Source organism: Streptomyces sp. NPDC005752 (assembly GCF_040630715.1).
Taxonomy (GTDB): domain Bacteria; phylum Actinomycetota; class Actinomycetes; order Streptomycetales; family Streptomycetaceae; genus Streptomyces.
The window spans coordinates 1-53,570 of sequence record NZ_JBEXYB010000048.1 but is presented as its reverse complement, the minus strand read 5'-3'; the positions used below and the strand labels follow the sequence as shown (position 1 = coordinate 53,570).

Sequence of the window (53,570 nt, the reverse complement as noted above, 5' to 3'; positions counted from 1 at the left end):
AACCCACCGAAGTGGGCCGGGGTATCAACATATTTGGCGTTGACTTTTGGCACGCTGTTGAGTTCTCAAGGAACGGACGCTTCCTTCGGTCCCGTCTCACCGGGGCCCTCCGGGCGCTTCCCTTCTGTTCTTGCGTTTCCGACTCTATCAGACTCTTTCGTGTCCGATTCCCGGCCGAAGCGGGTTCCTACTTTGCCGCTTTCCAGTTCTTCGCTTTCGCGCTTCCCTTTCCGGCGAGTCCGACTTTACCAGACTCTTTTCCGTACCGTTTCCGGTCCGAATTTGATTCCGGCGACCTGCGGAGTGGTCTTTGCCTTTCGGCGGATCCGACTTTATCAGAGATTCTGAGTCGGAATTTCCGCCCCGCTCGGTGTGCTCGGCGCAGGACTGCGCGCGGTGCTTCCCGGTCAGGCGGAGCCGTAAACGTACTGGAGCGGGGCGCCTCGATGCAAATCGAGGTGCCCCGCTCCGGACGGGCGGCGTCGGGTCAGACCTCGACGACGACCGGAAGGATCATCGGACGCCGGCGATAGGTGTCCGACACCCACTTGCCCACCGTGCGGCGGACCAGCTGCTGGAGCTGGTGCGGCTCCATGACCCCGTCCTGGGCCGACTTGTTGAGGGCTTCCTGGACCTTCGGCACCACGGCGCTGAAGGCGGAGTCGTCGATCCCGGACCCACGGGCCTGGATGTGCGGCCCGCCCACGATCTTGCCGGACGAGCTGTCGACCACGATGAAGACCGAGATGATGCCCTCGTCGCCGAGGATGCGGCGGTCCTTCAGGGAGGTCTCGGTGACGTCGCCGACCGAGAGGCCGTCCACGTACACGTAGCCGGCCTGGACCTTGCCGACGATCTTCGCCTTGCCGTCGATGAGGTCGACGACCACGCCGTCCTCGGCGATGACGATGTGGTCCTTCGGCACCCCTGTCAGCGCGCCGAGCTCGGCGTTGGCGCGGAGATGGCGCCATTCCCCGTGCACCGGCATCAGGTTCTTCGGCTTGCAGATGTTGTAGAAGTACAGCAACTCGCCGGCCGAGGCGTGACCCGAGACGTGCACCTTGGCGTTGCCCTTGTGGACGACGTTCGCGCCCCAGCGGGTCAGGCCGTTGATCACGCGGTACACCGCGTTCTCGTTGCCCGGGATCAGGGACGACGCCAGGATCACCGTGTCGCCCGGGACGATCCGGATCTGGTGGTCCCGGTTGGCCATGCGCGACAGCGCGGCCATCGGCTCGCCCTGGGAGCCTGTGCAGACCAGCACGACCTCGTCGTCGGGCAGGTCGTCGAGGGTCTTCACGTCGACGACCAGACCGGCGGGCACCTTGAGATAGCCCAGGTCACGGGCGATGCCCATGTTCCGGACCATGGAGCGTCCGACGAAGGCGACCCTGCGGCCGTATTCGTGGGCGGCGTCCAGGATCTGCTGGATGCGGTGCACGTGACTGGCGAAGCTGGCCACGATGATGCGCTTCTGCGCGTTGGCGAACACCGTGCGCAGGACGTTGGAGATGTCCCGCTCCGGCGGAACGAATCCGGGCACCTCCGCGTTCGTCGAGTCGGAGAGAAGAAGGTCGATGCCTTCCTCGCTCAGCCTGGCGAAGGCGTGCAGGTCGGTGAGACGGCCGTCCAGAGGGAGCTGGTCCATCTTGAAGTCACCGGTCGCGACAGCCATGCCCGCGGGGGTCCGGATGGCGACGGCGAGAGCGTCCGGGATGGAGTGGTTGACCGCGATGAACTCGCAGTCGAACACGCCGATGCGCTCGCGCTGCCCCTCGGCCACCTCGAGGGTGTAGGGGCGGATCCGGTGCTCCTGGAGCTTGGCCTCGATGAGTGCGAGGGTCAGCTTGGAGCCGATGAGCGGGATGTCCGGCTTCAGGCGGAGCAGGTACGGGACGCCGCCGATGTGGTCCTCGTGGCCGTGCGTGAGGACGATGCCCTCGACGTCGTCCAGGCGGTCCCGGATGGTGGTGAAGTCCGGCAAGATCAGGTCGATCCCCGGCTGCTCCTCCTCCGGGAAGAGCACACCGCAGTCGACGATGAGCAGACGGCCGCCGTACTCGAAGACCGTCATGTTGCGGCCGATTTCGCCCAGGCCGCCCAGCGGGGTGACCCGCAGGCCGCCCTTGGGGAGCTTCGGCGGGGTACCGAGTTCGGGATGCGGATGACTCAAAAGACTCTCCTCACCACGCACGCCACGTACCGCGGAGGGCACGTGGCGCGCATGTCATTCGTGCACTTGCTGTTGTCAGGTGGTGTTTCCGCCGCGAGTGTCCTCGCGTATTCAGTTGTGAAGTCAGTGGTCAGAGCTGTACCCCACCGGCGGCCAGATCGATCTTGAGCTGGGCCGTCTCCTGCGCGGTGAGCTCCACCAGCGGGAGGCGCAGCGGACCGGCGGGCAGGCCCTGCAGGGTGAGCGCGGCCTTGGCGGTGATCACACCCTGGGTGCGGAACATCCCGGTGAACACCGGAAGCAGCTTCTGGTGGATCTCGGTGGCCTTCTGCACGTCGCCGCCGAGATGTGCCTCGATCAGCGCGCGCAGCTCCGGGGTGACGACGTGGCCGACGACGGAGACGAAGCCGACCGCGCCGACCGAGAGCAGCGGGAGGTTGAGCATGTCGTCACCGGAGTACCAGGCGAGGCCCGACTCGGCGATGGCCCAGCTGGAGCGGCCCAGGTCGCCCTTGGCGTCCTTGTTGGCCACGATCCTCGGGTGCTCGGCGAGGCGTACGAGCGTCTCCGTGTCGATCGGCACACCGCTGCGGCCGGGAATGTCGTACAGCATCACCGGGAGCTCCGTGGAGTCCGCGATGGCACCGAAGTGCCGCAGGAGGCCCTCCTGCGGCGGCTTGTTGTAGTACGGGGTGACGGCGAGGAGCCCGTGGGCGCCGGTGCGCTCGGCGGTGCGGGCCAGCTCGATGCTGTGGCGGGTGTCGTTGGTGCCGACACCTGTGACGACGTGGGCCCGGTCTCCTACGGCTTCCAGCACAGCCCTCACGAGCTGGTCTTTCTCCGCGTCGCTCGTGGTCGGGGACTCACCCGTGGTGCCGTTGATGACCAGGCCGTCGTTGCCTGCGTCCACCAGATGGGCGGCGAGCCGCTGGGCGCCGTCGAGGTCGAGTACGCCGTCCGCCGTGAAGGGCGTGACCATAGCGGTGAGGACCCTCCCGAAGGGGGTCTGTGGAGTGGAGATCGGAGCCATGGGTAACACGCTACTCGTTGCTCGGAGCGTCGTGTCCCCTCGGGGGGACGCGGAAGAGGAGCCCGGCACTGCCTGCTCGGGGGTTCAGGCAGTGCCGGGTCCGTTTGATCAGCCTAGATGAACTTCACGAAACGTCGCAATACGGACACCGCCTACGGGGCTACCCGACCGTTTTTGTTGAAGGCGGCATGAGTGAGCGGCATCAGGGTCTGCCAGTGCTGTTCCATCTGCTCGCCGACCATCTCGATCTCGCGCTGCGGGAAGGACGGCACCTTGGCCATCTCGTGCTGCGTGCGCAGTCCGAGGAAGTGCATCAGTGAGCGGGCGTTGCAGGTGGCGTACATCGTGGAGAACAGCCCCACGGGGAGTACGGCACGGGCGACCTCACGGGCGACACCGGCGGCGAGCATCTCCTGATAGGCGTCGTACGCCTGGCGGTACGAGTCCTCCATGGTGCGGCTGGTCAGCTCGTGCTGCTCCGGAGTTCCCGCGACGAATTCGTATTTTCCGGGGCGGCCCTGCTGGATCAGCTTGCGGGACTCCCCGGGGACGTAGAAGACCGGCTCGAGCTCCCTGTAGCGGCCCGATTCCTCGTTGTACGACCAGCCCACGCGGTGCCGCATGAACTCGCGGAACACGAAGATCGGTGCGCTGATGAAGAAGGTCATCGAGTTGTGCTCGAACGGGCTGCCGTGCCGGTCCCGCATCAGGTAGTTGATGAGCCCCTTGGAGCGCTCGGGGTCCTTGGTGACCTCTTCCAGGGACTGCTCCCCGGCCGTGGACACGCGGGCTGCGAAGAGCACGTCGGAGTCGCCGGCCGCTGATTTCACCAGGTCAACGGTGACATCGCTGCGGAAGTGGGCCTTCGTGGGCTCGGGGGTGTCGGTCACCGGCGGGGGTCCTTCCAATGGCGTCGCTCGGGCGGCGTCCACTCTACGGGCCCGGGAGGCGGCATCCGTCAGCGGGAAATTTTGGACGGGTTCGGCGATTCGGGGCACCGATCCGGCCTCCCGTACGTCTGACTCTTTAGCAGCACCCGTCACAGAGTTCAAGGAGACCTTCCTCATGTTCCGCCGGCGTGAATCCGTCCCGTTCTCGTTCGTTGCCGAGGCCGACCGGTTCCGCAGTAATGTCACTCCGCCTCCCCGCCAGCGCGCCAGTCACTCCCAGTTGGCCGCTCGTTCCCTCGTAGGGCTCACGCTGATCGCCGGCTTCGCCGGGTCGCTGCTCTCCGGACTGCCCGCTCTCGACACCGACCGGACGCCGTCGCACGGTCAGACGTCCGAGGCCTCCCGGCACCGCTGACCCGTACGGGCCCCCTGAGGTGTTCCGCCCGGGGGCTGCTCGGTAGCCTCACCGGGCACAGCAATCGAGCGTGCTTGTGAGTGAGGATCAGTCGTGCCCCTGCCCTTTCTGACGGCCGACCGCGCATTCGACGCGGACGCAGAGGACATCGCGCTGCCGTTCGACGACCACGACAGCTGGCGGCGGCCCTACCGCCCCGGCCCGTGGCGGGTCGCGGCGGCAGCCACCCTGCTGTTGCTGGCGTCTTTCGTGCTGCTCGCCGCAATGATCATCACGTTCACCGGTTCGCTGTCCGGTGCCACCGTGTGCTTCGTGCTCGCCGCCGTGGCGATCGCCGGCGCACTGCGGCTCCTGCGGGTCGGTGCCTGGGTGAGCCGGCACGGTGTGCGCCGGGTCGGCTTCTTCCGTACGACCACGGTGCGGTGGGAGGACGCGGCAGCGGTCCGCACGGTCCAGCAGCCGGTGAAGTGGCTCGGCCTGCCGCGCACCGTCCAGGGCCAGGCCCTGACCGTGGTGCGCAGGAGCGGCGAGCCGCTGGCGCCCCTGGTCACCGACCACAACGCGGACTTCCTGGCCCGGGGTGAGGCCTTCGAGCGTGCCACCGACTCGATCGAGGCGTGGGGCGACGAATACCGCACCGGCTGACACCGGGCCCCGCAGCACACGGACAAGCCGGTACGGCGCCGGTCAGGCGCGTACCGGCTTGTTCGCGTGCAGGGCGATGGCGCGCTGCATCGCCTTACGGGCTCGTGGGGTGTCCCTGGCGTCCTGGTACGCCACGGCCAGCCGGAACCAGCAACGCCAGTCGTCGGGGCTGTCCTCGGTCTCCTCGCGGCGCCTGGTGAACACGGCGTCGGCCGAGTCCCGGTCGATCCGCCCGGACGGGGTGCGCACCAGCTCGTCCACCGGAAGGCCGTTCTCGGCGTCCAGTTCGGCGGCCAGGGCATTGGCCCTGCGGACGAACTGCGTGTTCTTCCAGAGGAACCAGACGCCGATCACCGGCAGGATCAGCACCGCGACGCCGAAGGTGACCGTGAGCAACGTGCCGTGCCGGATGAGGAGGACGCCGCGGCTGCCGGCCAGGACGAAGTAGAAGACCAGGACGGCGGCGGTGACGACGTAGGTGAGCTTTGCGCGCATGGGGTGGGGCCCAGTCAGTTCAGGTCGAGGAAGTGTTCGAGGCCGAAGGTGAGGCCCGGAGTGGTCACCACGCGGCGGGTGCCGAGCAGGATGCCCGGCATGAAGCTGCTGTGGTGCAGCGAGTCGTGGCGCAGGGTGAGTGTCTCGCCCTCACCACCGAGGAGGACCTCTTGGTGGGCGAGGAGGCCGCGGAGCCGGACGGAGTGGACCGGGACGCCGTCCACGTCCGCGCCGCGCGCTCCGTCCAGTGCCGTGGCCGTGGCGTCCGGTTGCGGCGCCGCACCGGCCTTCTGGCGGGCCGCGGCGATGAGCTGGGCGGTGCGGGTGGCGGTGCCGGAGGGGGCGTCCGCCTTGTTCGGGTGGTGGAGCTCGATCACCTCGACGGACTCGAAGTAGCGTGCGGCCTGCTCCGCGAACTTCATGGTGAGCACGGCGCCGATGGAGAAGTTCGGTGCGATGAGCACACCGGTCTCCGGCGAGCCGGAGAGCCAGGTGTTCAGCTGCGCGAGCCGTTCGTCGGTCCAGCCCGTGGTGCCGACGACCGCGTGGATGCCGTGCCGGACGCAGAAGTCGAGGTTCTCCATCACCGACGCGGGTGTGGTGAGCTCGACGACCGCCTGGGCGCCGGTCTCCGTGAGGGTCTCCAGCGTGTCACCGCGGCCGAGGGCGGCCACCAGCTCCATGTCGTCGGCGGCCTCGACGGCTCGTACCGCCTCGGATCCGATGCGTCCCTTGGCGCCGAGAACGGCCACGCGCAGCTTGCTCATGTGCTTTGTCCTTACGGGGTGGTTAGGAGACCGCTTCCTGAAGGCGGTCGGCCTGCTTGTCCTTCAGCGGGCCGATGACCGAGAGCGAGGGCCGCTGTCCGAGGACGTCGGCCGCGACGGCCCGGACCTCGTCGGGGGTGACCGCCGCGATCTTCGCCAGCATGTCATCGACGGACATCTGTTCGCCCCAGCAGAGCTCACTCTTGCCGATCCGGTTCATGAGCGCGCCCGTGTCCTCGAGACCGAGGACGGTGGAACCGGCGAGCTGGCCGACGGCCCGGCCGATCTCCTCGTCGCCGAGGCCGTCCGCCGCCACGCGGTCGAGCTCGTCGCGGCAGATCTTCAGCACGTCGTGGACCTGGCTGGGCCTGCAGCCCGCGTACACGCCGAAGAGGCCGCAGTCGGCGAAGCCCGATGTGTACGAGTACACGCTGTAGGCGAGGCCGCGCTTCTCCCGTACCTCCTGGAAGAGGCGCGAGCTCATGCCGCCGCCGAGCGCGGTGTTCAGGACGCCGAGTGCCCAGCGGCGCTCGTCGGTCCTGGCCAGGCCGGGCATGCCGAGGACGACGTGCGCCTGCTCGGTCTTGCGGTTGAGCAGCTCGACCTTGCCGGCCGCGCGCAGTGTGCGGGAGCCCTCGCGCGGCGCCGTGGGTACGGCGTCGGTGCGGGTGAGGGCGCCGGCGCGCTCGAAGGCCCTGCGGACCTGGCGTACGACGGTTGCGTGGTCGACGTTGCCCGCCGCCGCGACGACCAGGTGGGTGGGGTCGTAGTGCTTCTTGTAGAAGCGTGCGATCTGGCCGCGGTTCAGCGCGTTGATCGTGTCGACGGTGCCGAGGACCGGACGGCCGAGCGGGGTGTCGCCGAGCATGGTGTGCGCGAACAGGTCGTGCACGCAGTCGCCCGGGTCGTCCTCCGTCATCGCGATCTCCTCGAGGATGACGCCGCGCTCGGCGTCGACGTCCTCGGGGGCGATCAGCGAGCCGGTCAGCATGTCGCAGACGACGTCGATGGCCAGCGGCAGGTCGGTGTCCAGGACCCGCGCGTAGTAGCAGGTGTACTCCTTCGCCGTGAAGGCGTTCATCTCTCCGCCGACCGCGTCGATCGCGGAGGAGATGTCGAGGGCGCTGCGCTTGGCCGTGCCCTTGAAGAGGAGGTGTTCGAGGTAGTGCGTCGCGCCGTTCAGGGTGGGCGTCTCGTCGCGCGAACCGACGTTGGCCCAGATCCCGAAGGTGGCGGAGCGGACGGAGGGCAGGGTCTCGGTGACGACGCGCAGGCCGCCGGGGAGGACGGTACGGCGGACGGTGCCGATGCCGTTGGTGCCCTTGAGAAGCGTTTGGGTACGGGCGACGGCCCGCCCCTCCGAGGAGGGGCGGGCCGTCGTCACGGAACTACGGGACGTCACTTGTCGGTGTCGTCCTTCTTCTCGTCGGTCTCTTCGCCCTCGACCACGGGGATCAGCGAGAGCTTGCCGCGGGAGTCGATCTCCGCGATCTCGACCTGGACCTTGGAGCCGACGCCGAGCACGTCCTCGACGTTCTCCACGCGCTTGCCACCGGCGAGCTTGCGGATCTGCGAGATGTGCAGCAGGCCGTCCTTGCCGGGCATCAGGGAGACGAACGCACCGAAGGTGGTGGTCTTGACGACCGTACCCAGGTAGCGCTCGCCGACCTCCGGCATGGTCGGGTTGGCGATCGCGTTGATCGTGGCGCGCGCGGCCTCGGCCTGCGAGCCCTGCTGGGCACCGATGTAGATGGTGCCGTCGTCCTCGATCGTGATGTCGGCGCCGGTGTCCTCCTGGATCTGGTTGATCATCTTGCCCTTGGGGCCGATGACCTCACCGATCTTGTCCACCGGGATCTTGACGGTGATGATCCGCGGGGCGTTCGGGGACATCTCGTCCGGGACGTCGATGGCCTCGTTCATCACATCGAGGATGTGGAGGCGCGCGTCACGGGCCTGCTTCAGCGCGGCGGCCAGGACCGAGGCGGGAATGCCGTCGAGCTTGGTGTCGAGCTGGAGCGCGGTCACGAACTGCTTGGTGCCGGCGACCTTGAAGTCCATGTCACCGAAGGCGTCCTCCGCACCGAGGATGTCGGTGAGGGCGACGTAGTGGGTCTTGCCGTCGATCTCCTCGGAGATCAGGCCCATGGCGATACCGGCGACGGCGGCCTTGAGGGGCACACCGGCGTTCAGCAGGGACATGGTGGAGGCGCAGACCGAGCCCATGGACGTCGAGCCGTTGGAGCCCAGCGCCTCGGAGACCTGGCGGATCGCGTAGGGGAACTCCTCGCGCGACGGCAGCACCGGCACGATGGCGCGCTCGGCGAGCGCTCCGTGGCCGATCTCGCGGCGCTTGGGCGAGCCCACGCGGCCGGTCTCACCGACGGAGTACGGCGGGAAGTTGTAGTTGTGCATGTAGCGCTTGCGGGTCACCGGGGAAAGGGTGTCCAGCTGCTGCTCCATGCGGAGCATGTTGAGGGTGGTGACGCCCAGGATCTGGGTCTCGCCACGCTCGAACAGCGCCGAGCCGTGCACGCGCGGGATGGCCTCGACCTCGGCGGCGAGCGTACGGATGTCCGTGACGCCGCGGCCGTCGATGCGGACCTTGTCCTTGATGACGCGCTCGCGGACCAGCTTCTTGGTCAGTGCGCGGTAGGCACCGGAGATCTCCTTCTCGCGGCCCTCGAAGGCCGGGAGGAGCTTCTCGCCCGCGATCTCCTTGATGCGGTCGAGCTCCGCCTCGCGCTCCTGCTTGCCGGCGATGGTGAGCGCCTTGGCGAGCTGGGTGCTGACGGCCTTGCCGAGCGCCTCCAGGACGTCGTCCTGGTAGTCGAGGAAGACCGGGAACTCGCCGGTGGGCTTGGCGGCCTTGGCGGCGAGGTCGGACTGGGCCTTGCAGAGCGCCTTGATGAAGGGCTTCGCGGCTTCCAGACCGGCGGCGACGACCTCTTCGGTCGGGGCCTCGGCGCCGTCCTTGACGAGCTGGATGGTCTTCTCGGTGGCCTCGGCCTCGACCATCATGATCGCGACGTCGCCGTCCTCGAGGACGCGACCGGCGACGACCATGTCGAAGACGGCGTCCTCGAGCTCGGTGTGCGTCGGGAAGGCGACCCACTGGCCCTTGATCAGGGCGACGCGGGTGGCGCCGATCGGGCCGGAGAAGGGCAGGCCCGCCAGGATCGTGGAAGCGGAGGCGGCGTTGATCGCGACCACGTCGTACAGGTGGTCGGGGTTGAGCGCCATGATCGTCTCGACGATCTGGATCTCGTTGCGCAGGCCCTTCTTGAAGGAGGGGCGCAGCGGTCGGTCGATCAGCCGGCAGGTGAGGATCGCGTCCTCGGAGGGCCGGCCCTCACGGCGGAAGAAGGAGCCGGGGATCTTGCCGGCCGCGTACTGCCGCTCCTCGACGTCCACCGTGAGGGGGAAGAAGTCGAGCTGGTCCTTGGGCCGCTTGGAAGCGGTGGTGGCCGACAGCACCATGGTGTCGTCGTCCAGGTACGCAACGGCGGAGCCGGCGGCCTGCTTGGCCAGGCGGCCCGTCTCGAAGCGGATGGTGCGGGTGCCGAAAGTACCGTTGTCGATCACGGCTTCGGCGTAGTGGGTCTCGTTCTCCACTAGTGATTTCTCCATACTCGTCGTCTTTCGTCCTGCCGCCCGTGTGGCGGAGGACGGTGCGGGAGAAGCGCGCCGTGCGTGCGGGCCGGTCTTCGATCGAAGCTCCCGGGCGTTTCCCCGGGGGCCACTACCGAGGACCGGCGGCGGCCGTGGCGCGCCTCTCCTCGTTCTGTTGTCGTGCGACCAGGTTACTGAGACTGACCCGGGTAACGCACGTACAGCAAAGGGAGCGGCCCCCTGGAACCGGGGTGCCGCTCCCTCTCACAGCGTCCTTACTTGGCGCCGCCGGCCGCACCGCGGCGGATGCCGAGGCGGTCGACGAGCGCACGGAAGCGCTGGATGTCCTTCTTGGCAAGGTACTGCAGGAGGCGGCGACGCTGGCCGACCAGGATCAGCAGACCACGACGGGAGTGGTGGTCGTGCTTGTGCGTCTTGAGGTGCTCCGTCAGGTCCGAGATCCGGCGGGAGAGCATGGCGACCTGGACCTCGGGGGATCCGGTGTCACCCTCCTTCTGGGCGAACTCGGACATGATCTGCTTCTTCGTAGCGGCGTCGAGCGGCACGCGTACTCCTCTTGGTGTTCGATGCGCCCACGAGTGCCCCTGGTCTTGATCTCAGGGGAGCTTCCGTGACTCGGAGGCGAAGGTCCGATGAGCGCAGCCCCCAGGATGATCCGGGGACGCGTACACAAACGGCCACTGGTCAGAGTACCAGCCCTTCGGAGCGCCCCTGACGGGCCGATCAGCTGGTGAGGGCCCGGATCGAGTGGTAGACGTCGAAAACGGCGAGGCACAGCGGGAGCAGCGTCAGGAGTACGCAGGCCTCGGCGATCTCCAGGAAGCGTCCCCAGAACGGTGTGACCCCCTTGCGGGGCACGATCAGCCCGATGGCGGTGATCATCGCGGCGACTCCGGCGACCGCGGCCGTGAGCCAGATCGTGCGGATGTCGAGCCCCGCGCTGTCCCCCTTGAACGCCTCGCGGATCAGTTCGACCGGAGGGTTGATGGAGAGTCCGAGGCCGAGGAGCACGAGTGCGGCGAGGCCGGCCCCGAGGGCGCACCCGACCTGGGCCGTGTAGCGGAACAGGTGGGCGCGCATCAGCATCGCGACACCGGTGGCGAGCGCCAGCAGCTGGCCCCAGACGCTGTCGGAGAAGCCGAGCACCGCAGCGGCTCCCGCGGCCACCAGGGCGCACCCTCCGACGAGGCCGAGGAGCAGTTCGTGGCCGCGCCGCGCCTGGGCTGTGATGCGGTCGGCGTCGACCGGGCCCTGCGGGGCCGGCTCGGACGTCCCGTAGTCGCCGACGGTGGTGCGGGGCGGCTCGAAGCCGATCGGGAGCCGGGCGAAACGGGTGGAGAGCCCGGGAAGGAAGGCGAGGAGCCCCACGGAGAGGGGGGCGCACACGGCCGCGGTCTCGGCCGGTTCCATGCCGGTCATGATCGCGATGAAGGTCACGAGCACGCCGATGACGGACGCGAAGACGAACGCGACAAAGGTGCCGTCGCCCTCGGGAGCAGCGATCATGAGGATCACCGACGCCACCAGCACGGCGGCGCAGGCGAGCAGGAACTGGAGCCTGCCGATGCCCTGGCCCTGGCTGAGCGGCAGCAGTCCGGCACCCGCGACCGCCGCGTTGGTGAGGGCGCCGATCCCCAGGGCGATGGACGAGCCACGGTCCGCGTAGACACGCGCGCGTACGCAGGCCAGCGCGAGGAGGAGCAGGGCGGTGACGGCGGCCAGGATGCCGGGCAGCCCGTGCATGTCGTGCCGCACGTCGGAGGTCCACAGCACGAAGCCGAGCAGGGTCAGCAGGACCGACCCGCCGAAGAGTCCGGCCGAGCGCATGAGGCTGTCGCCCCAGAGGGTGCGGTCCCGGGCCACCGCGCTGGCGACGGCGTCGGAGACGTCGTCGAAGACCGCGGGGGGCAGCGACTCCGAGAAGGGCCGCAGCGACAGCAGCTCGCCGTCGAGGATGCGCAGGCCCGCCAGTGTGCGCCCGCTGTCCAGGACGGTGCCGTCACGGCGCACCAGGTGATAGCCGACCGGGGCGCCCGGTGCGGGGCTCTGTCCCGCGAGCCGCAGGATCTCCGGGTAGAGGTCGGCCACGGGGATGTCCTCGGGCAGCGCGACGTCGACGCGGCTGTCGGGCGCGACGACCGTGACCCGGCAGAAGCCGGTTCCGTTGCCGGCCGGAACTCCGGGACCCGGCCGCCCGGATCCGGTAGCCGCCGTTTGGGCCGTCATAGTCACGTGCTGCTCCCCCTCATGCTTCTCCTGGACCTCCTGTGGACGCACCCTTGGGCCACGGGCTCCGGCTGCGTCCCGAATGACCCGTTTTTTTGCGGTAGTTAGCGGATGCGTACACGCGTCGCGACACCCTACCGCCCTCGGGTCACCGGGTACGCCAGTAGGATCCTCCCGCGGACGGAGCCCGTCGCCACGGGGGCGCCGATAGGAACAGTTCCGTCCGGCAAGGGAATTGGTGAGCTGTGAGCCAGATCGTCGTCAAGCGCCCACCGCGGGCCCTCCCCTCCGAAGTTCCGGGCGAGCAGGTGCAGTTGCAACCTCCGCCCGAGCTGCCTCGCGGGCAGCAGGAGGGGGTGATGATGCAGCTGCTGCCGATGCTCGGCATGGGTGGTTCCGTCGTCTTCTTCTTCATGACACCGATGCCGATCATGCGGATCATGGGCATGATCATGATCGCTTCGACGATCGCCATGGCGATCGCGATGATCATCCGTTTCCGGCGCGGCACCCAGGGTCAGCTCGCGGACATGCGGCGCGACTATCTGAAGTACCTGACGCAGACCAGGCGCGCCGTCCTGAGGACGGCGCGGAAGCAGCGCGACGCGCAGTTCTACCTGCACCCGTCCCCGGAGCAGCTGTGGGCGCTCGTCGCCGAGGGCAGCCGGGTGTGGGAGCGCAGGGTCGGGGACGCGGACTTCGCGCACGTGCGCATCGGCCTGGGCAGCCAGGAACTCGCCACACCGCTCGTCGCGCCCGAGACCGCGCCCGTCGATGAGCTGGAGCCGCTGACGGCCGGGGCGATGCAGCAGTTCCTCACGACCCACAGCACGCTGGACGGGCTGCCGATGGCGGTCTCGCTCCGCGCCTTCTACCACCTGACGATCAGCGGCGAGGCGGAGTCCACGCGGGCCACCGCCCGCGCCATGGTCGCGGCACTCGCCTCGCTGCACTCCCCCGAGGACCTGGTCATCGCCGTCGCGACCGGCCGTGACACCGCTCCGCGCTGGGAATGGACCAAGTGGCTCCCGCACGTCCAGGCGCGGGGTTCGATCGACGGTGCCGGCAGCCGCCGTCTGATCTCCACCAGTCTCGCGGAGCTGGAGGAGATGCTCGCGGGCCGTCTCGACGGCCGGCCCCGCTTCCAGCCCGGTGGCCAGCCGCACCTTGACCAGCCGCACATCGTCGTCGTGCTCGACGGCGAGTCCGTACCGGCGACGTCCGTCCTCGCGTCGGCGGAGGGCCTGCAGGGCGTGACGGTCGTCGAGATCGTCACGGGTCAGGTCAACGGAGCGCGCGGCGGCCTCTCCATCGTGGTGGACCCCCACTCGCTGCAGCTGGAGTCGGGGCACGGCCTGGTGTACGACGGTGTGCCCGACCTGCTGAGTCCCGAGGCCGCGGAGGCGCTGGCGAGGCAGCTGGCCCCGCTCCACGTCGCCTCGGGCGGAGACGACGACGAGCCGTTGCTCGCCAATCTGGAGTTCACCGATCTGCTGAATCTCGGTGACGCCGCCTCGGTCGACGTCAGCCGCACCTGGCGGGCCCGTTCGCAGGCGGAGCGGCTCCGGGTCCCGATCGGCGTGGGCGAGGACGGCTCCCCGGTGATGCTGGACCTCAAGGAGGCGGCGCAGGAGGGCATGGGGCCGCACGGACTGTGCGTCGGCGCCACCGGTTCCGGCAAGTCCGAACTGCTCCGCACGCTCGTGCTCGGCCTCGCCGTCACCCACACCTCGGAGACGCTGAACTTCGTCCTCGCGGACTTCAAGGGCGGTGCCACCTTCGCCGGTATGGCGCAGATGCCGCACGTCGCAGCGGTGATCACCAACCTCGCCGACGACCTGACGCTGGTGGACCGCATGGGCGACTCCATCAGCGGTGAGCTCAACCGCCGTCAGGAGATGCTGCGCGACGCGGGCAACTACGCCAACATCCACGACTACGAGAAGGCTCGCGCCGCGGGTGCCGCGCTGCAGCCCATTCCCTCTCTCGTCCTGGTCATCGACGAGTTCAGCGAGCTGCTCACGGCCAAGCCGGACTTCATCGAGATGTTCGTGCAGATCGGGCGCATCGGCCGTTCGCTGGGCGTCCACCTGCTCCTGGCCTCGCAGCGCCTCGAGGAGGGGCGGCTGCGCGGCCTGGAGACCTACCTGTCGTACCGGATCGGTCTGCGTACGTTCTCCGCGGGCGAGTCCCGCGCCGCGCTGGGCGTCCCCGACGCCTACCACCTGCCCAACGTCCCCGGTTCGGGCTATCTGAAGTACGGCACCGACGAGATGGTGCGCTTCAAGGCGGCGTACGTCTCGGGCGTGTACCGCTCGGGCGCCCAGCCGGCCGCGTCCTCCGGTCCTCTGCCCGTGGACCGCAGGCCCGCCGTGTTCACCGCGGCTCCGGTGCCGGTGCGTTATGTGCAGCCGACGGCCCAGGCCGGCGTACCCGATGCGCGCAGGTCCGAGGACGACGCCCTGGCCGACACGGTGCTCGACGTGATCGTGCGCCGGCTGGAGGGCCGGGGGGCCTCCGCGCACCAGGTGTGGCTGCCTCCGCTGGACAATCCGCCGTCGCTGGACGAGCTCCTGCCGGGACTCTCCGCGGTCGAGGGCCGGGGGCTGACCCAGCCCGGGTTCGAGGGCTCCGGCCGCCTCGTCGTACCGCTGGGTGTGGTCGACAAGCCGTACGAGCAGCGCCGCGACACGCTCTACCGGGACTTCTCCGGCGCGGCGGGCCACATGCAGATCACCGGCGGCCCGCAGTCCGGCAAGTCCACGCTGCTGCGCGCGCTCATCGCGGGCTTCGCCCTCACCCACACGCCGCAGGAGGTCCAGATCTACGGACTCGACTTCGGTGGGGGTGGCATGGCCTCGGTCTCCGGTCTGCCGCACGTCGGAGGGATCGCCTCCCGGCTCGACCCCGAACGGGTGCGCCGTACGGTCGCCGAGGTGTACGGGATCATGGCGCGCCGTGAGGAGTACTTCCGCAGCGCGGGCGTCGACTCCATCGCCACCTTCCGCCGGCTGCGGGCGCGTGGCGAGATCTCGGTGACGGACCAGCCGTGGGGCGACGTCTTCCTCATCATCGACGGCTGGGGCAACTTCCGGACGGACTACGAGGCTCTGGAATCGGCGGCCGTGGACATCGCGCAGCGCGGCCTCGGTTACGGCATCCACCTGATCGTCACGGCCTCGCGTTCCATGGAGGTCCGGGCGAACCTGAAGGACCACCTGATGAACCGGCTCGAACTGCGGCTCGGTGACGTCATGGACTCGGAACTCGACCGCAAGGCCGCGGTCAACGTGCCCCCCGGCGTCCCCGGACGCGGTCTCACTCCGGAGAAGCTGCACTTCATGGCAGCGGTACCGCGGATCGACGGCATCAACTCCGACAGTGACCTCTCCGAGGCCACGGCGGCCATGAACCAGGAGGTCGCCCGCCACTGGACCGCCGCTCCGGCCCCGGCCGTCCGGCTGCTGCCCCGCGAACTCCCGGTGCACGAACTGCCCGCGGGCTACGCGCAGCCGGAGCGGGGCGTCGCGTTCGCCATCGACGAGAACAACCTGGAGCCGGTCTTCCTCGACTTCGAGCGGGACCCCTTCTTCCTGGTGTTCGGCGAGAGCGAGTCCGGCAAGTCCAACCTGATCCGCCTGCTCATCAAGCAGCTCACCGAGAGGTACGACGGGAACTCCGCGAAGTTCTTCGTCATCGACAACCGGCGAGCGCTGCTGGACGTCACCCCGGCGACGCACCTCGCGGAGTACGTGCCCATGTCCAACAACATGGAGCACCACGCCGACGCGCTGTACGACCTGATGAAGCGGCGTACGCCCTCGCCCGAGGTCACGGCCCGGGAGCTGCGTGAGCGCAGTTGGTGGAGCGGACCGACGGTGTACGTCGTCGTGGACGACTACGACCTGGTCTCGACGTCCAGTGGGAACCCGCTGGCGAAGCTCACCGAGATGCTGCCGTTCTCCCGCGACGTAGGCGTGCGGTTCATCATCGCCCGCAGCACGGCGGGAGCGAGCCGTGCGCTGTACGAGCCGTTCATGCAGCGCATGCTGGAACTGGGGGCGCAGGGCGTGGTGCTCTCGGGCGACCCCGTCGAGGGCGATGTGCTCGGCAACGTACGGCCGCGCCCGATGCCGCCGGGCCGCGGCATCTTCGTCACCCGGCGCCGCGGGAATCCGCTGGTGCAGACGGGGCTCATGGACGGGGACCGGTAGGACGCACGGCAGGTCTCGCAACAGTGACGGGACGGGCGGCGACGGTGGACGAGATGCCGCTGTCGCCGCCCGTCTCTGCGCGTGGGCAGGCTTTGCCGCAGAAGGGATTTCAGGCTCAGTACTCCGCTTGCTGACTGACTGACGGGCTTACGCGCATGGCACAGGCCGAGCGGTAACAGGCGAAGGCCGAGGCGGCTGACACGGCCGACACGCAGATGCGGAGAAGCGCACGGGCGGGAGACGACCACGCCTCCGGGCGAGGGGCCCGGGCCGACGACACCACGCTGAACGCCGCACGCTCAGCCTCTGCCCGGTTCGGCGTCGGTGTGGCCGGGCCCTTCGCCACGAAAACGGTGACTCCTCAACTGCCAAGAGTCACTTTCGGGCCAACTGCGCGCCGAGGTTGATCAAGCGCAAACCAGGCATGATCAACCGCTTTCAGGCCTTTCACGAGCGCCGAAGACATAGCTTGGTGCCCCGGCTCCCTGCTTGCGGGGGCACTGGCTCCTGAGCCAACCCGGCTTGAATCGGCTGTACCCGTTCGTCTTACACCTTGCTAACTTCCGGGTCTCAGAGGCATCGGTACGTACACGCGAAAGGGCGGTACATGACCTCCCCAGCTCCAGCGCCGAAGATCCCTCAGCTGTGGGTCCCGCTTCCCTCGGGGATCCACCCGGGTTGGCGTGAGATCGACGACCGTTCGGCCGCCTGGCTCGATCGGTTCGGCCTCTACTCGGACCGTGCGCAACGTGACCGGCTGACGCGCATCTCCGTCGGTGAGATCACCGGCCGCGGCGCTCCGTCCGGGCGTCTGGCGGGCTTGCAGTGGACCTCCGACTTCCTGATGTGGCTCTTCGCGTTCGACGACGAGTACTGCGACGAGGGGCCGGTCGCGGCGTCCCCCGATGCCACCCTGCTCATCATCACGAAGCTTCAACGCGTCGTCGAAGTCCCCTGGGCCGCCACAACCGACGACAACTACAGTGCCGCGCTGCTCGAGTTACGCCTGCGGCTCGACGACCTCACCACGCCCGTGCAGACCGCCCGCTGGGCCGCCAGCTTCCGCGCCTACCTCCAGGGCCAGATATGGATGGCCGCGAACGGCGCTCACCGGCGCATTCCCAGCCTCTCCGACCATCTGGCTGTCCGGCTCGACTCCTCCGGAGTCAAGATCTTCTCGACGCTCAGTGAGATCATCCACGGATACGACCTCCCCGCGGCCGATTACGAACGCCACGACGTCCGCGCGTTCGTCGAGGTCTTCGCCGCGATCATCGGCTGGTCCAACGACCTGGTCTCCTACCACAAGGAGCGCCAGCGCAGCCAAGAGGGATACGGGAACATCGTCGATCTGATCGCCTACGAACGAGGCTGCTCCCTCGACGAAGCGGTGAGCGAGACCGCTGTCATGCACACCCGTGCCATGGCCCTGTACCTCCGTCTCCGCGACCAGATACTGCGCAACGCCGGAACCGAACTCCACCGGTGGATCACGGACTGCGACTCCTGGATCCGTGCCGACTACGACTGGTCCCTCACCACCAACCGATACGTCAATCCGGAGAACCCCGCGGACCTTCCAGCCGGCAGTGCGGCCTCCCCGTTCCAGGAGCAGGAAGCGAACCAGCCTCTGCCGATCGCCAGTGTCGCCTGGTGGTGGAACCTGCTGGAGGAGCGGTGACCTGAGCCGGCTCGACGGCTGCGGATGCATTGAACGTGCCGAGGCACCTCGTGCCTGGAGGGTCCTCGGATGCGCGCCGGGGGCGCAGGAGCCGCCACTTTCAGGATGCAGCACCGGCGCGCAGACCCCGGAGTCCTTGCATGAGCTCGCCTGGGCCAGTTCACGGCTTTCTCGTCCTGCAGGCCGTTCTCGTGACGCGATACTGCTGCAATGCTGTTGACATGGATCGCTGAGGTGGCGGACGAGCCCCTGGCACTGGAGCCGTCTGACCGGCGGGTCGAGTGGGAGACCAACACCTGGTCGCTGAGGGCGTCAGACCTGACCAGGAGCGCCTTGCCGGTCGCCGAAGTGGTGGCAGCCTTCGAGCGCACGGCTTGCGCGCTGCGGGCGCGCGTCCACGCTCTGGGCTTCTCCGGGAACGCGACCTTCTACGTGTGGCACGACGAACAGTCGGGGCAACTCCGGTGCTCGACCGGCTCTGTCTCCGCAGAGGCGTTGCCCTTCAGCGGTACCTACGTGGCGTCCCTCGACCTGGGACGGATCGTCGAGAGATTTCTGGCCGCCAGCGAGGACCTCTCGGAGCGGGGTGACACCGATCCGGATCCGGACCTCATGCCGTTGTGTGTCTGGGTCAGCAGCATCGGGACCGTGTAGTCACCGTTCACCGCTGCGCACAGGAGCTCGGGACACAGGTCAGGGTGGGCACCTCCCGTGCGTGCCCACCCTGACCTGTGTGTTCACAGTCGAGATCTACTCGAAGTTGGCCCTCGCCCGCTTGTCGCCGCCCTGGTAGGCCGCGCCGGCGTCGCGCACCTTGCGGGAGATCTCGGCCAGGGCCTTCTCGATCGCCTCGGCGTCACGGTCCCAACCGGCACGGGACTGGTCGTACGCCGTCTTGGCCTCGCCCACCCAGAGCTCGGACGCACTGGCAACCACTCGCTTGATCGCCGCGAGGTCCTCCTGAAGCTGCCTGCCCTGCCGGTCGATGTCACCAGCCGCCTGCTCCAGGCTCGAGTAAGTGACAACCATCGTGCCGTCGTTGGTCGGCATACGGTCCTCCAGTTCAATCTAGTTCGATGTGATGGTCCGTACGTGGTACGGATACAGCAAGGCTCAGTAGGAGTTGACGGCCGACGGCGGCGGGGTGATGGCCGCGGTCTTGGCCTCCGCGCCTGCCGAGTAGCCGTCGACGACGTCGACGCCCTGGAGGGCAGCCCTGATCTCGTCCTCGGTGTTGCCCGAGATGACACGGGCCGCCTTGATGGCTTCCTGGAAGTTGGCCATCCGGACGGCGATGTTGCCCATCCGCCGGTTGATTTCGTCCTGCTTGCTGTTGAAGGCGGTGGCGCCGATGCCCTTCCAAGCGCCCTCCAGACTGTCGATCGTTCCCTGCAGCGTCTTGATCTGACTCTTTACGGAGTCGAATCGCCTGGAGAGCTCGCCCTCGATCTTGATGAGTGCATCATCTGAAAGCTTCTGATCTGCCATGGTGCTGGCTTCCCTTCTGGTGCTTTTGTTCGGTCCGGCGTCACCCGCCGGGCGTAGGAGGAACTGCGGTCAGTCAGGCGGTACGGCGCTTGCGAACGAGCGCGAAAGCACCACCGCCGAGTACGAGCACTACTGCCACTCCGCCGAGGATCAGGCCCAGTTGACTGTCGTCGTCCTTCTCATTACTGGAGCCTGCCATGGCAGCGTCCGCAGCCTTGTCCTTCTTCTGAGGCTGTGACGAAGCTGATGCGGAAGCGGCCGGTGAGGCTGTGGAGTCGGACGTCTTCTCCTTGGTGAGAGGGTTGACGTCCGGGGCGCCGGGAGTTCCCTTGCCCTTGAGGATGTTGACGGCGGGGCGAATGATGCCATGACCGAGGTAGTTGCTGAGCGTGCCCTTTTCCCAGTCGCCTCGTCCGGCCGTGTCGAAGAGGACGCTGAGGACTTGGTTGGCTGTCCAGTCGGGGTGGGCGGACCAGATCAGGGCAGCGGAGGCTGAGGTGATGGCCGTGGCCTGGCTGGTGCCGCCGTTGGAGTCGCAGTACTTCTCAAATTTTGAGTCGCACCATATCGGAATTCCGTCGCCAGGGGCCGCAAGATCTACGCTGCCGCCATGCTGGGAGTACGTGGATGCCTTGCCACTGCTGTCCGTCGCAGCAATTCCGACGACCTGTGGATACGAAGCGGGAAACTGTTCCTTGTTTCCCTTCTTCGCATTATTTCCGACACCACTAAATAGCAATTTGCCCTTACTTTGCGCATACTTCACTGCTTCGCGCTCTTCTGTGGTCGAGAAATCACTACCAAATGACATACTGATGATTTGCGCATCAGCATCCACAGCGAATCGGATCGCATCTCGAATGTCATGCGCATTGACCGACTTTTCGTGCTGTCGATCCGTGTCAGCAATTCGGAACGGAATAATCTTCGCTCCAGGGGCGAGGCCTTGCAAGCCTCCTCCCTTACCCGTTCCTGCGATCAACTCGGCCATGGTGGTGCCATGCCCGTCGTAGTCGTCGTGTTCGTCACCGTGAGTCCCCGAAGCATCGAACCCTTTGAGTACCTGCCCCTTCAAGGACGGTGTCAGAGGGTTGACGCCGGAATCGATGACAGCAACCTTGATGCCTTCACCTGTGGTCGTCTTCCACATCTCCTGGGCATGCATGGGTTCGAGGTACCACTGCTTCGACTGCGCGTCCACAGCGAGCGCGGACGGAGCAATTCCCGCGAATCCCACGGCCCAGGCCGCGGCCAAGGCCATCGTGCCGAGCAGACGCCCTCGCAACCCGAGTGGTACATGGCGCTTACAGGTCTGAGTCATTCTTGCTGTCATCCTGACTTCCGAACCTTCCCTGTACCTACTCGATCACCGGCGGAGCGGCTTCCCGCCGGCCGGCCTCCCAGGTCTCTCTGTCTTCTGTCAGGTAGTCCGGGCGCGGGGTGCCGTCGTCCTGGTCTTCTTCTCGGAAGTCCTTGCGGCCCGACGGTCCACGCACTAGGCCGGCGCCGCCTGCGGTAAAGCCTTTCGTGCCGCCACCGGGACTTGCACCACCGCGGGGTGTGCCGACGACTCCCTTGGTACTTGGAGTGCCTCGCCCACCAGGACGGGACACGCCGGCCGTGCTCCCGGAGCCGACGACGCCACGCTGGCCGACGGTGGCGGCTGAGCCGTTGCTCCGTGCGGCTCCCCCTGCTCCGATGACCGTGCCGCGCGGGACACCCCGAGCCCCTGCGGGCGTACCCGTGCCTGGGACGGCGCGCTGCGGGGTCCCGCCCACGATGCCGTTCGCCCGGCCGGCACGCGGGCCGGGGGTTCCGGACGTACCTGCGGGGCCTGATGCCATGGGCCTGCCACCAGTGACACCGGACCGACCGGCAGTGGGCGACTGCGGCCCGCCACCTGGACGTGCGGCGGTTCCAGGGGTCGACCCTCCGTTCATGGGTGCAGGACGCCCCACGGGGGATCCGGCGCGGCCGTTCGCCACCGGGCCACTCCCTGTTCGGGTGCCGCTGTTCCCGGGCTGGCCAACAGCTCTGGATGCGCCTGTGGCCGGCTGAGGCCCCCGCGTGCTACTTGTCACGGGATTGACGAAGCCGGTCGCCATGGGAGGCGTGGGGCCTCCACCATGTGCAGGGAGGCTCGTGGCCGGTGCAGGAGACGGCGCATTCGGCCCGGTCACCGGGGAGGGCGGGGTGGCGACGCTGTTGATCTCCGTCGACGTGCTCTTGTCCGGTACAGGCGCCACCGCCACCGGTGTCTCAAAACCACGGCCGCTTACTGCCGGGCCCTGGCTGCTCGATACCGCATGCCCCGTCAGACCTTCAGAGCCTCTGCTACCTGCTCCCCCGGATCCCTCCGACGAGTCCTCCGTCGCTGACCGCCCGTCACCGATATAGCCCGTGGGCTTGGGCATCGCCACATCAAGCTTCTTCTCGAACCGCGGCGGCTCCTGTGCCGCCAGCCTCTGCTCCGAGACCGCGTAGTACGAAGCCAGACGGCTCGCCTGGTTGATGGCCTCCTGGCGGTCCTTCTCGACCTTCAGCGCCGCGGCGTACTCCGCGTTGCCCTCGGTCCGCTTGGGGAGCTCGATCTCGTCGGGGGACTTGCGGACTTGGCGGGTGTCACGGGGCGGGAGTGATTTGCGCACCGAAGCGAGGCCTGTGCCCGCGACCGTGATCTGTGTGCCGGCCACATCCGCGAATTCGCCCAGCTTGTCGGCATGGGCGGCCAAGCCCTCGCCCCAGTCGCGGAAGGCTGTTCCGGACTCGCCCTCCCAGTCGACGCCCTTGATGAAGTCGCGCAGTTCCCCCGCCGCTTCCTTGATCGCGTCCCGGGCCTTCCAAAGCGCCTGGCCCGCCTCTTCGAGCTGCTCCGGCTGGGAGTTCTCGATCAGGTCGATCATCGAGTTGATCTGGTGGCCCTCGAAGGAGGTCCGTCCCGAAGGTCCCCCGCCCCCGGGGACGAGTCCCCCCAGGCTCTCCCGTACGACACGGCTGATGTCCGTCTGGCCCAACTGGATCTTTACCGTCGCCTGGTCCTGCTTCTGCTGTTCGGCAGGAGTCAGTTCCGGCTGCTTGTCGTCACTCATCAGCTGTCACCCAAGTCGTCGTAGGCGGAGCCGGTCTTCTCGTCGGAGCGCGGCTGCTCGGGCTTGCCCGACTTCTCGTCCTGCGCCCGCTCGTGTTCCTTGTTCAGGCGAGTCTGGATCTCGTGGAACCGCCGCCGCGTGTCGTCGTCCACGTTGTCGAAGCCGACCGCCGCCGCGTGCACGCCCAGGTTCAGGTACTCGATCTGGTCGCCCAGAGACCTCGAGAGCGTGACGAGTGACTCGTGGACACGGTTGTACTGGGTGAACAGCCCATCCGCTTCCGCGAAGCATGTGTTCTGGCCGCTGAAGGCGGTACGCGACACGGATTGTGCCGCGACCTTCGACTTCCCGGCTGCCGAACTCTCGAGGTCTGCCAGCAACGCGTTCACGCTCTTCTGGAACTTCTCCAGGGCCCCTACGCCCTTCCGAAGATCACCTTTTCCTTCACCCACGTTGCTGCCTCTCCCCGTTTCCCCGTTTGCTCAGGCCGTTGCGCGTTGCTATCGCACCCGCGTAAACAGCACTGACCCCATAGCATCACTGTAGCCAATGGCACTGACAGGACCAACTGTCTTGTCCATGACGTAACTTCCCCCACATCGATGCCGCTCCCGGCCGGTAGGCGCATCCCGTACATCAGGCGCCGCCCGGTCGTGCCTGCCTCCGTCGGCTGTCGCGCACGGCCACAGCGGAGCCCGCGATGGCGGCGACCAGCACCGCTCCGCCCACCACCACGTACGTCGCGAGCCGGGCGTTGCGTTCGTCGGCGGTCTCTCCGAGGTGGATTGCAGCAGGGACCGGTGCCTCGCCCTTGCTCACACCTTCGTGGGCCACCGGTTCCTCGATGGGCTTGTCGTCCTCGGTCAGGGCGCGCACCGGGTCGACCACGCCCCAGCCGACCAGGTGGTCGTGGCCCGCGATCGAGCGTTCGGCCGTCTGCTCGATCTGAGCGACGATCTGCTTCTGCGTCCAGTCCTGGTGCTTGGCCTTGATGAGCGCGGCGACTCCCGCGACGTACGGGGCCGAGAAACTGGTGCCGTTGTCGGAGCAGTGCCCACCGCCCGGAACCGTGGAGATCATGTCCACGCCGGGAGCCGCGACACCGACGAAGTCGCCGGACTGGGAGAAGGCCGCCCGTTCGTTGTTGCGGTCGGAAGAGGCGACGGCGAGGACTCCGGGGAACGAGGCCGGGTAGGTCTTCTTGATGTTTCCGCCCAGCCCGTCGTTGCCCGCCGAGGCGACGATCACGATGTCCTTGGCCAGTGCGGCGTTCACCGCCTGCTCCAGCTCGGGCGCGGGCTTCACGGCATTGGCCGTGTCCTGGGAGATGTTGATGACGTCGGCCCGCGCCTGCACGACGGCGTAGTCGATGGCCTGCGCCAGTGTCTCCGCGGTTCCGTGGCCCTCGGCGTCGTTCTGCTGGATCGGAATGATCGTCGCGTCGGGGGCGAGGCCGGTGAAGCCCGTGCCCTTCGCCTCGCGCGCGGCGATGATGCCGGCGACCTTGGTGCCGTGGCCGACCACGTCCGTGGTGCCGTTCTCCTTGCCGCGCTCGATCTTGGCGCCGTTCTCGTCCTTGAGGTTCTTGTCCAGGAAATTGCGGCCGCTGCCGGCGTCCACGGCCTTCGTGAGCTGGGGGTTCTTGACGTCCACGCCGGTGTCGATGACCGCCACGCGTACGCCCTTGCCGGTGGACTGCTCCCACAGCTCGTCCATCAGCACGCGTTGCAGCGACCAGGGTCGCCCCGCGTACTTCTTCGAGGGGAAGGTGCACTGGGTGGCGTCGTCCGCGGCTGCCGGCACCACCGGCAGCGTGACGAGGAGTACGGCGGTGGCGGCCGCGGACGTCAGCAGACGCCGGGAGGGTGTCGTGTTCACGTCGTCGCTCCTCACGAGCCCTGCGGCTGACGCGCGGCGCCGGTCGACAGGCGGGGGCCCGTCGGCAGGAAGGTGGACCAGGCGGCGGGCACGGACGCGGGGTCGACGTCCTTGTACCCGAGCTGGATCTGCGCCTGTTGCGCCTCCTGCTGAGCTTGCTCCCGCTCCTTCTTCGTGCCGGACTCACCGATGCCCGAGTCGCCCTGCACGCTGTCGCCGTTGGACTGCATCGCGTAGCGCAGACCGGTGTCCGTCACGAGGAAGAGCGGGCCGGATTCGGGGCTGGAACCCTTGAACTGCCGGAAGAGCTGGCCGGATCCGGGGGTGACGTAGGCGCTGCTGGAGCCAGTGGGCAGCGTTGCGGGGAAGCCCGTGCCCACCCAGGTGCTGAGCGTGCTGGCCCCGTCCTTGTCCGAGACGCCGCGCAGGACGTTGCACACGGTGTTGCGGCTTCCGCTCCCCGTGCGGGCGGAGTTGACGGTCACCGGCTTGTTCGTGGGCCAGTCCGTCTCCTGCCCGAACGCCGCACCGGGCTTGAACGCTCCGGCGCTGACGTTCTTCGCCTCGCCGCCCTGATTCAGCTTCACCAGGGCACGGCTGTTGAGCAGGAGCTTGGCGACGAAGTCGGAGACCGGGGCGACCCTGCCCGGCAGGACGACGTACTGCTGTGTCCTGGTGCCGGCGGTCGCCGCGAGGATCATGCCCACCTTGTTGTCCGCCGGCTGCAGATCCCCCGGAACACCCGCGTCGGTGCCGGGGACTCCGTCGATGACCGGGAAGTTGACGGGGTCCCCGGTGTGCAGCGTGGCGAGCCAGTCGGCGGTCACCCGCTGAGGAGTGGGGTTCTGGTCGACCAGGGTGCGCACCAGCAGTTCGTCCTTCTCCACCGCGTACGCCTTGCCGGTGGCGTCCACGATGTAGCGGGTCCGGTCCGGCCCCGGGCCCTCGACGTACATCAGCTCGCCGCCACGCAGCTTGCTCGTGCCCTCGGTCTTCTTCTGCTCGCGTTCGGCGAAGACGAACGCCGCCTTCTGAATGGCCCTGCCGCCCTCGCCGGGCCGCTCGCAGACCGCCCAGCGCTTCGCGGATCCCGCTTCACTCTTGTCGGGCAGGCGGTCCGGGGCGTAGGGGATGCCGAGCGTCGCCCCGTGCGGGATCTTGCCGCTGTCGAGGACCGATTCGTCGACGTTGACGACCGTGCCCTTGTCCGCGGCGAGGAGGAGCTTGGCGCTGGACATGTTCAGCACCGGATGGAGCTGGGTCTTGCCGTCGGTCGTCAACACCACATAACGGGTGGTGGATTTACTGGCGATGATGACATTCTCGTACGGTTTGTCCCATTTCTGGGGTGCCACGGGCTTGAACATCCCCCAGGCTCCGAACACCGCCAGGACGACCACACCGACGATCGCTCCCGGCATCACCGCGCGAAGGGGACGCGGGGCACCCTCCTCCGAGCCTGACGGGTGGGGCTGCAGGAACTGTGCGACCAACCTCCGCTTCGCGAAGGTGTAGGCATTGAGTTCGTCCCGCCGTGATGCCATGTGCGCGCTGCCCCTTCTCCCCAGTGGGCGACCAGGTTCCCACACCCCTCGCGGGCCACTGCCCCCGACCGGGACCCCTACTATGCCTGTTGGCACTTGGCTCTCATCGCTCAGGTAGGGTGATCGCCCGATCAACGCCCGTACAAAAAACGGTGAATACGGACACGAGGGGGCAACGCGGCGATGGGTGCAGCTACGGGGGAGCGCACGAGGCGGTCCGCCCAACGAACACCCGGATCTTCCCGGCGGCAACGCAGCAACGGGCAGGGCGGCGCAGCTCCCCACCGGCCGGCGGACGCACCCGCGGCGACCACGCTCCACTCGATCTCCAGGACCGGCCGTGTAGGGCCCGCGCTGCGCCAGATGGTGCTCGTCGAGGCAGCCCTGGCGGTCGGCGTGGTCGGCGCGGCTCTCGGCGGTGCGTGGCTGATCCCCGCCGGTGTGATCGCCTGCCTGCTGATCGTTCTCGCGGTCGTACGCCGTCGGGGCCGGGCCGTGCAGGACTGGCTGTCGACGGTGTCGTCCCTCCGCCGTCGCAGGCGGACGGCCGAGGTACCCCCGGCCGACACGGAGCCGCAGCTGGCACCGGTGGCGGAGAACGTGCCCGGACTCGCCCCCTACATCTATGTGGACGGCGCCCGCCGCACGGTGGGCATGGTCGGGGACGGCACGTTCCTGACCGCGGTCGTACGGGTCGAGGCGAGCGGTGAGTCGCTCCGTCAGGCGATGGGGGCCCGGGCTCTTCCGCTGTCCCTCCTGGGCGAGGCGCTCGCGGTGGACGACATCGTGCTGGAGTCCGCGCAGCTCGTGCAGCAGGTACGGCCCGCTCCCGCCCCGCATCTGCCGGAGCGTTCGGTCGCCCGCCTGTCGTACGCCCCCCTCCAGGACCGGACCGGGGCACCGGCACTGCGCATGACCTGGGTGGCGGTGAAGCTGGATCCGGAGCTGTGCCGGGAGGCCGTGGAGGCCCGCGGTGGCGGAGTCGGAGGTGCACAGCGCTGCCTGGTACGGGTCGCGGACCACGTGGCGAGCCGGATCACCGGCGCCGGGTTCCGCGCCTCGGTACTGGACCAGGAGGAGCTGAACTCGGCCGTGGCGACGTCCGCGTGCGCGAACCCCATCCTGTCGGCGCGCGCCGGGCGTCCGGACACCGCGCCGCAGCGGCGGACGGCGGAGACGACGCGGGTCTGGCGCTGCGACGACCGCTGGCACACGACGTACGCGGTGGACCGCTGGCCCGAACTCGGCCGTGGGGCGACTCCGCTCCCCCGGCTCGTCGCGCTGCTGACCTCGGTGCCCGCGTACGCCACGACGTTCAGCCTGACGGTGCGCCGCGGTGCGCACCAGGGGCACGTGTCCGTGCGCGGACACGTGCGGATCACCGGCGGTTCCGACACCGAACTGGTCGGCGTACGAAGGACATTGGAGCAAGCCGCCCGGCACGCGGAGGTCGGCCTCGTACGGCTGGACCGTGAACAGCTGCCGGGCGTCCTCGCCACGCTCCCGCTGGGAGGCGCGCAGTGACGAAGCACATCGCTCCGAGGCGGGGTCTGCTGGGCCCTCGCCATGCAGGCCACACCCTGGCCGCGGACCACCTGGGTGCACTGTCGCTGCCGGTGGGCGACGACGGCGTGATCATCGGTGACGACGCCGAAGGCCGCCCGCAGATGATCGGCTTCCACCGGCCGGCGCCGTACGACGTCCTGTTGATCGGCGGACTGTGGACCGCGCAGGTGCTGGCGCTGCGTGCGGCGGGTACGGGTGCGCGGGTTGCGGTCGAGACGGGCCGTACCCAGGCGTGGACCACGCTGGCGCAGGCCGCGGGCGCCGGCCTCGAGTGCGTCTCGCTCCATGACGTGGGCAGGGTGCCGCCGACCGGGGCGACCGTGGGCAGTCCCGTGGTGGTCGTGCGCGACTGCGGTATGCGTCCGCCGCGCGGCCGGGTGGTGTCCTCGCCGTGGCAGTCGGTACTGACGCTGCTGCCCTATCTGAGCCCGGTGGCACCGCGGTTGATGCGGGCGGCGACGCTCGTGGGGATCCAACGGGTCTCGCCGGCCGAGGCGGAGCAGATCGGCCGGATCCTGGGTCTCGCGCGGACCGAGAGCGAGGCGCTGCCCACCCTGGCGGACGGTGTCACGCTCTGGGTGTCGGGCCGCGAGCGCCACTGGGTGATGACGAGCGCCACGGACGTGGAGACCGGACTGCTGGGCACCGCGCGCAGGATGGACTGAAACCTGTCTCGTTCGCACCCCGCGACGCACCGCTTTTGAGGATCATGGCGGGGAACGACACGGTTCGACCGAAGGGACGTGCGCATGGGCACCCAGCAGGAAAAGGACGAGCTCTACGCTCTCGACATCTCGGATGTGGAGTGGCTGAGCGCACCCGGTACCGAGAACGCCGAGGAACGGGTCGAGATCGCCCACCTCCCCGGGGGCGCGGTAGCCATGCGCTCGTCGCTCGACCCGGAGACGGTGCTGCGCTACACGGAGGCCGAGTGGCGCGCGTTCGTACTGGGCGCACGGGACGGTGAGTTCGACCTCACGTAGGTACGTACGGGGCGCGGGGGCGGCTGTCCGGGACGGCCGCCCCCGCGCCGTGTCCTGAGCCAGTGCCTGCCGCGTCCTGACGCACCCCGCAGTGTGTACCGGTACGTCCTGCGGTGTGTACCGGTGCGCCCTGGGTGCGACAAACAGCCCGTTCCTTCACGTTTCGCCGTACGCGCTCCACTCGACGACTGTGTGTGGTCCGGGGGACAGTCGCCGCTGTGACATACGGCCTGCCGTAGTGCGCCTCATGGCGATTAGGGTGGGTGGGGGCACGGAACCTGCGGGCAGGCGCTGCGCGTCGCAAGGGGGAGAGCCGGGCGGACCGGACTACCGGAACGGTCGCCCCCACCCACCACGGCACAAGGGTGCTCGACCACACCAGGAGGCAAAGTGAACGGCGATCGGGACGAGATCAACGGGGGATGGAACACGCCCGTCGACGAGTCGTCCGACGCGGATCCCGCCGAGATGACGGGTGAGTTCACCATCGACTACACCCCGCCCGCCTGGTACACCCAGAACGCGCCGGGTGACTCGTCGGGTGGAGCGGGGTCGCATCTGGCGCCGCCTCCGCCGCCGCAGGGGGCCCCGATGTCCGTGCCGGGGCTGCCGGCCTCCGGTGGATTCGAGCCCGGCTGGCCGCCGGTTCCGGCAGCACCGTCCGAAGCGTCTCCGGCCGCCTCGTCCGAGCCGCCCTCGCCGTCCTTCACCGCTCCCCCGGCAGCGGCATCGCCTGCCACGGGCCCCGGCGAGCCGGATGCCATGAGCGGCGCGTTCGGCGGTGGTGACGTCGAGAGTGGCGCGACCATGCGCTTCTCCCCCGCCGCGCTGAAGCAGGAGATCGCCGAACGCGAGGCGGGCAAGGCGGAGGCCGAGCCCCCGGCGTCCGGGTCCGGCGCTTCCGGTGGGCCGACATCTCAGGCCGCACGGCCCGAGGCCACGGACGCGGAAGTGCCCGGTGCGGTCGACGACGGGGACTCCGACGTGGAGGGCGACGAGACCGACGCCCCAAAGGCGGACGCGGCGGAGAGCTCTGCGGCGGACACGGCGGAAGACGGCGTACGAGCGGCCGCCGACGAGCCGGAGACGGACGCAGAAGAGCCGGACGGGCGGACCGACGTGTCCGTACCCGTGGCCTCCGTGACTTCCGTACCCGTGGCCTCCGTGACTGACGCGACGCCCGAGGACGCCCCGCAGGACACCCCGCCCGCCGGTACACCGCCCACGGGCATGCCGCAGGACGGAGCACCGTCGGCGGAGGTGCCCCGGAGTCCGGGTCCCGTCCCCTCGAACGCACCGGCTCCGTGGACCCCGGCGCCGCCCCCGCAGGGCGCGCTCCCGCCACTGCCGCCCGCCTTCCAGCCTGCCGCGCCGCAGCCGGGCGCACCGCAGCCCGCGCCTCAGTGGCCCGCACAGCAGCCCCCTCCAGCCGCCGGGGCGCCGGGTGGTTACGGCTTCCCGCAGGGCCCGACGCCGCCCGCCCAGCCGTCCCCGCCGCAGCAGCCCGTTCAGCCCAACCCGCCCGCCCCGCAGGGTGGTTACGGCTTCCCGCAGGGCCAGCCGTCCCCGCCGATGCCGCAGCAGCCTGTTCAGCCCAACGCACCTGCACCGCAGGGTGGTTACGGCTTCCCGCAGGGCCCCCAGCCCGGCGGTTACGGGTTCCCGCAGGCGCCGCAGCAGCAGTTCCCCGCTCCGGGAGCACCCCAACTGCCCCCGGCGGCACAGCCTCAGGGTGGTTACGGGTTCCCGGCTCAACAGGCGCGGCAGCAGCCCCCGTTCCCGGCGCAGGGAGCCCCGCTGCCTCCGCAGGCCCCGCAGCAGCCGGCCCAGGCCACACCGAACCTGCCCGCCCAGCAGCAGCAACAGCAGCCCGGGGCCTACCCGGCCCAGCCGCCCGCACCTCAGGCCCCGCCCATCGATCCGCGCACCGGTTCCGCGTGGCCGACGCCGGTCACCCACGACCAGCGTGAGCGTTCCGTGCCGGGCGCCCCGCTCGGTTACACGGCCGCCGTGGAGCTGTCGTCGGACCGGTTGGTCCGGGGCAAGCAGAAGGCCAAGAGCAGCCGCACCCCTTCGGCTGCCTCGCGCTTCAAGCTGGGCGGCAAGAAGGAGGAGGTCGAGCGGCAGCGCAAGCTGGACCTGATCCGCACGCCGGTGCTGTCGTGCTACCGGATCGCGGTGATCAGCCTCAAGGGCGGTGTCGGCAAGACCACGACGACCACCGCCCTCGGCTCCACCCTGGCCACCGAGCGACAGGACAAGATCCTCGCCATCGACGCCAACCCGGACGCCGGCACGCTCGGCCGGCGGGTGCGCCGTGAGACCGGGGCCACCATCCGCGACCTGGTCCAGGCGATCCCGTACCTCAACTCGTACATGGACATCCGCCGCTTCACCTCGCAGGCGCCCTCGGGTCTGGAGATCCTCGCCAACGACGTGGACCCCGCGGTCTCCACGGCCTTCAACGACGAGGACTACCGCCGGGCGATCGAGGTCCTGGGCAAGCAGTACCCGATCATCCTCACCGACTCGGGCACCGGCCTGCTCTACAGCGCGATGCGCGGTGTGCTGGACCTCGCCGACCAGCTGATCATCATCTCGACGCCGTCCGTCGACGGTGCCTCCAGCGCGTCCACCACACTGGACTGGCTGTCGGCACACGGCTACGCGGAACTGGTGCAGCGTTCCCTGACCGTCATCTCCGGTGTACGCGAGACCGGGAAGATGATCAAGGTCGACGACATCGTGCAGCACTTCGAGACCCGCTGCCGCGGCGTGGTGGTCGTGCCGTTCGACGAGCACCTGTCGGCAGGTGCCGAGGTCGATCTGGACATGATGCGTCCGAAGACCCGCGAGGCCTACTTCAACCTCTCCGCACTGGTCGCGGAGGACTTCCAGCGGGCCCAGCAGCAGCAGGGCCTGTGGACGGCGGACGGCACCAGCCCGCCGCCGCAGTTCGCCCCGCCGATGCCCGGCCGGCAGACACCCGGTCAGCAGGTGCCCGGCCAGCAGACACCCGGTCAGCAGCAGTACGCGCCCCAGCCCCAGCCCGGTCAGCCGTACCCGGGGCAGCAGTACCCCGGACAGCAGCCGTATCCGCCCCAGCAGCCGTACGCACCCGGCGGGCAGCAGCCGTACGGGGGACAGCAGCACTACGGCGGGCAGCAGCCGTACGGGGGACAGCAGCCCCCGCCCCAGCAGGCCGCCGCCGCACCGCAGCAGCCGTACCCGCCGTACGCGGGTCCGGGTGCGCAGAGCAACGGCTGGCAGCAGCAGCCCTCCCAGGCGCCGTCCGGCGGGGGCCCGGCCGGGCCGCCTCCGGCGCGCGCGCAACACGATGGCCAGGCACATCAGCCGGGACAGCCCGAACTGCAAGGCCCCGTTCCGCCGTCGGGCCGGCAGCAGCACCCTCCGCAGCCGCCGCCGGCGCCTCAGCAGTAAGGCAGAAGAGGTCTAAACCAATGAGGGCCCGCACCGTGTACACGGTGCGGGCCCTCATCGCATTCCCGCAGACCACACGCGGTTTGGCGGACCGTTGACGCGACTCGGCGCCGCTGATAAACCTTCGCTTCACCAACTGGCGAACCCAGAGATCTGCCCGCCTTCACCGTGCGAGTCATGACGCGAGGTCCACGTCCAATGGTCACAAGCTCCCCCTCACGTTCCTCCCGCCCACGCGGCCGCCTGCGTACCCTTCTCGCCTCCGGAGCCGCCGCCTTGGCGCTGGCCGCCGGATCGGTCGTCCCCGGTAACCCCTTCGGCCCCTCCCCGCAGGAAGCCCATGCCGCCGACGGGAAGTCGACCCTCACGGTCGCGGTCGCGCAGAGCGTGGACTCCCTGAGCCCGTTCCTGGCGCAGCGGCTCGTGTCCACGAGCATCCACCGCCTGATGTACGACTACCTCACCAACTACGACGCCAAGGACAGCCGTACGATCCCCGGGCTCGCCACCGGGTGGGAGACCTCGGCGGACAAGCTGACGTGGACGTACACCATCCGGTCGGACTCGAAGTGGTCGGACGGCGAGAAGGCCACCGCCGAGGACGCGGCGTGGACCTTCAACAAGATGATGACCGACGAGGGCGCCGCCACCTCGAACGGCAGCTTCGTCGGCAACTTCAAGAAGGTGACCGCGCCCAGCCCGGACAAGCTGGTCATAGAGCTGAAACAGCCTCAGGCCACGATGACGGCGCTCGACGTGCCCATCGTCCCCAGGCACGTCTGGGAGAAGGTCGGCGACTTCTCGAAGTTCAACAACGACACGAAGTTCCCGATCGTCGGCAACGGACCGTTCATCCTGACGGACTACAAGGTCGACAGCTACGTGAAGCTGAAGGCCAACAAGGACTTCTGGCGGGGCGCCCCCAAGTTCGACGAGCTCGTCTTCCGCTACTACAAGGACCAGGACGCGGCGGTGGCCGCCCTCCGAAAGGGTGAAGTCTCCTTCGTCGCCGGAAGCCCGAGCCTGACCCCCGCGCAGGCCGCGTCGCTGAAGACCACCGACAACATCAAGGTGAACGACGCCCCCGGCCGGCGCTTCTACGCACTGGCCGCCAACCCCGGGGCGCGGACCAGGGACGGCAAGAAGTTCGGCGACGGGCACGCGGCGCTGCTGGACCAGAAGGTCCGCCAGGCACTGTTCATGGCCGTGGACCGCACGACCATCATCGACAAGGTCTTCCAGGGCTACGCCATGGAGGGCGAGGGCTACATCCCGCCGCGCTACGGCTCGTACTTCTGGAAGCCGACGGCCGAGCAGAAGCTCGCCCACGACCCGGCGAAGGCCGGTGCCCTGCTGGACGAGGCGGGCTACAGGAAGAACAGCGCGGGCAAGCGGACCGGCAAGGACGGCAAGGCGCTCGACTTCCGCATCCTGTGCCACGCCACGGACCCGAACGACAAGGCCATCGGCAAGTACCTCCAGGAGTGGTGGGGCGATCTCGGCATCGGTCTGAAGGTCGACTGCCGCGACAACGTCTCGGACCCCTGGTACGCCGGAGAGTACGACCTCGCGTTCGACGGCTGGTCCGTCAACCCGGACCCCGACTTCGTGATGTCGATCCACACCTGCGCCGCGCTGCCCGCCAAGGCGAAGGAGTCCGCGGCGACCGACAACTTCATCTGCGACAAGCGGTACGACGAGCTCTACGCGAAGCAGCTGGCCGAATACGACCCCGCCAAACGGGCCGATCTCGTGAAGCAGATGGAGTCGCGGCTGTACGACACGGGATACATGAACGTCATGGCGTACCCGAATGCCGTCGAGGCCTACCGAACCGACCAGATCGAGTCGATCACGACCATGCCCTCGGACGCGGGCAACATCTACGGACAGGACGGCTACTGGAGCTGGTGGTCGGCTGTCCCGGCCGCCGGTGCGTCGGGCGGTTCGTCCGGTGACAGCGGCAGCTCCACCGGGGTCCTCATCGGTGCAGGTGTCGCCGTAGTCGTCCTCGCCGGTGGCGGGCTGCTGTTCGCCATGCGTCGTCGTTCCACCGCGGAAGACCGTGAATAGTCCATGAGCGCAGAAAGCACTCCCGCCCTGAAGAGTGCGACGGGCGTGGACGCTGTGCGGCTCGACGGCCCGGCCGGAGCCGGGCCGTCGGACCGCAGTCCACGCGCCCGCAGCACGACCGCCTACCTCCGCCATGCGGCGGGCAAGCTGGCCGGTGCGGCCGTCTCGCTGTTCGCCGTGCTCGTTACCAGCTTCTTCCTGTTCCGCCTGATCCCCGGCGATCCGGTCAAGCAGATGACCGGCGGCCGACAGGTCTCGACCGAGCAGATCGCCGCGATGCGCAAGGAGTTCGGTCTGGACCTGCCGCTCTGGCAGCAGTTCACCGACTACTGCGGCAAGGCCCTGACCGGGGACTTCGGTACGTCGTACCAGTTCCGCGCCCCCGTGATGGACAAGATCACCGAGGCGCTGCCCGCGACACTGCTGCTCACCGGCACCGCGTTCGTGATCTACACCGTGATCGGTATCTGGCTGGGCTCCAGGTCCGCCTGGCGCAACGGCTCGGCCGGTGACCGCTTCCACACCGCCTTCGCCCTGACGCTGTACTCGGTGCCCTCGTTCTGGCTCGGTCTGCTCCTGATCGTCACCCTGTCGGTGGGTATCGGGCCGGTCCCCGGCATGTTCCCGACCGGGGGCATGGAGTCCGGCGGCGAGAGCGGCTTCGCGTACGCCCTCGACGTGGCCCACCACATGGTGCTGCCCGTCGTCACCCTCGTCGCGGTCGAGTACGCGCGCACCCTGCTGGTGATGCGTTCCTCGCTGCTCGACGAGATGGGCGGCGACTACCTGACGACGGCCCGCGCGAAGGGGCTGCGCGACGACCTCGTGCGCCGTCGGCACGCCGTCCCGAACGCGATGCTGCCGACGGTGACGCTGCTCTTCGTCAACCTGGGCAACACGGTCGCGGGCGCCATCCTGGTGGAGACGGTGTTCTCCTGGCCGGGCCTCGGCGGTCTCTTCTACCAGGCGCTCAGCGTGCCCGACCTGCCACTCGTGCAGGCGCTGTTCTTCGTCTTCGCCGCCGCGGTGATCCTGATGAACACGGTCGCCGATGTGATCTATCCGCTCCTCGATCCCCGGGTGGGCCGATGACGACCACGACCGACGCCGCACAACAGGCCACCGGCCCGCGCGCGCTCACCCGGGCCCGCAGGCGTCAGGCGGCCGCCCGCTTCTGGCAGCAGTACCGCGGCCACCGGGCCGGCCTCGCCGGCCTGGCCGTGCTGGCGGTCATCGCCCTGACCGCGCTTGCCGCCCCCCTGCTGGTCGGGGCGGACTCGCGGAGCGTCACCGCGGCGCCGGGCGGCCCGCTGGAGTCGCCGAGCGCCGAGTTCCCGCTAGGCACCGACCAGTTCGGCCGCAGCCTGCTCGCCCTCCTGGTGTGGGGGACACGGGTCTCGCTGACCGTGGGCCTGCTCGCCGCCTTCCTCTCGGTGGCCATCGGAACCCTGGTGGGCATCACGGCCGGCCACTTCAAGGGCTGGTACGGCAACGTCGTCATGCGGATCACCGACTGGTTCCTGGTGATGCCGACGCTGGTGCTCGCGATCGCGCTGGCCACGGTACTCTCGCGGTCGCTCTGGACGACGGTCCTCGCCATCGGCGTGACGACCTGGCCCACGACCGCGCGGCTCGTGCGCGCCCAGACGCTGTCCGTGGAGTCACGCCCGTACATCGAGCGCTCCAGGGCGCTCGGCGGCGGGCACGGCCACATCATGTCCCGCCACGTCCTGCCCAACGTGATGCCGCTGGTGCTCGCTCAGACCACGCTGGTGATCTCCACCGCCATCCTCACCGAGGCGACCCTCGCGTTCCTCGGGCTCGGCGATCCCACGATCGTCTCCTGGGGCGGGCTGCTCCAGGACGCCCGTGAGGCCGGAGCGGTCAGCTCCGGCAACTGGTGGTACCTCGCTCCGCCCGGACTCGCCATCGCGGTCGTCGCCCTCGCGTTCACGCTGTGCGGCCGAACCGTCGAGTCCGTGCTCAACCCCAAGCTGGGGGTGTCCCGTTGACCGCTGTGAAGACTGAGAGCATCGAAAGGCCGGAGGCCGGGCAGCCGTTGCTCGAGGTCCGGGATCTGCACGTCACCTACGGCTCGGGGGCCTCCGCGGTCCCCGCCGTGCGGGGTGTCGACCTGCGGGTCGAGGCGGGCCGGAAGCTCGGGATCGCCGGGGAGTCCGGCTGCGGGAAGTCGACGCTGGCGCTGGCGCTGCTGCGCCTGCTGCCCGCGTCCGCGACCCTGAGCGGCGAGATCCTGCTCGACGGTGAGGACGTCCTCACCATGAAGTGGGGGCGTTTGCGCGCCGTGCGCTGGGCGGGTGCGTCGATCGTCTTCCAGGGCGCGATGCACTCGCTGAACGCCGTGCACCGCATCGGGGACCAGATCGCCGAACCGGTCCTGCTGCACGGCAGGGGGACCCCGGCCGCCGCGCGCAGCCGCGCCGGCAAGCTGCTGGAGCAGGTGGGGCTGCCGGCCGCGCGTGCGGACGCCTATCCGCACGAGCTGTCCGGCGGTCAGCGCCAGCGGGTGATGATCGCGATGGCGCTGGCCTGCGACCCACGGCTGATCATCGCCGACGAACCAACGACCGCTCTCGACGTGATGATCCAGGCACAGATCCTGCGGCTGATCGAACGGCTCGTCAGCGACCAGGACCTCGGCCTGATCATGATCAGCCACGACCTCGCGGTGCTGTCCGACACCTGTGACCGGCTGGCGGTGATGTACGCGGGCCGGGTCGTGGAGGAGGGGCCGGCCAGGCAGGTCTACGAGAGCGCCAGACATCCGTACGGCAGCGCCCTGTCGGCCGCGTTCCCGCGCGTCGGCGACCTGGCGTCACGGCACGCGCCCCGGGGCCTGCCGGGTGACCCGCCGGACCCGTCTGCGCTGCCCTCCGGCTGTACGTTCCATCCGCGCTGCACGGCGGCGCTGGACTCCTGCGCCGAGGAGGACCAGGCACTGCGGCCGGCCGGTCCGTCCCGGCGGGCGGCCTGTGTGCTGGTGGAGCCGGAAGCCACCGTGACTCCCGGCGGTACCGGGGAAACGAGGAGCACCTCATGACGACCACTCCCCCGGCCCCCCTGCTCAGCGCCCGGTCGCTGGAGGTCGCCTTCCCCGGCCGGCGCGGGGCGGCGACCGCGCGGGCCGTCGACGGTGTCGACCTCGACATCCGTCGAGGTGAGATCGTCGCGCTGGTCGGCGAGTCCGGCTGCGGAAAGACGACGCTGGCCCGGTCGCTGCTGGGCCTGGTGCCGCCGACGGCCGGCCGGATCACGTTCGACGGCCGGCCCCTCGACCGCTCGGGCCGGGCACTGAAGGCGTACCGCAAGCGGGTGCAGTTGGTGCTCCAGGACCCCAGCGGTTCCCTCAACCCCCGCCACACGGTGTACGACGCCGTGGCGGAGGGCCTGCGCATCCACGGGTACGCGGGCGACGAGCGGGCGGCCGTGTCCGGGGCCCTGGCGCTGGCGGGGCTGCGGCCTCCGGAACGGTTCTTCCTGCGCTATCCGCACGAGCTGTCCGGTGGTCAGCGCCAGCGGGTCGTGATCGCGGGCGCTCTGGTCCTGGAGCCGGAGCTCATCGTCGCGGACGAACCGGTGGCCTCGCTGGACGCCTCGGTGCGCGGCGAGATCCTGGCTTTGCTGCTGCGGCTGCGTGACGAGCTGGGTCTGTCGGCGCTGGTGGTGACGCACGATCTGGGGCTGGCGTGGAACATCGCCGACCGGGTGGCGGTGATGTATCTCGGCCGGGTCGTGGAGACGGGTGACGTCGAGCAGATCCTCACGGCTCCCCGGCACCCGTACACGCAGGCCCTGCTGTCCGTGCTGCCGGAGGGGGACGGCGAGCCGGTGATCCTGACGGGCGAGCCGCCGGACCCCTCCAGGATCCCGTCGGGCTGCCGCTTCCACGCCCGCTGTCAGGTCCTCGCCTCGGGGGAGGCGGAGCGCGCGGGCGTCGCGGACGCGTGCCGCACGACGGACCTGCCGGTACTGGAGGGTGACGGCCGGCCCCAGGTCGCCTGCCACTGGGCGGCGGCGGGGGCTGCGGTGACCGCGGCCGGGTAGGTGCTCGCGGACGTTCCCCGGCGCTCCCGGTCCGGGGCACGGTCCGAATCAGCTGCGTGGAACGAGCCGTTTCCGTGGTGTGGGGCCGGTTCGTACGGGATGATTCCTGATCCGCGTTCCACCCAGGGGAGGGGTATGCCGGTGAGGCTGCTGGGAGTTCACGGAGTGGGCAAGGTGGTCGTCCGTGACGCCCGGACCGGGGCGGTCCTCGACGTCAAGGACTCCGTGCCCGTGGGGTCCCTCGCCTGCGCGACGGTGGACGGGCAGGGCGTGCTCCTGTCCACGGCGGTGGTGGAAGGACGGGGGGCGACGCTCTCCGAGCGCGTGAAACAGCAGGACGAGGGCACCTCGCGCGGCTACGACGATTCGGACTACGCCCGTCCCGGTGAGGCCGGCACGGGCCTGGAGACCTGGCCGGCCAAGGCCGGGGCCCGTGACCCGTCAGGCTCCGGGAGCCCCGGCGCGGGTACGACAGTCCGGGTACGGCCGTTGTCGGGCAGGGAGTGGCAGGGCACGGGTCCACCGGGCCACCTCGAGGGCGCACTCACCACACTCACCACGGTGCGCTGTCTCGGAATGGGCGGCGAGACCGTGGTGGCAGCCGGGAGCGAGGGAGGCGAGCTGCTCTTCTGGAACCTGCGGACGGCAGAGCTCCTGTACCGCGTGCCCGCACGGCCCGGGGCCGTGGTGGGGCTGGCGGCGACCGAAGTCGACGAGCGTCCGGCGATGGCGGTGCTCCGCCGCGCCGGGACCAGGGACGACGGGCTGCCGCGGGTCGCCGACTGTACGCGGGTGGCAGGGACGGGCGTGGTGGTGACGGGTCACCCGGACGGGACGGTCCGCATCGTCGATGCGCGGTCGGGACAGCTCCTGCGTGTGCTCCCGGGGCACACCGGCACGGTGAACGCGCTGGTGTGCACGCCGCTGGACGGGCGTCCCGCAGCGGTGAGCGGCTCGGAGGACTGCACGGTCCGCGTCTGGGACCTGAGCACCGGGGACTGTGAGCGGCTGGACATGCCCGGCCCCGTACGGTCGCTCTGTGTGACGGACGACGGTGCGGTGGCGGTGGGGGCGGGGCCCGAGGTCGTCGTGCTGGAACGGGTCGGGTCGCCGGAGCACCCGCCCACGTAGACGACGCCGGCAAAACCCGCGCCGCGGGACCGACGGGCGTCAGGCCCGTTCGTACGCCGCGACCAGCTCGCTGGACCGCTTCACGTCGGCGGCCATCGCCACGAGCAGGTCGTCGATCGAGTCGAACTTCAGCATCCCGCGTACGTAGGCGAGGAAGTCCACCGCCACGTGCAGCCCGTAGAGGTCGAGCCCGACGCGGTCGATCGCGTACGCCTCGACGGTGCGCTCCGTTCCGTCGAACTGCGGGTTCGTGCCCACGGAGATCGCGGCGGGCATCACCTCGCCGTTCGCCGTGAGCCAGCCGGCGTAGACGCCGTCGGCGGGGATCGCGGTGTGCGGCAGGGTCTCCACGTTCGCCGTGGGGAAGCCGAGCTCGCGGCCGCGCTGGGCACCGCGCACGACCACGCCCTCGACACGGTGGGGGCGGCCGAGGATCTCCGCGGCGCCCTCGACGTCGCCCTCGGCGATCAGACGGCGGGTGAGCGTGGAGGAGAACGGCGCTCCGCCGCCCGCCTCGCCGGTGACATGGAGGTCGATGACCTCGGTCCGGAAGTCGTACGCCGGACCGAGCTCGGCCAGGAAGGCGACGTTGCCGGCCGCCCGGTGTCCGAAGCGGAAGTTGGGGCCTTCCACGACCAGCTGCGCGTGGAGCTTGTCGACGAGCACCTTCACGACGAAGTCGGCGGGCGAGAGCTGCGAGAACTCGGCGGTGAACGGCAGGATCAGCACCGCGTCCACACCCAGTCCGGCCATGAGCTCGGCGCGCCGGTGGTGCGGTGCGAGCAGCGGCGGGTGGGTACCGGGGCGGACGACCTCGCTGGGGTGCGGGTCGAAGGTCACGACCACGCAGGGCACACCGAGCTCGCGCGCCCGCTCCACGACACGGCTGATGAGCAGCTGGTGTCCGCGGTGCACCCCGTCGTAGGAGCCGATGGTAACGACGCTTCGCCCCCAGCCCTCAGGGATGTCCTCCAAGCCACGCCAGCAGTGCACTGTGACCGCTCCTCGCCCGAACCTGTGTACGTGTAGATGTCCATTACGCAGGTCTAAGACTGCCATGCTCACGTCCCGCGGCCTGCATCGGCACCGGGATGCCGGACCGCGGCCCGCACAGTTCCTCCAGCGTCCGCCTGGCGCCGGGGCCCACGACGGCGGCCCACTCGGCGGGGGCGTCCTCGAGCCAGCGGGTGACGAGGGTCGCGAATCCGGGAACGTCCCTGGCGAGTTCGGCCAGCCCCCGGTCGAAGCGGGCCACGCCCTCGGGAGTCCGCACGAGAAGCATCCCGGTGCGGTGCACCAGAGCCCGTGTGCGGGCTTCGGGGCGGCGCTCCGAAGCTGCCGCCGCCGCCCGCAGCAGGGCGTCGAGGACCTCCGGATCCCTGCCGGTGTCCTGCTCGAACTCCAGCAGGACCTCCAGCAGCTCGGCCCGCAGCGGCCTGGACGCCGTGCTCCCCGGGGCGGCGAGTACCCGGGCCAGTGCGGCGCGCACGGGCGCCGGAGCGGGCCGGTCCCGCAGCAGCGCGGCCATCAGGGGAAGCAGCAGGGCCCGGGCGGCCGGACTGTGCTCGAGCCTGAGGCCGACGTAGGCGGCGGCCTGGGCGGCGGCGTCCGCGCCGGTACGGCTCTCGACGTAATGGCGTACGAGGCCCGGGGCGTGCAGCGCCAGGGCGGGCGTGTCCAGGGAGGCCAGCTCCCGCAGTACGTCGTCGGCGGCGTCGCCGGGCAGCGACAGCCGGACGCGCAGTGCGGCGAGCACCGGCTCGGGGTGCTCGGGGAACACCTCCGTGAGCAGGGCCAGCGGCAGCCGGGGGTCACCGGCGGCGAAGATCCGAAGGGCCTGCGGCAGGTAGCGGCGCCCTGCCCCCGGGTCCCGCACGAGGACGGTGAGGGCCTGGGCGTGCAGGACCGAGTCGTCGGGCCGCGCCAGCAGGGTGAGCGCCGCACCGCGCAGCAGGGCGCGGTCGGACGCGGAGAGGGTGCGGGTGGCGGTGAGCGTGGCGTGGAGGGCTGCGGCGGCGCGTCGTCCCGGCCGCTCCTCGTCGCGTGCCCACCGGTCGACGGCCCGGCAGAGGGCGCCCGGTTCGTCCTCGGCGAGGGTGACGAGCAGTTCGGCGGCGCGCGGGTGCGCGGTGTCCACGAGCGCCTCGGTCAGGTCGTCCACCGCGAGGTCCCGGCGGGCGTACAGGAGGGCCTGCGCGGCGGCGGCCACGGTGAGCCGCATCGGCACGCCCTCCTCGGCGGGCAGGGGGCTCTCGTCGGTGAACCAGCGGCACAGCAGGGTCTGGACGGTCCTGGGGTGGGCCGCGAGGCGCCGGGAAACGGCGTCCAGGTACCTCTCACCGCCATCGGCGCGCGGTGCGCCGTCGGCGGGCAGCAGACGGCGCAGCAGGTCGATCCGGTCGTCCTCGGGCAGCCGGATCCGGCACCAGAACCACGGCACGAATTCGGCGTAGGGGCCGAGGGCGGCCGGGCCGCCGCCGGACAGGGACCGTCGGGTGATCCGGCCGGCGAGCACCCGCAGCACCCCGAGGCAGGGCCGGGCGTCCGGCACCCGGAGGAGGCTCTCCCGGAGCAGGCGGGCCGCCCACCAGGCCGCGTCGGTGAGGCGCTCGTGTGCGCCGGGGGCGGACGGCAGGCGGTCCATCGCCTCGATCAGGTCCGCCATCCGGTGGGCCAGTGCCGCGTGCCCCTGACGTCGCTCCAGCAGGAGCATCGCCTGGAGCACCGGGCCGATGCGGTGGCGCGGCACGGGGAGGCTGCCGGGTTCCGCGGCGTCCGGCGGGGCGGGTTCGGGCTCCGCGGCGGCCCCGTCCGCGTGCCGGCGGTGCACCAGCGAATGCAGCGCCGCGTCGAGGTCGAGGTGCGCTCCCTGCACCCAGTCGCCCAGCTCCTCGTGGGCGAAGCGGTATCCCGCGCCGGCCGGGACCAGCAGCCCCTCGGTGAGGACGGCCGGCGCCCATCCCGTGCGCCAGGGGAAGATTTCCTCGAAGGCCTCCCGGTCCAGCTCGCCCTGTCCCGGGCCGAGGCAGCGCCTGGCCGCCTCGTGGACCTGACCGGCCACCTTCGCGGCCAGCCTGCGGACCGCAGCGCCCTTGAGCCGGGGTTCGGCCCGGGCGCCGATCCGGACGGCGACGCGGACGCAGGCGAGGTCCAGATAGGCGGCGAAGACCTCCTCGGTCCCGGGCCTGCCGGGTGCGTCGGGAGGCAGCGCCGCTCGTACCTCGGCGAGCAGGCGCAGGGTGAGGGGGTGCCGGTCGTGGCCCGGCGCGATCGATCCGGGCGGGATGCCGTACCGCTCCCAGGCCCGCTCGGCCTGTTCCGCCGTGAGGTCGCCCAGCCGGACGGCGGGCGGCAGTCCCCCGTCCGGTTCCCCCGGCCGCTCCGGCCTGTGCAGGGCGCCCGGCGGGTACAGCGCGCCGGCGGTCTCCCAGTGCTCGGGGCGGCAGGCGACGACCATCCGTGCCTCGTGCGCCAGGAGCCACTCGGCCGTCGCCACGGTCCACCCGGCGAGCCGGTGGGCCAGCAGGGGCGGCATCTCCTCCGGGCCGTCCACGACGACGAGGAGCGGGTTCCCGGACGCCGCGGCGAGGCGGGCCACCCGCTCAGGGGTGGCGGCCCCCATGTCGCCCCGGGCCCCGGCAGCGCTGACGATCCTCCCGGAGCGCTGCAGTGCCCGGGTCATCGCGTCGGCGACCGAGAGGTCGTCGGCCAGCAGATCGGCTCCGCGCAGCCAGAGCGTCAGGGCGGGCACGGGCCCGCGGGCGCGACGGCCGGCGAGGGCGGCGAGCTCCGTGGTGCGGCCGGTACCCGGGGCTCCGACCAGTCCGAGTACGGGCCCGGTTCCGGCCTCGAAGGCCGTGAACTCCGCACTGCTGTCGGGGCGTTCGACGGGCTCCGTGCCGCAGGGCCGGCCGTCGGCCTGGCCGAGCGAGGTAGCTGTCAGCTGCAGTGCGCCCGCGAGGTTGAGGTCGCAGCCGTATCCCGGGACACCGCCCGCGTTGCGCCGGAGCACCTCGGCCAGTGGCCCGGGGGTGTCCCGGGGCGTCAGCGTCACCGCGAGTCCGGCGGTCTCGCGTCCGGCGCTCAGGGCGGTCGAGAGCACGCCCAGGACGGCCCCGGTGCGCGGGTCCGTCACGGGCCCGCCGACGGCGGCTCCGCCGGAGCGCAGCGCGTCGCGCCCGTCCGTACCGAGGGCGAGCTCCAGCGCGTCGGCCACGTGGTGTTCGCGTGTGCCCTCGGAGTAGGTCGCCTCCGTCGTCCCGAGCACGCGTGCCTCACGCCAGCCGTGGGCGGCGATCCGCACGTAGGTACCCGTGTCGATCTGCTCGCGTACGGCGACGGGGAGCGGTTCGACGCCCAGGGCCTCCGGGCCGTCGGTGCGCAGCAGGGCGAGGCCGAGAGCGGGCAGTGCGGTGATGTCGCCCGGGCCGACGGAGCAGCTACGGCCGTCGGCGCCGTGCAGGGTCAGGCTCGTGGAGCGCCCCACGGCCTGATGGCTGGTGACGACCGTGCCCCGGTCGTCCGCGACGAATCCGGTCCCCCGCGGCCGGCCTGCCTGATCGCAGATTCTCACAAGTTTCGACCGGTCCCCGCTGCCCATGCCCAGACGGTAGATCCAAGATGATCGGCACCGGAAACTCACGGGACGAAAGCGCCCCCCTCGCACCCCTCAGTCACTCCGAGCGCCGCCCATTGGGGTGAATCGGCGGGTTCTTCCTGGACAGGAATGGCCTCTGGAGGGGGATCGTGGAGCGGGCACACGCCGGGGGGCGTGCCCGCTCCACGATGGGTCGAACCCATGGGGCGGCGCGTCAGGCGAAGACGGCGAGGCTCTTGGCCTTGCCCTTCTGCTCCTCGACGAGCACCAGGAACGCCCCGTCGGGCCCGAACACCCCGACGGGCCCCGGCGGATACGACGGCATGTCCAGCCGTACGCCGTTGAGCAGCAGCTTGGCGCGCTTCTCGTCCACGTCCCACCGCGGGAAGGCCGAGGCGGCCGCTTCGGCGACCGGCATCACGGTCAGCTCCTGCTGGTGCTGGTCGAGGGTGCGTGCCGCGTCGAGGCCGTAGGGTCCGACGCGGGTGCGCCGCAGCGCGGTCAGGTGCCCGCCGACGCCGAGCCCGGCGCCGAGGTCGCGGGCCAGGGCACGGATGTACGTACCCGAGGAGCACACGACGGAGACGACCAGGTCGACGACCGGGGTGCCGTCCTCCGCGACGGCCTCGCGCACGTCGTAGACCCGGAAGGACGAGATGGTCACCGGCCGGGCCGGGATCTCGAACTCCTCGCCGCCGCGCACCCGTGCGTAGGACCGCTTGCCGTCGATCTTGATGGCGCTGACCTTGGAGGGCACCTGCATGATCGCGCCGGTCAGTGCGGCGACCCCCGCGTCGATGCCCTCGCGGGGCACCCCCGAGGCGTCGGTGGACGAGATGATCTCGCCCTCCGCGTCATCGGTGACGGTGTCCTGGCCGAGCCGGATCGTCCCCAGGTACTCCTTCTCGGTGAGCGCGAGGTGGCCCAGCAGCTTGGTCGCCCTCTCGACACCGAGCACGAGGACTCCGGTGGCCATGGGGTCCAGCGTGCCGGCGTGGCCGACCCGCCGTGTGCGGGCGATGCCGCGCATCTTGGCCACGACGTCGTGCGAAGTGAAGCCGGACGGCTTGTCGACGATGACGAGGCCGTCCGGCGTCCTGTCCTGCTTGTTCTGCGTCATGCGGAAGGCGAGTCCCCGTCGTTCTCGTCGGACTCGTCCTCAGGCTTGCGGTACGGGTCCGCACCACCGGCGTACGTGGCACCGGAGGATGCCTCGCGGACCTTGGCGTCCGAGGCGCGTGCCCGGTCGAGCAGGTCCTCGATCGCCTTGGCGTTGTCCGGCAGGGCGTCGGCCACGAAGGCCAGGGTGGGGGTGAACTTCGTCCCCGCCGCGGCACCGACCGCCGAGCGGAGGATGCCCTTGGCGCTCTCCAGTCCGGCGGCCGCGCTGGCCCGCTCCTCGTCGTCGCCGTAGACCGTGTAGAAGACCGTGGCCTCCCGCAGATCGCCGGTGACACGAGTGTCCGTGATGGTCACGTGCGTGCCCAGACGCGGGTCCTTGATACCGCGCTGCAGTTTCTCGGCGACCACCACCTGGATGAGGTCCGCCAGCTTCTTTGCCCGCGCGTTGTCGGCCACTGGTCCGTCTCCTATCTGAACGTGCTCAATCGTCTTCGTCGCTGTGCAGCCGCCGTCGTACGGACAGCAGCTCCACTTCCGGCCGGCCCGCGATCATGCGTTCGCACCGGTCGAGTACGTCTGTGAGGTGCCCGGTGTCCCCGGAGACCACGGCGAGGCCGATCTCGGCCCTGCGGTGGAGGTCCTGGTCGCCCGTCTCCGCGACACTCACCGCGAACCTGCGGTGGAGCTCGGCGACGATCGGGCGGACGACCGAGCGTTTCTCCTTCAGCGACCGTACGTCGCCGAGGAGCAGATCGAAGGACAGAGTCCCCACATACATGTAAGTCCGGATGTCCCGCCGGTTCGGGGTCGTGCCCCGCCATCGCTTGGCGGGGACACCCGAACCGTACACGGAACGGCCGGGGCCGATCGACGGAAATACGACCCGTCGACCGGCCCCGACCGTGCAGGGGAACCCGGAGGTCTCCCCCCGGGTATCCCCGTTGATCAGCCTCGCGGCTTCTCGCGCATCTCGTACGTCGCGATGACGTCGTCGATCTTGATGTCGTTGAAGTTTCCGAGGTTGATACCACCCTCGTAGCCTTCGCGGATCTCGGTGACGTCGTCCTTGAAGCGGCGCAGACCGGAGATGTTGAGGTTCTCCGCGATGACCTTGCCGTCGCGCAGCAGGCGCGCCTTGGTGTTGCGCTTGACCTCGCCGGAGCGGACCAGCACACCGGCGATGTTGCCCAGCTTGGACGAACGGAAGATCTCGCGGATCTCCGCCGTGCCGAGCTCGACCTCTTCGTACTCCGGCTTGAGCAGGCCCTTGAGGGCCGCTTCGATCTCTTCGATCGCCTGGTAGATGACCGAGTAGTACCGGACGTCCACGCCTTCGCGCTCGGCCATCTGCTCGGCACGCCCTGCGGCGCGCACGTTGAAGCCGATCACGATGGCGTCGGAACCCGTCGCCAGGTTGATGTCCGACTCGGTGACCGCACCCACACCGCGGTGCAGGATCCGGATGTCGACCTCTTCACCGACGTCGAGCTGGAGCAGCGAGGACTCGAGGGCCTCCACCGAACCGGACGCGTCGCCCTTGATGATGAGGTTGAGCTCCTGGACCAGACCGGCCTTGAGCGCCTCGTCCAGGTTCTCCAGGGAGAACCGGACGCCCTTGCGGGCGAAGTTGGCGTTGCGCTCACGGGCGGCACGCTTCTCGGCGATCTGACGGGCCGTACGGTCCTCGTCGACCACCAGGAGGTTGTCGCCGGCGCCCGGGACGTTGGTGAGACCGAGCACCAGGACGGGGGTCGAGGGACCCGCTTCCTGGACGTTCTGACCGTTGTCGTCGAGCATCGCCCGGACACGGCCGTACGCGTCGCCCACGACCACCGTGTCGCCGATGCGCAGCGTTCCGCGCTGGACGAGGACGGTCGAGACGGCACCGCGACCGCGGTCGAGGTGGGACTCGATCGCAATACCCTGCGCGTCCTGCTCCGGGTTGGCCCGCAGGTCGAGCGAGGCGTCGGCGGTGAGGACGACGGCCTCCAGGAGCGCCTCGATGTTGAGGCCCTGCTTGGCGGAGATGTCGACGAACATCGTGTCGCCGCCGTACTCCTCGGCCACCAGACCGAACTCGGTGAGCTGACCGCGCACCTTGGTCGGGTCGGCGCCCTCGACGTCGATCTTGTTGACCGCGACCACGATCGGCACCTCGGCCGCCTTGGCGTGGTTCAGCGCCTCGATCGTCTGGGGCATCACACCGTCGTTGGCCGCCACCACGAGGATCGCGATGTCGGTCGACTTCGCACCACGGGCACGCATGGCGGTGAACGCCTCGTGACCCGGGGTGTCGATGAAGGTGATCCTGCGGTCCTCGCCGTTGACCTCGGCACCGACCTGGTAGGCACCGATGTGCTGGGTGATGCCACCGGCCTCGCCCGCGACGACGTTCGTCTTGCGGATCGCGTCCAGCAGTCGGGTCTTACCGTGGTCGACGTGACCCATGACGGTCACGACCGGCGGACGCGAGACCAGAGCCTCTTCGCCGCCCTCGTCCTCGCCGAACTCGATGTCGAAGGACTCGAGCAGCTCGCGGTCCTCCTCCTCGGGGCTGACGATCTCGAGGACGTAGTTCATCTCGTCCGCGAGGAGCTTCAGCGTCTCGTCGGAGACGGACTGCGTGGCGGTGACCATCTCGCCGAGGTTCATCATCACGGCGACGAGCGACGCCGGGTTGGCGTTGATCTTCTCCGCGAAGTCGGTCAGGGACGCACCGCGCGACAGCCGGACAGCCTGCCCGTTGCCGCGAGGCAGCATGACGCCGCCCACCGACGGGGCCTGCATGGCCTCGTACTCCTGGCGCCTCTGCCTCTTCGACTTGCGACCACGACGCGCGGGACCGCCGGGACGGCCGAACGCACCCTGTGTGCCACCACGGGCACCGGGGCCGCCGGGGCGTCCGCCGAAGCCGGGACGACCGCCGAAGCCGCCGCCACCACCGGGACGGCCTGCGCCGCCACCGCCGCCGGGGCCACCGGGACGGCCTGCGAAGCCGCCACCGCCGCCACCGGGGCCGGCCGGACGGCCGGCGAAGCCGCCGCCGCCGGGACGACCGCCGCCACCACCGGGACGACCGCCGCCGCCACCGGGACCACGGCCGCCGCCGGGGCCACCGCCGGGACGCGGGCCCGCAGCGGGACGCTGCGGCATCATGCCGGGGTTCGGACGGTTACCCGAGGGGGCACCGCCCGGACGGGGAGCCTGCGGACGGGGCATGCCGCCCGGGGACGGACGTGCGCCGCCCTGACCCTGGCCCTGCGGACGCGGGGCGCCGCCGGGACCACCCTGCGGACGCGGGGCGCCGGGGCGCTCCTGACCGCCGCCGGGGCGCGGGGCACCGCCGGGACGGGGCGCCTGGGGGCGCGCCATGCCGGTGGAACCGCCGGAGGTGAAGGGGTTGTTGCCCGGACGGGGTCCGGCCGGACGTGCGCCACCGGGGCGGGGTGCGCCCTGGCCGGCGGGACGTGCAGGACGGTCTCCGCCGCGCTCGCCGCCACGGCCGCCGTCACGCTCGCCACCACGGCCGCCGTCGCGCTGACCGCCGGCCGGAGCCGGACGGGCGGGGCGGGGGCCCGGGGTGGCACCCGCGGGACGCGGGGCCTGGGGCTGCTGGGGGGCGGCCGGCTGGGCCGGTGCCGGTGCCGAGAACTCGGCGGCGGGGACCGGAGTCACCGGGGCCGGCTTCGGCGCGGGCTTGGGGCCCGGACGGGGGCCCGCCGACGGCGCGGAGGGCGCCGCCGAAGGGGTGCTGCTCGCCGGGGTCTCCGCGGCGGCCGGCTTGGGGGCCGGGGCGCCGGGCTTCGGGGCAGCGGGACGTGCCGCGGCGGCCGGAGACGGCGCGCCGGGCTTCGCGGGGGCGGCCTTGCGGGGCGCGCCAGGCTTCGCAGCGGACTTGCCGGCGTTGCCGCCGGGACCCTGCAGTGCGTCAGTCAATTTGCGTACAACCGGCGCCTCGATCGTCGAGGACGCCGAACGGACGAACTCACCGAGTTCTTGGAGCTTGGCCATGACGACCTTGCTCTCTACGCCGAACTCCTTGGCGAGCTCGTATACCCGGACCTTAGCCACTTCGCTCCTTTTAGGTCCGGGTTACCGCCGGACCGTCGCTACTTCATGGGCGTACTCATCGCGTACTCATCGAGTGCTCATCGCAATCTCGACCTACTTCCAACTCGCGAGGTACCTGACCGCACGGGGACCCGTGCCGTTCACTTTCCTACGGTGTCACCCGTTCGACGAACCGCTGCAGTGCCGCGGAATCGAACGGCCCCTTGGCCTTGAAGGCCCGGGGGAATGCCCGGCGGCGAACCGCCAGGTCGAGACAGACAGAGGCCGGGTGCACATACGCACCCCGGCCGGGCAGCGTACCGCGTGGATCAGGGACAACCTCTCCCTCGTCCACCACGATGCGCAGCAGCTCGCTCTTGGCCGCTCGCTCCCGGCATCCCACACAGGTTCGCTCGGGGCAAACGCGGGCGTGCGTCCGGCCAGACACGCTAAGTCTACCTCCCCGCACCGACCTCACCCCATTGGGGCAAGAATCGAACGGATGTTGTCGTGATCTCAGCGGCACAGCGCCTTGATCTATTCCGTCACAGTGCCTCCGGAGCCGCCCTGGAGCGGCTCCGGAGGCACTGCGTGGTCGGTCAGCCGCGCTCGGAACGCTCCCGGGCGCGCTCGGCGCGCTCACGGTCGGCGACGTCGCGCTCGGCCTCGGTCTCGGTGTCGGGACGGATGTCGATGCGCCAGCCCGTGAGCCGGGCGGCCAGGCGGGCGTTCTGCCCCTCCTTGCCGATCGCCAGCGACAGCTGGTAGTCGGGCACGGTCACCCTGGCGGAGCGCGTACCGAGGTCCACGACCTCGACCTTGCTCACCCGCGCGGGTGACAGCGCGTTGGCGACCATCTCCGCCGGGTCGTCCGACCAGTCCACGATGTCGATCTTCTCGCCGTGCAGTTCGGCCATGACATTGCGCACACGGCTGCCCATCGGGCCGATGCAGGCACCCTTCGGGTTCAGGCCGGCCCGGGTGGAGCGTACGGCGATCTTGGTGCGGTGGCCGGCCTCGCGGGCGATGGCCTCGATGACGACCGACCCGTCCGCGATCTCCGGGACCTCCAGGGCGAAGAGCTTCTTCACCAGGTTCGGGTGGGTGCGCGAGAGGGTCACGGACGGACCGCGCACCCCCTTGGCCACCCGCACCACGTACGTACGCAGCCGCAGGCCGTGGGTGTACTCCTCGCCCGGCACCTGCTCCTGCACGGGCAGGATCGCTTCCAGCTTCCCGATGTCGACCAGTACGTTCTTCGGGTCCTTGCCCTGCTGGACGAGACCGGTGACGACGTCACCCTCGTGGCCCGCGTACTCCCCGAACGTCCTGTCGTCCTCGGCGTCGCGCAGCCGCTGCAGGATGACCTGCTTGGCGGTGGTCGCGGCGATACGGCCGAAGCCGGAGGGCGTGTCGTCGAACTCCTTGGCCTCCTGGCCCTCCTCGAGCTCGGCCGGGTCGTCCTTGGCCCACACCGTGACGTGACCGGCGGCGTCCAGCTCGACGCGCGCACGGCGGTGGCTGCCCTCGGTGCGGTGGTACGCGATGAGGAGGGCCGACTCGATCGCCCCGACGAGCACGTCGAAGGGGATCTCCTTGTCCTGCGCCAAGCCCTTCAGAAGCTTCACATCGATGTCCACGGCTACGCCTCCTCTTCCTTCTTGTCCTTGCGGTTGAATTCGATCTCGACGCGCGCCTTGGCGATCTCGTCGAAGGCGACACGGCGCGCCGTGGGCTTGCGGCCCTTGACGCCGGGCACTTCGAGATCCAGCCCCTCGTCGTCGACGCCCAGGATGCGGGCCACCAGCTCGCCGCCGTCGTCCAGGTTCAGCTTGGCCAGCCGGCCGATGGCGCGTACGTAGTGGCGGTGCTCGGTCAACGGGCGGTCGGCGCCCGGAGAGCTCACCTCGAGGACGTACTCGTCGTCGCCCATCGCGTCGGTCTCGTCGAGCGTCTCGGAGATCGTGCGGCTCAGCTCGGCACAGGTGTCGAGCTCCACGCCGTCCTCGGAATCCACGATGACCCTCAGCACGCGGCGGCGGCCCGCCCGGGACACCTCGATCTCCTCGAGGTCCAGCTCCTTGGCGCCGACGAGCGGCTCCAGCAGTTCGCGCAGCCTGTCGCTCTGGGTGGTGCTCATCCGGGTGACTCCTCGGCCGCGTGTGCTGTTGTGGGGATCGTCGCGTGTCAGGTCAAAGGGTATCCGGTCCGCAGGGGTGTTGCCGTCCGCCTCCCGCCCCACCGCGGGTACGCTCAGCCCCGGTGATCACTTCAGGTCAAAAACTGTCAAAAACCAGGCTGAAGGAGACAAGTGCACCGCACGGGGACGACGCGCAGGGGTGCGCTCACCACTACGGGAGCATTCGCTCTGGGTGCGGTGCTGACGGGCTGCGGGGGCGGACCGGAGACGCGAACGGCCTCTGGGGGCACGGACGCACGCACCGCTTCGCGCCGGTCGGGGGCGCTCCGGGCGTCGGCCGCCCGTGACAGTGCCTCGCTGCTCTCCGGCTACGAACAGGTCGCGGCCGCCCACCCGGTGACGGAAGCCGGGCTCGCACCACTGGCCGCCGCTGTGCGGGAGCACCTGACGGCGCTGGGCGGGCCGGCGAAGGTGCCGGGCGGTTCCCCCACTCCGACCCCGCCGGCTGCCGCCACAGAGGCGCGGACGGCCCTGAAGGACCTCGCGGCCGAGGAGCGCCGGGTGGCGGACGGCCGCGCCAAAGCCCTGCTGACCGCCGAGCCGGAACTGGCCAGGCTGCTGGCCTCGGTCGCCGCGGCCGGCGCCGCCCACGCGTATCTGCTGACCGAACTGGCCAAGGAGACCTCGGCATGACACCGAAGGCCACGACGGACGACGCCGACGGAACGCTCCGCGCCGCGCAGGCCGCACTCGGCGCCGCGCACGCTGCCGTGTACGGGTACGGGGTGCTGGGCGGCCGGCTGGAAGGGGACCGCCGCAGCGACGCGACGGCTGCCTGCGACGCCCACCGGGCCCGTCGCGACACGCTCGTACGGACGGTCCGCGACCTGGGCGGTACGCCTGTGGCGGCGCACGCGGCGTACGCTCTGCCGTTCGCCGTACGCGATCCGGCGACCGCCATTCGGCTCGCCGCAGTGCTGGAGGACAGGGTCGCGGGCGTGTGCTCCGATCTCGTGCGGGCTGCTCGAGGCCCGCTGCGGCAGGATGCCGCGGGCGCGCTCAGGGAGGCCGCGGTGCGTGCGGTGCGCTGGCGCGGCACCGGCGTAGCCTTTCCTGGGCTCACCGAGAGGGCCGCCCCGCCGGACAACACGGCGGAGGCAGGGGCCACCGACGCCACACACTGAGCAACCGAGCGCGCTGCGGCCGGGCACGCCGCAGCCGACCACGCTCCGAAAGGGAACAAGGCACGTATGGGTTTCGAACCGCCGCAGCGTCTGGTGCGAGCGCTCGGCGAGACGTACGGGGACACGGCCGCCGCCGACTGGCTCGGGCGGCTCCCCGCACTCACCGACGAGGCGCTGTCCGCACACTCGGTCTCCCTCGACCGGGTGTGCGCCCCCGGCGGGCGCAGCAGCCTGGTCCTCCTGGTCCGCCGGGCGGACGGCAGCCCCGCCGTGCTGAAGATCGCGCCTCCCGGGGCGGCTCCCACGCTCGAGCGGGCGGCGCTGGCGCACTGGAACGGCTGGGGCACTGTGGAGCTCCTGACCGCTCCGGACGGCGCGGTGCCGGAGGAGGCCGTCCTGCTGGAACGGCTCCACCACGAGATGTCCTTGCGCTCCCTCCCCGAGGCGAAGGCGCTGCTCGAGGCCGCCGGCACGGTGCGGCGGCTGTGGGTCGAGCCGCCGGCCGACCACGCCTTCGAGACCGTCGCGGAGCGCACCGCCGGGCAGTCGGAGGCCATGCGTGCCGCCGCGGAACGGGAACCCGAGCTCGAACCGCTCGTCTCGGCCGCCCTCGCGGCCCGCGAGGAGCTGGTCCAGGACTCCCCCGAACTCTTCCTGCTGCACGGCAACTTCCGGCAGAGCAAGGTCCTGTCGGGTGAGCGCGCGCCGTGGCTGGCGGTCGGCCCCGAGCCGCTGACCGGGGAGCGTGCCTACGACCTGGCGCGGCTGGTGCGTGACCGGGTGGAAGACCTGGTCGCCTCTCCGGGAGGCGCCGCCACGGCCCGGCGGCGGGTCAAGAAACTCGCCGACTCGCTGGAGGTCGACCAGGCGCGGCTGCGCGGCTGGACGCTGTTCCGGGCGGTCGAGTCCGGCACACGCGCGCTGACGGCCGGGCGCACGCAGGACGGCGAGCTGTCCCTCGAGTTCGCGGGCTGGCTGTAGGGCATGGCAGAGGGCCCCGCGCGGGGCGCGGGGGGCCCAGGCCAGGCCGGGGGGGTACGCCCGGGTGGG

The 53,570-nt window shown here is 70.2% G+C and carries 43 protein-coding genes; 18 read left to right on the top strand and 25 right to left on the bottom strand.

All coding sequences use genetic code 11. The features are described from left to right. Positions 1-487: 487 nt before the first annotated feature. The 3 genes from ABZ441_RS30260 to thyX form a co-directional block, all read right to left on the bottom strand. Complete coding sequence (locus ABZ441_RS30260; protein ID WP_277331611.1) at positions 488-2,173, bottom strand: ribonuclease J; 1,686 nt, start codon at positions 2,171-2,173, stop codon at positions 488-490. A 130-nt stretch (positions 2,174-2,303) separates the two neighbouring features. Then, positions 2,304-3,203 (bottom strand): 4-hydroxy-tetrahydrodipicolinate synthase, encoded by a 900-nt coding sequence (gene dapA, locus ABZ441_RS30255; protein ID WP_358979979.1) that lies wholly within the window; start codon positions 3,201-3,203, stop codon positions 2,304-2,306. Between the two features lie 152 nt (positions 3,204-3,355). Continuing rightward, entirely contained in the window at positions 3,356-4,093 is a 738-nt protein-coding gene (thyX, locus tag ABZ441_RS30250; RefSeq protein ID WP_358979977.1) for an FAD-dependent thymidylate synthase, read from the bottom strand. Between the two features lie 175 nt (positions 4,094-4,268). On the opposite strand from thyX, the gene ABZ441_RS30245 reads away from it, so the two are divergent. Next, entirely contained in the window at positions 4,269-4,508 is a 240-nt protein-coding gene (locus ABZ441_RS30245) for a hypothetical protein (protein WP_358979975.1), read from the top strand. 93 nt (positions 4,509-4,601) lie between these two features. After that, positions 4,602-5,153, top strand: coding sequence for a hypothetical protein (locus ABZ441_RS30240; RefSeq protein WP_358979973.1), 552 nt, complete (start codon positions 4,602-4,604; stop codon positions 5,151-5,153). A gap of 42 nt (positions 5,154-5,195) precedes the next feature. Here ABZ441_RS30240 and ABZ441_RS30235 read toward each other — a convergent pair whose 3' ends face one another. From ABZ441_RS30235 to eccD, 6 genes are all read right to left on the bottom strand, one after another. After that, on the bottom strand, positions 5,196-5,648 hold the full coding sequence (locus ABZ441_RS30235; RefSeq protein WP_358979972.1) for a hypothetical protein: 453 nt from the start codon (positions 5,646-5,648) through the stop codon (positions 5,196-5,198). Between the two features lie 14 nt (positions 5,649-5,662). Then, positions 5,663-6,415, bottom strand: a complete 753-nt coding sequence (gene dapB / locus ABZ441_RS30230; RefSeq protein ID WP_358979970.1) for a 4-hydroxy-tetrahydrodipicolinate reductase — start codon at positions 6,413-6,415, stop codon at positions 5,663-5,665. A 22-nt stretch (positions 6,416-6,437) separates the two neighbouring features. Then, complete coding sequence (locus ABZ441_RS30225) at positions 6,438-7,817, bottom strand: pitrilysin family protein (RefSeq protein ID WP_358979968.1); 1,380 nt, start codon at positions 7,815-7,817, stop codon at positions 6,438-6,440. Beyond that, a complete protein-coding gene (locus tag ABZ441_RS30220) occupies positions 7,814-10,030 on the bottom strand; it encodes a polyribonucleotide nucleotidyltransferase (RefSeq protein WP_358979984.1) in 2,217 nt (738 codons plus the stop codon). The genes ABZ441_RS30225 and ABZ441_RS30220 overlap by 4 nt, the downstream gene beginning before the upstream one ends. Before the next feature lie 272 nt (positions 10,031-10,302). Next, positions 10,303-10,593 (bottom strand): 30S ribosomal protein S15, encoded by a 291-nt coding sequence (rpsO, locus tag ABZ441_RS30215; protein ID WP_003965855.1) that lies wholly within the window; start codon positions 10,591-10,593, stop codon positions 10,303-10,305. 178 nt (positions 10,594-10,771) lie between these two features. Beyond that, positions 10,772-12,274: a type VII secretion integral membrane protein EccD gene (gene eccD / locus ABZ441_RS30210; RefSeq protein WP_358979982.1), complete on the bottom strand. Its 1,503-nt coding sequence runs from the start codon at positions 12,272-12,274 to the stop codon at positions 10,772-10,774. Between the two features lie 245 nt (positions 12,275-12,519). On the opposite strand from eccD, the gene eccCa reads away from it, so the two are divergent. The 3 genes from eccCa (at position 12,520) to ABZ441_RS30195 (ending at position 18,823) form a co-directional block, all read left to right on the top strand. After that, positions 12,520-16,488 (top strand): type VII secretion protein EccCa, encoded by a 3,969-nt coding sequence (gene eccCa, locus ABZ441_RS30205; protein WP_358979965.1) that lies wholly within the window; start codon positions 12,520-12,522, stop codon positions 16,486-16,488. A 607-nt stretch (positions 16,489-17,095) separates the two neighbouring features. Further along, on the top strand, positions 17,096-18,169 hold the full coding sequence (locus ABZ441_RS30200) for a (+)-(1(10)E,4E,6S,7R)-germacradien-6-ol synthase (RefSeq protein ID WP_358979963.1): 1,074 nt from the start codon (positions 17,096-17,098) through the stop codon (positions 18,167-18,169). A gap of 210 nt (positions 18,170-18,379) precedes the next feature. Continuing rightward, positions 18,380-18,823, top strand: a complete 444-nt coding sequence (locus ABZ441_RS30195; protein WP_358979961.1) for a hypothetical protein — start codon at positions 18,380-18,382, stop codon at positions 18,821-18,823. Between the two features lie 96 nt (positions 18,824-18,919). Here ABZ441_RS30195 and ABZ441_RS30190 read toward each other — a convergent pair whose 3' ends face one another. From ABZ441_RS30190 to eccB, 7 genes are all read right to left on the bottom strand, one after another. After that, positions 18,920-19,219 carry a WXG100 family type VII secretion target gene (locus ABZ441_RS30190; protein ID WP_358979959.1) on the bottom strand — a complete coding sequence of 100 codons (300 nt, stop codon included), beginning with the start codon at positions 19,217-19,219 and terminating at the stop codon, positions 18,920-18,922. Between the two features lie 63 nt (positions 19,220-19,282). Continuing rightward, entirely contained in the window at positions 19,283-19,657 is a 375-nt protein-coding gene (locus ABZ441_RS30185) for a WXG100 family type VII secretion target (protein WP_358979957.1), read from the bottom strand. 73 nt (positions 19,658-19,730) lie between these two features. Beyond that, a complete protein-coding gene (locus tag ABZ441_RS30180; protein WP_358979954.1) occupies positions 19,731-20,978 on the bottom strand; it encodes a S8 family serine peptidase in 1,248 nt (415 codons plus the stop codon). Between the two features lie 37 nt (positions 20,979-21,015). Then, complete coding sequence (locus ABZ441_RS30175; protein WP_358979952.1) at positions 21,016-22,746, bottom strand: hypothetical protein; 1,731 nt, start codon at positions 22,744-22,746, stop codon at positions 21,016-21,018. Next, positions 22,746-23,198, bottom strand: coding sequence for a hypothetical protein (locus ABZ441_RS30170; protein ID WP_358979950.1), 453 nt, complete (start codon positions 23,196-23,198; stop codon positions 22,746-22,748). Before ABZ441_RS30170 ends, ABZ441_RS30175 begins: the two co-directional genes overlap by 1 nt. Positions 23,199-23,382: 184 nt before the next feature. Further along, on the bottom strand, positions 23,383-24,624 hold the full coding sequence (mycP, locus tag ABZ441_RS30165) for a type VII secretion-associated serine protease mycosin (RefSeq protein WP_358979948.1): 1,242 nt from the start codon (positions 24,622-24,624) through the stop codon (positions 23,383-23,385). An 11-nt stretch (positions 24,625-24,635) separates the two neighbouring features. Then, positions 24,636-26,168 carry a type VII secretion protein EccB gene (eccB, locus tag ABZ441_RS30160; RefSeq protein ID WP_358979946.1) on the bottom strand — a complete coding sequence of 511 codons (1,533 nt, stop codon included), beginning with the start codon at positions 26,166-26,168 and terminating at the stop codon, positions 24,636-24,638. Between the two features lie 183 nt (positions 26,169-26,351). On the opposite strand from eccB, the gene eccE reads away from it, so the two are divergent. The 10 genes from eccE (at position 26,352) to ABZ441_RS30110 (ending at position 39,427) form a co-directional block, all read left to right on the top strand. Next, positions 26,352-27,692 (top strand): type VII secretion protein EccE, encoded by a 1,341-nt coding sequence (gene eccE / locus ABZ441_RS30155; protein ID WP_358979944.1) that lies wholly within the window; start codon positions 26,352-26,354, stop codon positions 27,690-27,692. After that, complete coding sequence (locus ABZ441_RS30150) at positions 27,689-28,399, top strand: hypothetical protein (RefSeq protein WP_358979942.1); 711 nt, start codon at positions 27,689-27,691, stop codon at positions 28,397-28,399. The genes eccE and ABZ441_RS30150 overlap by 4 nt, the downstream gene beginning before the upstream one ends. An 84-nt stretch (positions 28,400-28,483) precedes the next feature. Beyond that, positions 28,484-28,717 (top strand): DUF397 domain-containing protein, encoded by a 234-nt coding sequence (locus tag ABZ441_RS30145; protein ID WP_205022723.1) that lies wholly within the window; start codon positions 28,484-28,486, stop codon positions 28,715-28,717. Positions 28,718-29,107: 390 nt separating this feature from the next. Further along, positions 29,108-32,158 (top strand): SCO5717 family growth-regulating ATPase, encoded by a 3,051-nt coding sequence (locus tag ABZ441_RS30140; RefSeq protein WP_358979940.1) that lies wholly within the window; start codon positions 29,108-29,110, stop codon positions 32,156-32,158. 198 nt (positions 32,159-32,356) lie between these two features. Further along, on the top strand, positions 32,357-34,231 hold the full coding sequence (locus tag ABZ441_RS30135) for an ABC transporter substrate-binding protein (RefSeq protein WP_358979938.1): 1,875 nt from the start codon (positions 32,357-32,359) through the stop codon (positions 34,229-34,231). A gap of 3 nt (positions 34,232-34,234) precedes the next feature. Continuing rightward, complete coding sequence (locus ABZ441_RS30130; RefSeq protein ID WP_358979936.1) at positions 34,235-35,323, top strand: ABC transporter permease; 1,089 nt, start codon at positions 34,235-34,237, stop codon at positions 35,321-35,323. Further along, positions 35,320-36,243 (top strand): ABC transporter permease, encoded by a 924-nt coding sequence (locus tag ABZ441_RS30125; RefSeq protein WP_358979934.1) that lies wholly within the window; start codon positions 35,320-35,322, stop codon positions 36,241-36,243. The genes ABZ441_RS30130 and ABZ441_RS30125 overlap by 4 nt, the downstream gene beginning before the upstream one ends. Next, positions 36,240-37,292 carry an ABC transporter ATP-binding protein gene (locus ABZ441_RS30120; RefSeq protein ID WP_358979932.1) on the top strand — a complete coding sequence of 351 codons (1,053 nt, stop codon included), beginning with the start codon at positions 36,240-36,242 and terminating at the stop codon, positions 37,290-37,292. The genes ABZ441_RS30125 and ABZ441_RS30120 overlap by 4 nt, the downstream gene beginning before the upstream one ends. Next, positions 37,289-38,296 (top strand): ABC transporter ATP-binding protein, encoded by a 1,008-nt coding sequence (locus ABZ441_RS30115; RefSeq protein ID WP_358979930.1) that lies wholly within the window; start codon positions 37,289-37,291, stop codon positions 38,294-38,296. Before ABZ441_RS30120 ends, ABZ441_RS30115 begins: the two co-directional genes overlap by 4 nt. Positions 38,297-38,431: 135 nt before the next feature. Continuing rightward, positions 38,432-39,427, top strand: a complete 996-nt coding sequence (locus tag ABZ441_RS30110; protein WP_358979928.1) for a hypothetical protein — start codon at positions 38,432-38,434, stop codon at positions 39,425-39,427. Between the two features lie 39 nt (positions 39,428-39,466). On the opposite strand, the gene ABZ441_RS30105 is transcribed toward ABZ441_RS30110, so the two are convergent. The 9 genes from ABZ441_RS30105 to rimP form a co-directional block, all read right to left on the bottom strand. Next, on the bottom strand, positions 39,467-40,420 hold the full coding sequence (locus ABZ441_RS30105; protein ID WP_358979926.1) for a bifunctional riboflavin kinase/FAD synthetase: 954 nt from the start codon (positions 40,418-40,420) through the stop codon (positions 39,467-39,469). Positions 40,421-40,463: 43 nt separating this feature from the next. After that, positions 40,464-44,027 (bottom strand): trypsin-like peptidase domain-containing protein, encoded by a 3,564-nt coding sequence (locus ABZ441_RS30100; protein WP_358979924.1) that lies wholly within the window; start codon positions 44,025-44,027, stop codon positions 40,464-40,466. Between the two features lie 211 nt (positions 44,028-44,238). Beyond that, positions 44,239-45,144, bottom strand: coding sequence for a tRNA pseudouridine(55) synthase TruB (gene truB / locus ABZ441_RS30095; RefSeq protein WP_358979922.1), 906 nt, complete (start codon positions 45,142-45,144; stop codon positions 44,239-44,241). Further along, positions 45,141-45,602 (bottom strand): 30S ribosome-binding factor RbfA, encoded by a 462-nt coding sequence (gene rbfA / locus ABZ441_RS30090; RefSeq protein WP_014153744.1) that lies wholly within the window; start codon positions 45,600-45,602, stop codon positions 45,141-45,143. The genes truB and rbfA overlap by 4 nt, the downstream gene beginning before the upstream one ends. 25 nt (positions 45,603-45,627) lie before the next feature. After that, positions 45,628-45,924, bottom strand: a complete 297-nt coding sequence (locus ABZ441_RS30085) for a DUF503 domain-containing protein (protein WP_358979919.1) — start codon at positions 45,922-45,924, stop codon at positions 45,628-45,630. A gap of 167 nt (positions 45,925-46,091) precedes the next feature. Continuing rightward, positions 46,092-49,217 carry a translation initiation factor IF-2 gene (gene infB, locus ABZ441_RS30080; protein ID WP_358979917.1) on the bottom strand — a complete coding sequence of 1,042 codons (3,126 nt, stop codon included), beginning with the start codon at positions 49,215-49,217 and terminating at the stop codon, positions 46,092-46,094. 148 nt (positions 49,218-49,365) lie between these two features. After that, positions 49,366-49,644: a YlxR family protein gene (locus tag ABZ441_RS30075; protein ID WP_078850801.1), complete on the bottom strand. Its 279-nt coding sequence runs from the start codon at positions 49,642-49,644 to the stop codon at positions 49,366-49,368. A gap of 151 nt (positions 49,645-49,795) precedes the next feature. Beyond that, a complete protein-coding gene (nusA, locus tag ABZ441_RS30070) occupies positions 49,796-50,836 on the bottom strand; it encodes a transcription termination factor NusA (RefSeq protein WP_205022711.1) in 1,041 nt (346 codons plus the stop codon). Positions 50,837-50,838: 2 nt separating this feature from the next. Next, a complete protein-coding gene (gene rimP, locus ABZ441_RS30065) occupies positions 50,839-51,336 on the bottom strand; it encodes a ribosome maturation factor RimP (RefSeq protein WP_205022710.1) in 498 nt (165 codons plus the stop codon). 171 nt (positions 51,337-51,507) lie between these two features. Here rimP and ABZ441_RS30060 point away from each other — a divergent pair, with 171 nt between their 5' ends. The 3 genes from ABZ441_RS30060 (at position 51,508) to ABZ441_RS30050 (ending at position 53,501) form a co-directional block, all read left to right on the top strand. After that, positions 51,508-52,029, top strand: coding sequence for a hypothetical protein (locus tag ABZ441_RS30060; RefSeq protein WP_358979914.1), 522 nt, complete (start codon positions 51,508-51,510; stop codon positions 52,027-52,029). Beyond that, positions 52,026-52,520 (top strand): ferritin-like domain-containing protein, encoded by a 495-nt coding sequence (locus tag ABZ441_RS30055; RefSeq protein ID WP_358979911.1) that lies wholly within the window; start codon positions 52,026-52,028, stop codon positions 52,518-52,520. Before ABZ441_RS30060 ends, ABZ441_RS30055 begins: the two co-directional genes overlap by 4 nt. A 66-nt stretch (positions 52,521-52,586) precedes the next feature. Next, positions 52,587-53,501: an aminoglycoside phosphotransferase family protein gene (locus tag ABZ441_RS30050; RefSeq protein ID WP_358979909.1), complete on the top strand. Its 915-nt coding sequence runs from the start codon at positions 52,587-52,589 to the stop codon at positions 53,499-53,501. The last annotated feature ends 69 nt before the right edge of the window (positions 53,502-53,570 follow it).

Excerpts from the sequence above, each read along its gene's own strand:
- truB (WP_358979922.1), bottom strand. The coding sequence starts at position 45,144 with ATGACGCAGAACAAGCAGGACAGGACGCCGGACGGCCTCGTCATCGTC.
- ABZ441_RS30190 (WP_358979959.1), bottom strand. The coding sequence starts at position 19,219 with ATGCCGACCAACGACGGCACGATGGTTGTCACTTACTCGAGCCTGGAG.
- ABZ441_RS30110 (WP_358979928.1), top strand. The coding sequence starts at position 38,432 with ATGCCGGTGAGGCTGCTGGGAGTTCACGGAGTGGGCAAGGTGGTCGTC.
- ABZ441_RS30235 (WP_358979972.1), bottom strand. The coding sequence starts at position 5,648 with ATGCGCGCAAAGCTCACCTACGTCGTCACCGCCGCCGTCCTGGTCTTC.
- ABZ441_RS30245 (WP_358979975.1), top strand. The coding sequence starts at position 4,269 with ATGTTCCGCCGGCGTGAATCCGTCCCGTTCTCGTTCGTTGCCGAGGCC.
- eccE (WP_358979944.1), top strand. The coding sequence starts at position 26,352 with ATGGGTGCAGCTACGGGGGAGCGCACGAGGCGGTCCGCCCAACGAACA.
- ABZ441_RS30050 (WP_358979909.1), top strand. The coding sequence starts at position 52,587 with ATGGGTTTCGAACCGCCGCAGCGTCTGGTGCGAGCGCTCGGCGAGACG.
- ABZ441_RS30100 (WP_358979924.1), bottom strand. The coding sequence starts at position 44,027 with ATGGGCAGCGGGGACCGGTCGAAACTTGTGAGAATCTGCGATCAGGCA.
- ABZ441_RS30145 (WP_205022723.1), top strand. The coding sequence starts at position 28,484 with ATGGGCACCCAGCAGGAAAAGGACGAGCTCTACGCTCTCGACATCTCG.
- ABZ441_RS30200 (WP_358979963.1), top strand. The coding sequence starts at position 17,096 with ATGACCTCCCCAGCTCCAGCGCCGAAGATCCCTCAGCTGTGGGTCCCG.
- ABZ441_RS30085 (WP_358979919.1), bottom strand. The coding sequence starts at position 45,924 with ATGTATGTGGGGACTCTGTCCTTCGATCTGCTCCTCGGCGACGTACGG.
- ABZ441_RS30175 (WP_358979952.1), bottom strand. The coding sequence starts at position 22,746 with ATGAGTGACGACAAGCAGCCGGAACTGACTCCTGCCGAACAGCAGAAG.
- eccD (WP_358979982.1), bottom strand. The coding sequence starts at position 12,274 with ATGACGGCCCAAACGGCGGCTACCGGATCCGGGCGGCCGGGTCCCGGA.
- ABZ441_RS30185 (WP_358979957.1), bottom strand. The coding sequence starts at position 19,657 with ATGGCAGATCAGAAGCTTTCAGATGATGCACTCATCAAGATCGAGGGC.
- eccB (WP_358979946.1), bottom strand. The coding sequence starts at position 26,168 with ATGGCATCACGGCGGGACGAACTCAATGCCTACACCTTCGCGAAGCGG.
- ABZ441_RS30180 (WP_358979954.1), bottom strand. The coding sequence starts at position 20,978 with ATGACTCAGACCTGTAAGCGCCATGTACCACTCGGGTTGCGAGGGCGT.
- ABZ441_RS30115 (WP_358979930.1), top strand. The coding sequence starts at position 37,289 with ATGACGACCACTCCCCCGGCCCCCCTGCTCAGCGCCCGGTCGCTGGAG.
- dapB (WP_358979970.1), bottom strand. The coding sequence starts at position 6,415 with ATGAGCAAGCTGCGCGTGGCCGTTCTCGGCGCCAAGGGACGCATCGGA.
- dapA (WP_358979979.1), bottom strand. The coding sequence starts at position 3,203 with ATGGCTCCGATCTCCACTCCACAGACCCCCTTCGGGAGGGTCCTCACC.
- ABZ441_RS30135 (WP_358979938.1), top strand. The coding sequence starts at position 32,357 with ATGGTCACAAGCTCCCCCTCACGTTCCTCCCGCCCACGCGGCCGCCTG.
- ABZ441_RS30195 (WP_358979961.1), top strand. The coding sequence starts at position 18,380 with ATGCTGTTGACATGGATCGCTGAGGTGGCGGACGAGCCCCTGGCACTG.
- ABZ441_RS30125 (WP_358979934.1), top strand. The coding sequence starts at position 35,320 with ATGACGACCACGACCGACGCCGCACAACAGGCCACCGGCCCGCGCGCG.
- ABZ441_RS30055 (WP_358979911.1), top strand. The coding sequence starts at position 52,026 with ATGACACCGAAGGCCACGACGGACGACGCCGACGGAACGCTCCGCGCC.
- ABZ441_RS30130 (WP_358979936.1), top strand. The coding sequence starts at position 34,235 with ATGAGCGCAGAAAGCACTCCCGCCCTGAAGAGTGCGACGGGCGTGGAC.
- rimP (WP_205022710.1), bottom strand. The coding sequence starts at position 51,336 with ATGAGCACCACCCAGAGCGACAGGCTGCGCGAACTGCTGGAGCCGCTC.